Source organism: Halomonas ventosae (genome assembly GCF_004363555.1).
Lineage (GTDB): Bacteria > Pseudomonadota > Gammaproteobacteria > Pseudomonadales > Halomonadaceae > Halomonas > Halomonas ventosae.
Genome location: NZ_SNZJ01000003.1, coordinates 1 through 56,335 on the forward strand (window position 1 = coordinate 1; position 56,335 = coordinate 56,335).

53 protein-coding genes and 2 pseudogenes (1 of these 55 cut by a window edge) are annotated in these 56,335 nt (G+C 66.1%); 17 read left to right on the forward strand and 38 right to left on the reverse strand.

What is annotated here, in order from left to right:
- From DFP85_RS02810 to DFP85_RS02820, 3 genes and pseudogenes are all read left to right on the forward strand, one after another.
- A partial coding sequence (locus DFP85_RS02810; RefSeq protein WP_208108435.1) for a TauD/TfdA family dioxygenase occupies positions 1-295 on the forward strand: 295 nt, incomplete at its 5' end.
- 127 nt (positions 296-422) lie between these two features.
- A pseudogene (locus tag DFP85_RS02815) lies at positions 423-729 on the forward strand (transposase); the annotation flags it as partial.
- An 8-nt stretch (positions 730-737) separates the two neighbouring features.
- The gene (locus DFP85_RS02820; protein WP_243737186.1) at positions 738-1,028 is read left to right on the forward strand and encodes an ATP:cob(I)alamin adenosyltransferase; all 291 of its coding nucleotides are present in this window, start codon (positions 738-740) and stop codon (positions 1,026-1,028) included.
- A gap of 296 nt (positions 1,029-1,324) precedes the next feature.
- On the opposite strand, the gene phnP is transcribed toward DFP85_RS02820, so the two are convergent.
- From phnP to DFP85_RS02910, 18 genes are all read right to left on the reverse strand, one after another.
- The gene (gene phnP, locus DFP85_RS02825) at positions 1,325-2,104 is read right to left on the reverse strand and encodes a phosphonate metabolism protein PhnP (protein ID WP_133634782.1); all 780 of its coding nucleotides are present in this window, start codon (positions 2,102-2,104) and stop codon (positions 1,325-1,327) included.
- Positions 2,101-2,643: a ribose 1,5-bisphosphokinase gene (gene phnN / locus DFP85_RS02830; protein ID WP_133634784.1), complete on the reverse strand. Its 543-nt coding sequence runs from the start codon at positions 2,641-2,643 to the stop codon at positions 2,101-2,103. The genes phnP and phnN overlap by 4 nt, the downstream gene beginning before the upstream one ends.
- Positions 2,643-3,791 carry an alpha-D-ribose 1-methylphosphonate 5-triphosphate diphosphatase gene (locus DFP85_RS02835; RefSeq protein ID WP_133634786.1) on the reverse strand — a complete coding sequence of 383 codons (1,149 nt, stop codon included), beginning with the start codon at positions 3,789-3,791 and terminating at the stop codon, positions 2,643-2,645. Before DFP85_RS02835 ends, phnN begins: the two co-directional genes overlap by 1 nt.
- Positions 3,791-4,504 (reverse strand): DapH/DapD/GlmU-related protein, encoded by a 714-nt coding sequence (locus tag DFP85_RS02840; RefSeq protein WP_208108436.1) that lies wholly within the window; start codon positions 4,502-4,504, stop codon positions 3,791-3,793. The genes DFP85_RS02835 and DFP85_RS02840 overlap by 1 nt, the downstream gene beginning before the upstream one ends.
- Positions 4,504-5,247: a phosphonate C-P lyase system protein PhnL gene (gene phnL / locus DFP85_RS02845; protein ID WP_133634788.1), complete on the reverse strand. Its 744-nt coding sequence runs from the start codon at positions 5,245-5,247 to the stop codon at positions 4,504-4,506. Before phnL ends, DFP85_RS02840 begins: the two co-directional genes overlap by 1 nt.
- 11 nt (positions 5,248-5,258) lie before the next feature.
- On the reverse strand, positions 5,259-6,077 hold the full coding sequence (gene phnK, locus DFP85_RS02850; protein WP_106229871.1) for a phosphonate C-P lyase system protein PhnK: 819 nt from the start codon (positions 6,075-6,077) through the stop codon (positions 5,259-5,261).
- Positions 6,074-6,928, reverse strand: a complete 855-nt coding sequence (locus tag DFP85_RS02855; protein ID WP_133634790.1) for an alpha-D-ribose 1-methylphosphonate 5-phosphate C-P-lyase PhnJ — start codon at positions 6,926-6,928, stop codon at positions 6,074-6,076. Before DFP85_RS02855 ends, phnK begins: the two co-directional genes overlap by 4 nt.
- A complete protein-coding gene (locus tag DFP85_RS02860; protein ID WP_133634792.1) occupies positions 6,925-8,079 on the reverse strand; it encodes a carbon-phosphorus lyase complex subunit in 1,155 nt (384 codons plus the stop codon). The genes DFP85_RS02855 and DFP85_RS02860 overlap by 4 nt, the downstream gene beginning before the upstream one ends.
- Positions 8,064-8,699, reverse strand: a complete 636-nt coding sequence (gene phnH, locus DFP85_RS02865) for a phosphonate C-P lyase system protein PhnH (protein WP_133634794.1) — start codon at positions 8,697-8,699, stop codon at positions 8,064-8,066. Before phnH ends, DFP85_RS02860 begins: the two co-directional genes overlap by 16 nt.
- 2 nt (positions 8,700-8,701) lie before the next feature.
- Positions 8,702-9,160: a phosphonate C-P lyase system protein PhnG gene (gene phnG, locus DFP85_RS02870; protein ID WP_133634796.1), complete on the reverse strand. Its 459-nt coding sequence runs from the start codon at positions 9,158-9,160 to the stop codon at positions 8,702-8,704.
- Positions 9,157-9,900 (reverse strand): phosphonate metabolism transcriptional regulator PhnF, encoded by a 744-nt coding sequence (gene phnF / locus DFP85_RS02875; RefSeq protein WP_166644585.1) that lies wholly within the window; start codon positions 9,898-9,900, stop codon positions 9,157-9,159. Before phnF ends, phnG begins: the two co-directional genes overlap by 4 nt.
- A 23-nt stretch (positions 9,901-9,923) precedes the next feature.
- Entirely contained in the window at positions 9,924-10,715 is a 792-nt protein-coding gene (phnE, locus tag DFP85_RS02880; protein ID WP_133634800.1) for a phosphonate ABC transporter, permease protein PhnE, read from the reverse strand.
- Positions 10,716-10,772: 57 nt separating this feature from the next.
- Entirely contained in the window at positions 10,773-11,798 is a 1,026-nt protein-coding gene (gene phnD / locus DFP85_RS02885; protein ID WP_133634802.1) for a phosphonate ABC transporter substrate-binding protein, read from the reverse strand.
- Positions 11,799-11,886: 88 nt separating this feature from the next.
- Positions 11,887-12,714, reverse strand: a complete 828-nt coding sequence (phnC, locus tag DFP85_RS02890; protein WP_133634804.1) for a phosphonate ABC transporter ATP-binding protein — start codon at positions 12,712-12,714, stop codon at positions 11,887-11,889.
- A gap of 475 nt (positions 12,715-13,189) precedes the next feature.
- Positions 13,190-14,260 (reverse strand): AbrB family transcriptional regulator, encoded by a 1,071-nt coding sequence (locus DFP85_RS02895; protein ID WP_133634806.1) that lies wholly within the window; start codon positions 14,258-14,260, stop codon positions 13,190-13,192.
- 81 nt (positions 14,261-14,341) lie between these two features.
- On the reverse strand, positions 14,342-15,850 hold the full coding sequence (locus tag DFP85_RS02900; protein ID WP_133634808.1) for a tripartite tricarboxylate transporter permease: 1,509 nt from the start codon (positions 15,848-15,850) through the stop codon (positions 14,342-14,344).
- A gap of 12 nt (positions 15,851-15,862) precedes the next feature.
- Positions 15,863-16,312 (reverse strand): tripartite tricarboxylate transporter TctB family protein, encoded by a 450-nt coding sequence (locus tag DFP85_RS02905; protein ID WP_133634811.1) that lies wholly within the window; start codon positions 16,310-16,312, stop codon positions 15,863-15,865.
- Positions 16,309-17,301, reverse strand: coding sequence for a Bug family tripartite tricarboxylate transporter substrate binding protein (locus DFP85_RS02910; protein ID WP_133634813.1), 993 nt, complete (start codon positions 17,299-17,301; stop codon positions 16,309-16,311). Before DFP85_RS02910 ends, DFP85_RS02905 begins: the two co-directional genes overlap by 4 nt.
- A gap of 140 nt (positions 17,302-17,441) precedes the next feature.
- Between DFP85_RS02910 and DFP85_RS02915 the strand changes: the two genes are divergently transcribed.
- The 4 genes from DFP85_RS02915 to DFP85_RS02930 are packed head-to-tail and all read left to right on the forward strand — an operon-like array spanning position 17,442 to position 21,609.
- Positions 17,442-18,110, forward strand: coding sequence for a response regulator (locus DFP85_RS02915; protein ID WP_133634815.1), 669 nt, complete (start codon positions 17,442-17,444; stop codon positions 18,108-18,110).
- Entirely contained in the window at positions 18,107-19,504 is a 1,398-nt protein-coding gene (locus DFP85_RS02920; RefSeq protein WP_133634817.1) for a sensor histidine kinase, read from the forward strand. Before DFP85_RS02915 ends, DFP85_RS02920 begins: the two co-directional genes overlap by 4 nt.
- Positions 19,504-20,526, forward strand: coding sequence for an ABC transporter substrate-binding protein (locus DFP85_RS02925; RefSeq protein WP_133634819.1), 1,023 nt, complete (start codon positions 19,504-19,506; stop codon positions 20,524-20,526). Before DFP85_RS02920 ends, DFP85_RS02925 begins: the two co-directional genes overlap by 1 nt.
- A 24-nt stretch (positions 20,527-20,550) precedes the next feature.
- Positions 20,551-21,609: a calcium/sodium antiporter gene (locus tag DFP85_RS02930; protein ID WP_133634821.1), complete on the forward strand. Its 1,059-nt coding sequence runs from the start codon at positions 20,551-20,553 to the stop codon at positions 21,607-21,609.
- 233 nt (positions 21,610-21,842) lie between these two features.
- On the opposite strand, the gene DFP85_RS02935 is transcribed toward DFP85_RS02930, so the two are convergent.
- Genes DFP85_RS02935 through DFP85_RS03020 form a run of 18 tightly spaced genes read right to left on the reverse strand, consistent with a single transcriptional unit; the run spans position 21,843 to position 46,744 of the window.
- Positions 21,843-25,790 carry an eCIS core domain-containing protein gene (locus tag DFP85_RS02935; protein WP_133634823.1) on the reverse strand — a complete coding sequence of 1,316 codons (3,948 nt, stop codon included), beginning with the start codon at positions 25,788-25,790 and terminating at the stop codon, positions 21,843-21,845.
- Between the two features lie 9 nt (positions 25,791-25,799).
- The gene (locus DFP85_RS02940; RefSeq protein WP_133634825.1) at positions 25,800-27,134 is read right to left on the reverse strand and encodes an eCIS core domain-containing protein; all 1,335 of its coding nucleotides are present in this window, start codon (positions 27,132-27,134) and stop codon (positions 25,800-25,802) included.
- A gap of 13 nt (positions 27,135-27,147) precedes the next feature.
- On the reverse strand, positions 27,148-30,615 hold the full coding sequence (locus tag DFP85_RS02945) for a DUF6519 domain-containing protein (protein ID WP_133634827.1): 3,468 nt from the start codon (positions 30,613-30,615) through the stop codon (positions 27,148-27,150).
- 15 nt (positions 30,616-30,630) lie between these two features.
- A complete protein-coding gene (locus DFP85_RS02950) occupies positions 30,631-32,286 on the reverse strand; it encodes a hypothetical protein (protein ID WP_133634829.1) in 1,656 nt (551 codons plus the stop codon).
- On the reverse strand, positions 32,283-35,270 hold the full coding sequence (locus tag DFP85_RS02955) for a baseplate J/gp47 family protein (protein ID WP_133634831.1): 2,988 nt from the start codon (positions 35,268-35,270) through the stop codon (positions 32,283-32,285). Before DFP85_RS02955 ends, DFP85_RS02950 begins: the two co-directional genes overlap by 4 nt.
- Entirely contained in the window at positions 35,267-36,466 is a 1,200-nt protein-coding gene (locus DFP85_RS02960) for a baseplate J/gp47 family protein (protein ID WP_133634833.1), read from the reverse strand. The genes DFP85_RS02955 and DFP85_RS02960 overlap by 4 nt, the downstream gene beginning before the upstream one ends.
- Before the next feature lie 16 nt (positions 36,467-36,482).
- Positions 36,483-36,881, reverse strand: a complete 399-nt coding sequence (locus DFP85_RS02965; RefSeq protein WP_133634835.1) for a GPW/gp25 family protein — start codon at positions 36,879-36,881, stop codon at positions 36,483-36,485.
- Positions 36,878-37,696 carry a phage baseplate assembly protein V gene (locus DFP85_RS02970; protein WP_133634837.1) on the reverse strand — a complete coding sequence of 273 codons (819 nt, stop codon included), beginning with the start codon at positions 37,694-37,696 and terminating at the stop codon, positions 36,878-36,880. The genes DFP85_RS02965 and DFP85_RS02970 overlap by 4 nt, the downstream gene beginning before the upstream one ends.
- 10 nt (positions 37,697-37,706) lie before the next feature.
- Positions 37,707-38,882, reverse strand: a complete 1,176-nt coding sequence (locus DFP85_RS02975) for a phage late control D family protein (protein WP_133634838.1) — start codon at positions 38,880-38,882, stop codon at positions 37,707-37,709.
- The gene (locus DFP85_RS02980) at positions 38,882-39,250 is read right to left on the reverse strand and encodes a hypothetical protein (protein ID WP_133634840.1); all 369 of its coding nucleotides are present in this window, start codon (positions 39,248-39,250) and stop codon (positions 38,882-38,884) included. The genes DFP85_RS02975 and DFP85_RS02980 overlap by 1 nt, the downstream gene beginning before the upstream one ends.
- 12 nt (positions 39,251-39,262) lie before the next feature.
- Positions 39,263-39,886, reverse strand: a complete 624-nt coding sequence (locus DFP85_RS02985) for a hypothetical protein (RefSeq protein WP_106230997.1) — start codon at positions 39,884-39,886, stop codon at positions 39,263-39,265.
- Complete coding sequence (locus DFP85_RS02990) at positions 39,886-40,104, reverse strand: hypothetical protein (protein ID WP_133634842.1); 219 nt, start codon at positions 40,102-40,104, stop codon at positions 39,886-39,888. Before DFP85_RS02990 ends, DFP85_RS02985 begins: the two co-directional genes overlap by 1 nt.
- A complete protein-coding gene (locus DFP85_RS02995) occupies positions 40,101-41,474 on the reverse strand; it encodes an ATP-binding protein (protein WP_133634844.1) in 1,374 nt (457 codons plus the stop codon). The genes DFP85_RS02990 and DFP85_RS02995 overlap by 4 nt, the downstream gene beginning before the upstream one ends.
- A 7-nt stretch (positions 41,475-41,481) precedes the next feature.
- Positions 41,482-42,504 (reverse strand): Pvc16 family protein, encoded by a 1,023-nt coding sequence (locus tag DFP85_RS03000; protein WP_133634846.1) that lies wholly within the window; start codon positions 42,502-42,504, stop codon positions 41,482-41,484.
- Between the two features lie 4 nt (positions 42,505-42,508).
- Complete coding sequence (locus tag DFP85_RS03005) at positions 42,509-43,402, reverse strand: hypothetical protein (RefSeq protein WP_133634848.1); 894 nt, start codon at positions 43,400-43,402, stop codon at positions 42,509-42,511.
- Positions 43,399-44,217: a hypothetical protein gene (locus DFP85_RS03010; RefSeq protein WP_133634850.1), complete on the reverse strand. Its 819-nt coding sequence runs from the start codon at positions 44,215-44,217 to the stop codon at positions 43,399-43,401. Before DFP85_RS03010 ends, DFP85_RS03005 begins: the two co-directional genes overlap by 4 nt.
- Before the next feature lie 6 nt (positions 44,218-44,223).
- Positions 44,224-44,736: a phage tail protein gene (locus DFP85_RS03015; protein WP_106231002.1), complete on the reverse strand. Its 513-nt coding sequence runs from the start codon at positions 44,734-44,736 to the stop codon at positions 44,224-44,226.
- Positions 44,737-44,773: 37 nt separating this feature from the next.
- Positions 44,774-46,744 (reverse strand): phage tail sheath C-terminal domain-containing protein, encoded by a 1,971-nt coding sequence (locus DFP85_RS03020; RefSeq protein WP_208108437.1) that lies wholly within the window; start codon positions 46,742-46,744, stop codon positions 44,774-44,776.
- A gap of 455 nt (positions 46,745-47,199) precedes the next feature.
- Between DFP85_RS03020 and DFP85_RS19055 the strand changes: the two are divergent.
- A pseudogene (locus tag DFP85_RS19055) lies at positions 47,200-47,431 on the forward strand (hypothetical protein); the annotation flags it as partial.
- A 371-nt stretch (positions 47,432-47,802) separates the two neighbouring features.
- Positions 47,803-49,191 carry a CHAD domain-containing protein gene (locus DFP85_RS03025; RefSeq protein ID WP_166644586.1) on the forward strand — a complete coding sequence of 463 codons (1,389 nt, stop codon included), beginning with the start codon at positions 47,803-47,805 and terminating at the stop codon, positions 49,189-49,191.
- 161 nt (positions 49,192-49,352) lie between these two features.
- On the opposite strand, the gene DFP85_RS18850 is transcribed toward DFP85_RS03025, so the two are convergent.
- Entirely contained in the window at positions 49,353-50,399 is a 1,047-nt protein-coding gene (locus DFP85_RS18850) for a hypothetical protein (RefSeq protein ID WP_166644587.1), read from the reverse strand.
- Between the two features lie 150 nt (positions 50,400-50,549).
- Between DFP85_RS18850 and DFP85_RS03035 the strand changes: the two genes are divergently transcribed.
- Positions 50,550-51,224 (forward strand): Fe2+-dependent dioxygenase, encoded by a 675-nt coding sequence (locus tag DFP85_RS03035; protein ID WP_133634856.1) that lies wholly within the window; start codon positions 50,550-50,552, stop codon positions 51,222-51,224.
- A 13-nt stretch (positions 51,225-51,237) separates the two neighbouring features.
- On the opposite strand, the gene DFP85_RS03040 is transcribed toward DFP85_RS03035, so the two are convergent.
- On the reverse strand, positions 51,238-52,200 hold the full coding sequence (locus tag DFP85_RS03040; protein ID WP_133634858.1) for a GlxA family transcriptional regulator: 963 nt from the start codon (positions 52,198-52,200) through the stop codon (positions 51,238-51,240).
- Positions 52,201-52,396: 196 nt separating this feature from the next.
- Here DFP85_RS03040 and DFP85_RS03045 point away from each other — a divergent pair, with 196 nt between their 5' ends.
- The 7 genes from DFP85_RS03045 to DFP85_RS03075 all read left to right on the forward strand — a co-directional run.
- The gene (locus DFP85_RS03045; protein ID WP_133634860.1) at positions 52,397-52,645 is read left to right on the forward strand and encodes a hypothetical protein; all 249 of its coding nucleotides are present in this window, start codon (positions 52,397-52,399) and stop codon (positions 52,643-52,645) included.
- Positions 52,646-52,802: 157 nt separating this feature from the next.
- Entirely contained in the window at positions 52,803-53,006 is a 204-nt protein-coding gene (locus DFP85_RS03050; RefSeq protein ID WP_133634862.1) for a DUF2188 domain-containing protein, read from the forward strand.
- A gap of 126 nt (positions 53,007-53,132) precedes the next feature.
- Entirely contained in the window at positions 53,133-53,978 is an 846-nt protein-coding gene (gene nfo / locus DFP85_RS03055) for a deoxyribonuclease IV (RefSeq protein WP_133634863.1), read from the forward strand.
- Between the two features lie 32 nt (positions 53,979-54,010).
- A complete protein-coding gene (locus DFP85_RS03060; RefSeq protein ID WP_208108438.1) occupies positions 54,011-54,499 on the forward strand; it encodes a GNAT family N-acetyltransferase in 489 nt (162 codons plus the stop codon).
- An 81-nt stretch (positions 54,500-54,580) separates the two neighbouring features.
- Positions 54,581-55,576 (forward strand): TRAP transporter substrate-binding protein, encoded by a 996-nt coding sequence (locus tag DFP85_RS03065; protein WP_133634864.1) that lies wholly within the window; start codon positions 54,581-54,583, stop codon positions 55,574-55,576.
- A complete protein-coding gene (locus DFP85_RS03070) occupies positions 55,577-56,098 on the forward strand; it encodes a TRAP transporter small permease (protein ID WP_243737187.1) in 522 nt (173 codons plus the stop codon).
- Positions 56,095-56,335: the 5' portion of a TRAP transporter large permease gene (locus DFP85_RS03075; protein WP_133634865.1), read on the forward strand. It continues 1,019 nt past the right edge of the window; only the first 241 of its 1,260 coding nucleotides appear in the window; the start codon lies at positions 56,095-56,097; its stop codon lies beyond the right edge, outside the window. Before DFP85_RS03070 ends, DFP85_RS03075 begins: the two co-directional genes overlap by 4 nt.

Sequence of the window (56,335 nt, forward strand, 5' to 3'; positions counted from 1 at the left end):
CGACTTCCTGCGAGGGCCCCTGCAGGCGCCGTTCGAGGAGGTGGAGCCCGCCTATGAGGCGCTGATGACGCTGCAGCGCATGCTGCATGAGCCCGAGTTCGCCATCCGCTTCACCTATCGACCCGGCGACCTGGTGATCTTCGATAACCGCCGCCTGCTGCATGCCCGCGATGCCTTCGAGGGCGCCAGCGGCCACCGCTGGCTGCAGGGCTGCTATATGGAACGCGACGAGATACGCTCGCGCTACCGCATGGTGCTGCGCGCACGGCGCCAGCGGCTTACTGGTGAGGCATGAGGGTTTTCAAGTGTTGGTCTGAACCTGATTTCCAGTTAGCTGTAGGGTTCCGTGTGACTGACCACCCGCTTGATAGATGAACCGTACCGGGATTCTGGGAGGCTCCAAACATTGAGAGGATGGAGCCATGAACACTTCCAAGCGATATGCCCCTGAGGTCCGTCAGCGGGCCGCATGGTTTTTGACCACGAGACCGACTATCCCTCCCAATGGGCAGCTATCGGCGCCATTGCCCTCAAGATCGGCTGCACAGAGGAGACCCTGCCTAGCTGGGTCCGTCAGGCCAAACGTGATGCGGGGCGTCAGGAAGGCACGACCACGACTGAACGCGAGCGGATCAAGGCCTTGGAGCGCGAGAACCGCGAGTTGAAGCAGGCCAACGAGATTGTCCGCATGGCCTCCGCGTATTTTGCCCAGGCGTAGCTCGAGCTCCGCGGTAGCGGTGACCTTCCTGGAAAACGAGGTCGATAGGCTCAACGCCCACATGGCAGCGCTGCGCTCCCTCGTGCTGCCGGGCGGCACGCCGCTAGCCGCCCACCTGCACCTGGCACGCACGATCACGCGGCGTGCCGAAAGGCTGATCAGCCAGGTCGTGGAGAGTGCCCCCGAGCACCTGGAGGCGCTTCGCTACATGAACCGCCTGTCCGACCTGCTGTTTGTCGTCGCACGTGCGGCCAACGACAACGGGGCGAGCGATGTGTTGTGGGTGCCCGGCGCTAACCAGGTGGACTGAACGCTGCAGTGGTAACGTGATGGGGCTTGCGATAGACGGCGGCAATGCCCGCCCACCTTTCCATCGCGGCTCTCATCACCTGCCTATGCTGTGCATCTTGCTTCACTCAGTGACGTTCTCTCCTCTCGAGCTCTGGTTCTGCGCAGACTGGTGCCGACCAGAGCCCGTGAACGGATGGAAGGCCCGCGCCCTACCATGACAGCCACGGACAGCGGCGATACCGTCTGCCCCTGAGATTGCCAACACCGAGGTGGCCAAAGACCTCGGTCCCAGACCCATAGCGTCCACTCCCGATATCACCCCGTGAGCATCGACGGGCAGAAGAGATTCACTTCCTCACCGTCGTGTGCCGCGCGCACATTGGCCGGCAAGGCGCACGCTCTCTCGTTAAGCTCCTGGTCAAGCTCGTGACCGATATGGGTCAGGTACGCCATCGGCACCGACAGCCGTTCGATGATCTGCACGGCAAGCGCCGGGGTATTGTGGTTTCGGGGCTCAGCTACGCGACTCGAGTAGCCACAGTCCAGCACCACCACGTCCGGCTGCCACTCGCGCAGGAAACGCTCGGTTGCCCCCGGCAGGCCGCAGGTATCGGTCAGGTAGGCCAGCCGCCCTCCCCCATCGTCCAGGCAATACCCCAGCGTCGGCTTGCTGTGGTTGAGCGGCACCGGCGTCACCGTCAGCGACGGAAGTGACAGGGGTCGGAACGGCTTGAGGGGTACCTGGAAGTCGAGCACGCCGGGGTGGCGAAAGAGGTCGGCACACCCTTGCGGATCCTTGGGGCCGTAGACCGGGATCGACTCGCCGCACCCCCAGCGCAGGTGCAGGAGCCCCTGCACATGGTCGGGATGGTAGTGTGTCAGCAGGATGGCACTGGGGCGATGTCGCTCACAGCGTTCGACCAGATCCATCTGCCCGGCATCGAGCAGATAGCGATGTCCGTCGACCTCGACCTCGGCGCTGCAGGGCCCACGCCGGGCGCTGGCGATCACCCGCGCCCGGGCACAGACAGGGCAGTCACAGCCGAAACACGGCACCTGGGCACTGTCGCCGGTGCCGGTGAAGCGAAACTTCACGCCATGACCTCCCCGTCGACCAGCCGTTCCAGGGCCGCCAGGGTAAGATCCAGTGGCCCGCCGTTGTCCAGGCGCGGTAACTCAGGCAGCGCATCACGCAGCTCGCGATGACGCGCCAGGCGGTCCTCGATCTCGGCCTCATCTTCGCGCCCGCGACGTCTCAGCCGGGCGCGGAGCACCTCGTCCGAGGCGGTCATGACCACCGGCGTCAACGCAGCGCCGAAACGCGCTCTGGCCGAGGGCAGCGCTCGACGGCTGCCGTTGACCAGTACCACGCGATCACGAGCCAGCCAGGCGTCAAGCTCGATGCCCAGGCCATAGTGGAGACCATGCGCCTCCCAGCTCAGGGCGAACAGGCCCGCGCGTCGGCGGGCCATGAACTCCTCGGGTGTCAGGAAGACGCTGTTCTCCGAGGCACCACTGTCTCGGGTCACATAGCGGTGGGCGACGAGCCACTCCGGATAGCGCTGGCGCGCGGCGGCCAGCAGCGTGTCCTTGCCCACCCCGCTGGCCCCGACCAGATAGATCAGGCACCCCATCAGTGCACCTGCCGTCCGGCGCACCACACCCGCTGGACCAGCGGATGATTGTCCACCACTCGCACGCGCAGCAGATCGGCCCGCAAGCCGGCGGCCAGGCGCCCGCGGTCCTCCAGGCCCACCGCCTGAGCCGGAGTGCGGGTGGCCGTGGCCACGGCCTGAGGCAGCGAATAGCCTGCTTCCATGTCGGCGATGCGGAACACGGCATCGAGAAGCGCCGCCGGGTAGTAGTCCGAAGACAGCACATCGAGCACGCCCAGCGACACCAACACCGCCGCGGCGATATTGCCCGAGTGAGAGCCGCCGCGGACCACGTTGGGCGCACCCATCATCACCGCCAGCCCGTGACGGTGGGAGGCCTCGGCCGCCTCGCGCGTGGTGGGGAACTCCGCCACCCGGGTGCCGTACTCCAGGCTCTCGGCCACGTGCTCGATGGTGGCGTCATCGTGGCTGGCGAGTGCCAGGCCACGCCGGTGGCACGCCGCGGCGATGGCCTGACGGTTGGGGCTGCTATAGCGTGCGCTGTTGGCCTGCTGCTTCTCGATAAAGGCCTCCAGCGCCTCATCGCTCATGCGGTGCTTGCCCTGGTAGTAGGTCCGGTAGGCGTCCAGGCTCACGAATTGACGCTGCCCCGGGGCATGATCCATCAGCGACACCAGGCCGAGCAGCGGCGAATCGGCCAGCGACTCGAAGCGCTGCAGGGTCGCCGGCTGACAGACTTCGCAGCGCAGGTGGAGGCGATGGTCGATGCGGGCCATGCCGTCGTCCATGATCGCCTGCAGCGAGGCAACCATCTGCTTGAGGGCGCCTTCACGCATGCTCTGCTCATCGATATCGCCGATGGAGAGCGCGTCGAACACCGTGGTGATACCGCTGGCGGCCATCTGGGCGTCGTGAGCCAGCGCCGCGGGACGGCCTGGCCAGGCCACCTTGGGGCGGGGCTGGAAGTACTTCTCCATGTTGTCGGTGTGCAGCTCGACCATGCCCGGCGTCAGGTAGTCGCCGTCGCAGTCCACGGCGGACGGTACGGAGGTTACGCCACCATCCACGGCCGCGATGCGTCCGTCGCGAATCACCAGGGAGCCTCGGCGGACCTCGTCGTCGAGGACCAGCCGGGCGTTGGTCAGTACCTGTTCGTCGAGAGACATCAGCCTCGCTCCTCTGAAATGGCTTCTACCGCATCCAGGAACGCCAGGGCGTCCCCTTGAAAATCCTTGAGATGCGCTTGCAGCAACTCATGTGGCCAGTGCCACCAGCCCACCGCTTCCAGGCGCTCCGGAATGTCGGAATTCTCGAAGCGCGGCCGCAAGACGCGGGCGGGGTTGCCCACCACGATCATGTAAGGCGGCACATCTCGCGTGACCACGCTGCCCGCCCCCACGATCGCCCCGTTGCCGATGTGCACGCCCGGCAAGACTGTCACTCCGTGGCCAATCCAGGCATCGTGCCCCACAACGACACGGTCATTTTCGCGCCACGCGAACACATCTTGATCCACCGCCTGACTATCTGATGTGAACCCGAATTTGCCGGGCCGATAGGTGAAGTGGTGCAGCGTGGGTCGCCACCACGGATGGTTGCTGGGATTGAGCCTCACGCTGGACGCGATGGAGGTGAAACGGCCCACCTTCGTAAACATCAGGTCGCCATCACGCTCGATATAGCTGTAGTCCCCCAGCTCAACATGGTTGAGCACGCAGCGCTCACCCACCTCCGTCCAGCTCCCCAGGCGGGTCGCATTCAGGGAGGCCGTCGGATGCACGCGGGGCTCGGGAGCGAGCGTTGCCATAGTCGGCTGATGATCCGACGCGGGTTGTCTCGCGCCTGGTTGCCGATCTGCCTGCCGTTGGTTGGCGTGCATCAGCGAACCTCCTCGTCAGCCGCTGTCGGTGCGATGGCCGCGCCCATATGCGTCGTCAGGGGCAACAGGCGATCGGCAACGCGATCGCGCACGTCCTCGTCGTGGAAGATGCCCAGCAGGGCCGCGCCGCGCGCCTTGGCTTCCTGGATCAGCTGTACCACCACCTCGCGGTTGGCGGCATCCAGCGAGGCGGTGGGCTCATCCAGCAGCAGCAGGGGATGCTCGGCGATGAAGCCGCGGGCGATATTGACCCGCTGCTGCTCGCCGCCGGAGAAGGTCCCCGGGGGCAGGCTCCACAGCCGCTCGGGCAGGTTGAGGCGGGCCAGCATCGCCTCGGCCCGCGCACGCGCCTCGGCCTCGTCCACGCCACGGGCCAGCAGCGGCTCCATCACCACCTCCACCGCCGGCACCCGCGGCACCACGCGCAGGAACTGGCTGACGTAGCCGATCACGTCGCGACGCAGGGTGTGCCAGGCGTGGGCCGGCAGGGTGTCCAGCGACAGGTCACCGTCCTCGAAGTGCAGGCGCAGCGTACCGCCGGTGACGCGGTAGCTGCCGTGGAGCATCTTGAGCAGCGTGCTCTTGCCGATGCCGCTGGGTCCGGATAGAACCAGGCACTCGCCCGGGGAGAGGGTCAGCGACAGGTCGCGCATCACCTCCAGGGTCATGCCGCCCTGGCCGTGAAGCACGAAGGCCTTGTGCAGGGCGTCGACGCTGAGAAAGGGTTGCGTCAGGGATGTCATGGCGGGCCTCCTCACGGGGTCAGGACCGACGACACCAGCAGCTGCGTGTAGGCGTGCTGGGGATCGTCGAGGATTTGGTCGGTCAGGCCGGTCTCCACTACCTGGCCACGGCGCATCACCATCAGGCGATGGGCCAGCAGGCGGGCCACCGCCAGGTCATGGGTGACCAGGATCACCGAGAGGCCAAGCTCGCGGACCAGGGTGCGCAGCATGTCGAGCAGCCGGGCCTGCACGGAGACATCCAGCCCCCCGGTGGGCTCGTCCATGAACACCAGGTTGGGGCGGGTGACCAGGGTGCGGGCGATCTGCAGGCGCTGCTGCATGCCGCCGGAGAAGGTCTTCGGGGCATCATCGATGCGCCGCGGGTCGAGCTCGACACGCCCCATCCAGTCCTGGCCGGCGGCACGCAGCTGTCCATAGTGGCGCTCGCCCAGGGCCATCAGGCGCTCGCCGATGTTGGCCCCGGCCGAGACGCCCAGGCGCAGGCCGTCGCGGGGGTTCTGGTGCACCAGGCCCCACTCCATGCGCAGCAGCGCGCGACGGCGGGCCTCGCCGATGGCGTAGAGGTCGAGCTCGCCCTCGTGGCCCGCTCCGTCGCGGCCCTGGGCGGCGGCTGAGTGGTAGACCACCTGGCCGGCATCAGGGCGCTCCATGCCGGCGAGCAGACGCAACAGCGTCGACTTGCCGGAGCCGGACTCGCCGACAATGCCCAGCACCTCGCCGCGGTGCAGGCGGATATCGATGGCCTCGCAGCCCTTGCCGGGGCCATAGAGCCGGGAGACGCCGCGCGCTTCGAGCAGCGTGGCGCGATCAAGGTCGGGACGCTTCATGCCACCTCCTCGGTGCGTGACTGGCAGTAGTCGGTATCGGAGCAGACGAACATGCGCCCGCCCCGGTCGTCGGTGATCACCTCGTCGAGGAAGGTGTCGCGCGCCCCGCAGATGGCACAGGGGGCGTCCCACTGCTGGACCTCGAAGGGGTGGTCCTCGAAGTCCAGGCTCTCCACTCGGGTGTAGGGCGGGATGGCGTAGAGACGCTTCTCGCGGCCGGCGCCGAACAGCATCAGCGCCTCATTCATGTGCAGCTTGGGGTTGTCGAACTTGGGGATCGGCGAGGGGTCGGTGACGTAGCGTCCGTCCACCTTGACCGGATAGGCGTAGGTGGTGGCGATATGGCCGTGGCGGGCGATGTCCTCGTAGAGCTTGACGTGCATGACCCCGTACTCCTCCAGGGCGTGCATCAATCGGGTCTCCTCTTCGCTTGGCTCGATGAAGCGGAGCGGCTCGGGGATCGGCACCTGGAAGATCAGCAGCTGCCCCTGGCGCAGCGGTTGCTCGGGGACGCGGTGGCGAGTCTGGATCACGTCCGCCTCACCGGTGGCCGTGGTGGTGGTGACACCGGCCACACGCTCGAAGAAGGCGCGGATGCTGACTGCATTGGTGGTGTCGTCGGCGCCCTGGTCGATCACCTTGAGTACGTCATCCTGACCCAGGACGCTGGCGGTCAGCTGCATGCCACCGGTGCCCCAGCCATAGGGCATCGGCATCTCGCGTCCGCCGAAGGGCACCTGATAGCCGGGAATCGCCACCGCCTTGAGCAGGCCGCGACGGATCATGCGCTTGGTCTGTTCGTCCAGGTAGGCGAAGTTGTAGCCGCTGGCGCTGCATTCGCTCGCCGTCATGCTTGCTGCTCCTTGACCAGATCGCTGTGGGAGGCACGTGGGGTGACGTCATCAGCTTGGGTGCCAACGTCGCTGCCGGCAGCTTCGGTGCGCTTAGCATGCTCGCGACGCAGTCGCCGCAGCAGCTCCAGCTCCGACTGGAAGTCGACGTAGTGCGGCAGCTTGAGGTGAGAGACGAAGCCCGCCGCCTCGACGCTGTCGGCGTGGGCGAGCACGAACTCCGCCTGCTGGGCGGGGCCGGTGGCCGTCTCGCCCAGCTCCTCGGCACGCAGGGCCCGGTCGACCAGCGCCATGGCCATGGTCTTGCGTTCGTTGTGGCCGAAGGCTAGGCCGTAGCCACGGGTAAACTGGGGCGCGGTCTCCCGCGAGCCGCCGAACTGGTTGATCATCTGGCACTCGCTGATCTCGATCTCGCCGATGCACAGCGGCGCATCGCCCTCCTCGACCGCGATCTCCACCTCCAAGGTGCCCAGGCGGATTTCGCCGGCGAAGGGGTGGTTGCGGCCGTAGCCGCGCTGGGTGGAGTAGCCCAGTGCCAGCAGGTAGCCTTCGTCGCCCCGGGCGAGCATCTGCAGGCGGGTGGCGCGGTCCACCGGGAAGTCGGGGGGATCGCGGGTGATGTCGTAGGGCTCGGCGCCATCATCCTCCTCGCGCTCGATCAGCCCCTCGGCGTCGAGCAGTTCCAGCACCTGGGGGCAGTCGGCCAGGGTCTCCTCGGCCGCCGTCGGCGGCGCCACCTCGGCGTTGGCCAGCTGCAGGAAGTCGAGCAGGCGGTGGGTGTAGTCATAGGTCGGGCCCAGCACCTGGCCCCCCGGGATGTCCTTGTAGGTGGCACTGATGCGCCGTTCGATGCGCATCGCGGCGGTGTCCAGCGGCAACGTCTCGGCCAGGCGCGGCAGCGTGGTGCGGTAGGCGCGCAACAGGAAGACCGCCTCGACCATGTCGCCACTGGCCTGCTTGATGGCCAGGGCGGCAAGCTCGGGATCGTAGAGCGAGGCCTCGGCCATCACCCGGGAGACGGCCAGGCGCAGCTGCCCCTCGACCTGGGAAACGGCGAGCTCCTGAGTCTCGCGCGGGCCACGGCGGCGATCGGCCAGCCAGCGGTGGGCATTGGCGATGGCCTGCTCGCCCCCCTTCACGGCGACATACATGTGTCGACCTCCTCGGAAGCAGAACGGGTGATACGGGTGCTGCGGGGCACGGCGGCGAGCCGGGTGCCGCAGGTGAGGATGGCGTCAAGCCCGCGGGGAAAGCGGGCACGATTGGCGGCGAGCCGCGTCATCAGCGCCTCGCCGCCCTGCCCCACGCCCAGGCGCCGCTGGCCGGGAATGCCAGGGCCGCTCAGAGCCCAGGGACCAGCGGTATCCAGGCGGTCGAGCATCACCACCAGAGTGGTGCTGCGGTCGGGGTAAGTGTCACTGCCTTCCTGGAAGGCGGGAGGCTCGGCCTCGCCCTGCCCGGCCAGGGTGGCAGGCGTGACGAGGGCGAAGTCGGCCTCATCGGGGCGCTCGGCCTGACGAGCCCCGGTGTGGAAGGCCAGGGCCTCGTTGATGCCGGCGGCATCGAGCTCGGGGGCCAGCCAGACGCGGGTGTCGAGGTCGCACAGGGTCAGCAGCGTCGCCCAGCAGGCGGTGCCGATGGCGGCTCCGGACGGCGGCAGCGGGGCCCCGCCCACCTCGGCGAAGGTGCCGGGCTCGGCCATCGCCGAGAGCAGCTGGCGATAGACCCGCTGGCTGTCGTGCACGGGGGTGTCGAAGGCGTTCCAGCGCATGGCTACTCTCCCCTGACCATGGTGAAGAAATCGACCCGGGTCGCCGCGGCACGTCGGGCCTGTTCATGGCGTTCGGCGTCGAGCGCTTGCTCCAGCGGGGCCACTAGCCCCTCCTCGATGGCGGCCTGCCAGTCACGGCGCTTGGCACAGGCATCCACCAGGGCGATCAGCTCGGCATGGCGAGGGTCGCGCCCCTTCACCCAGCCATGGCCCAGCGGCGATTTGGCATCGGCAGCCGCGCCCTCATCGTCGGTCAGCTGGACGCTGGCCCGGGTCAGGGTCATTTCCCCCAGGTTGAAGGCGTTGCCGGTGCCGCCCATGCGCCCGCGCACCATGGCCATGCCCACCTCGGGCCCGCGCACGCAGCGGTAGTCGGGAGAGATCCCCAGCCGAGCCCACTGCTCGGCCAGGCGTTCACGGGGAGTCAGCGCGAGGATGCGCTGACGTCGTGCAGAGGTCATGAAGACACCTCGTCAGTCGGTGAGTCGGGGAAATCGATGTGGTAGGCGAGCCGATCGGCCCGGGCACGGCTGATCGAGACCTCGACCAGGGTGCCGTCGGCATCCACGTTGTCGCTGGTCAGCTGGAGCAGCGGTGCCTGGTCGGCACAGCACAGCAGGCGCTGATCGTCGCGGTCGGCGATGCTGGCCTCGATGCGCACGCGCTGGCGGTGCAGGCGCAGGCCGTAGTGCTGGCCCAGCAGCGCCCGGGTGGAGCCGCCGCGGTAGCGCTCCAGCCAACCAGGAACACGCTCGGGGTCGAACCAGTGGCGCAGTCGCATCAGCGGCGCATCGTCCACCCAGCGCAGGGTGTCCACGGCGATCAAGGGCGTCTCGGCACCCAGGCCGAAGCGCATGGCCACGCCCTCCGGGGCCAGTGTCAGCGCCTGGTGCAGGCACTCGGTGCGAGAAGCGATGCCCCGCTCGGCCAGGTGATGGGTGACCTTGCTGGCCACACTCACCGCATAGTCCAGGCGGTGGTCGACGACCAGCGTGCCGAGGCCCTGGTGGCGCGTGACCAGACCGGCGCGGACCAGCTCGTCCAGTGCCCGGCGCACGGTGTGCCGGTTGACGCCGAAGCGCCGGGCCAGGCGGGTCTCGCCAGGCAACCACTGCCCGGGCTGGAAGTGCGTGCGCACTTCCTGGGCCAGGGTGTCGGCCAGTGCCTGGTAGCGGGGTTCGCGAAGCGCTTGTCTAGACATGTCGGCTCCTGAAAAAGAGCGCTTCAGATGAAGCGCTTGCGAACCTGTTGCGAGACCATGTCGAGCAGCGTCACGGCGACAATGATCACCAGCAGAATGGTGGCGGTCTCGGTGTACTGGAATCCGCGCATGGTTTCCCATAGCGCGACACCGATGCCGCCACCGCCGACCATTCCCAGCACGGTGGCCGAGCGGATGTTGGACTCGAAGCGGTAGAGGCTCACCGAGATCCACAGCGGCAGGACCTGAGGAATCAGCCCGAAGGCGATCTCCTCGATCCGCCCTGCCCCGGTGACCCGCACGCCCTCCATGGGACCGGCGTCGCTGGCCTCCACCGCCTCGGAGAAGAGCTTGGCGAGCACCCCGGTGGTATGGACGAAGAGCGCCAGGGTGCCGGCGAAGGGGCCCAGGCCCACGGCGACCACGAAGATCATGGCGAACACCAGCTCGTTGATGGCCCGACAGGCGTCCATCAGGCGGCGCATGGGCTGGTGGATCCACCAGGGGGCGAGGTTTTCCGATGAGAGCAGGCTACAGGGCACCGCACAGATCACCGCGAGCAGCGTGCCCCAGATGGCGATCTGGATGGTGACCAGCATCTGGTCGATGTAGTGGCCCAGGTTGCCCAGGCTCGGCGGCATGAAGTCGCCGGCGAGCTCGGCCATGTTGTCGGCATTGGCGACCAGCTGCCCCGGCTGCATCTCGGCGCCCTGCCAGGCCCAGCCGAGGACCGCCAGGGTGACGCCCCAGCCGATCAGGGTGCTCCAGCGGCGCCGGGGCGCCTGGGCATCGAGGGTGGCGTGTTGCATGTTCATGGAGACTCCCGGGGAGGGGCCGTCACGGCCCCTCGTGATGACGCTAGGCGGTCAGGGTTACTGGCTGGCCATGGCGGTGGTCGGGGCCTCGTCGGCGCTGGCCTGCAGCTCATCCATGCGCTGGTTGAGGGCGTCGAGCTTCTCATCCAGGTCGGCCAGCTGGGTCTCGCGCTCCTCGGCGGAGAGGCTGTCGTTCTTGGCGACCTGGGCACGCTCCTTGAAGAGTTCGAGCTGGCGGATCGGCAGCAGCTGGTCGTTGTCCGATTCGTCGAATCCCGACCACTGCAGCGGTTCGAGGATGTCGCGCTGGGCGTCGGTCTCGCCGTAGGAGTAGAAGAACTCACTCAGGTCGGCCTTGAGCTCTTCGGGCAGGTTCTTGCGCCATACCAGCGGGTCGGATGAAATCAGCGGCGACTTCCAGATCACCTTGAGCTGCTCGGCCTTGTCCGGGTGGTTGATCTCCAGGCGCTCCATGCTCTCGGTGTTGAAGGTGGCCACGTCGACCTGGCCGTTGGCCACGGTCAGCGCGTTGGTCTCGTGGTTGGAATTGAGGGTGCGTTTGAAGGCGGTGGAGGCATCGACGCCGTTCTTGGCGAAGACGTAGTAGCCCGGCACCAGGTAGCCGGAAGTGGAGTTGGGATCGCCGTTGCCGAACACCAGCTCGTCGGCACGCTCCAGCACCTCCTCGACGTTGTCGAGGTCGCTGTCGCGGTGGGTGATCATCAGGCTCCAGTAGCCCGGGGCCCCGTTGTAGGCCACGGTCTGGGCGAAGATCTCGCCGCCGGCGCGGTCGACGGCCTCCATGGCGGACTTGTTGCCGTACCAGGCCAGGTCGACCTTGTCGAAGCGCATGGCCTGGATGACGGCGGCATAGTCAGTGGCGAAGAAGGGCTTCACCTCACGGCCCAGTTCGCGGGACATGTCGTCCAGGAAGGGCTGCCACTGGTCCGCCTGGTTCTGGCTGGATTCGGTGGAGATGATGCCGAAGTTGAGGGCCTCGGCGGCCAGGGTCAGCTGGCTGGCGAACAGGCTGGCACCGGCGACCAGGGGCAGTGCGAAACGACGAAGCGTGAAGCGGGACATGGAGAGGTCTCCTTGAGGGTGTCGTGTGAACGTTCAGTGGTTGGGATGGGTCGGGTGTTGCATTTCGGGTGTGCTGGTGCGCGGGGTATCACCCCACCGCCCCGACGGCGTTGCCGATGTCATTGGCCGCCGGTCGGGCGTGCAGCTCATCCAGGCCGGCGTTGGCGTAGAGCGCTTCGAGGCGGGCGTCGGTGAGATCGCGGGTGGGGCCATCGAAGTAGAGCCGCCCCTCCTTCAGCGCGATGGTGCGCGGGCAGAAGCGGCGCGCCACTTCCACCTGATGCAGGGTGACCAGCACCGTGCGGCCGTCCTCGGCGTTGATGCGGGCCAGGATCTCCATGACCTCGCGGGAACTGCGGGGGTCCAGCGAGGCAATCGGCTCGTCGGCGAGAATGATGTCGGCGTCCTGCATGAGGACCCGGGCGATGGCCACACGCTGCATCTGGCCGCCGGAGAGGGTGTTGGCGCGCTGGTGGGCCAGGGAGTCGATGCCGACCCGGGCCAGGGCACGCAGCGCCTGCTGGGTTTCCTCGGCCGTGAAGCGGCCCAGCAGGGAACGGCCGCGCGGCATGCTGCCCAGGCGGCCGATCAGCACGTTGGTGAGCACGCTCAGGCGGCCGACGAGGTTGAACTGCTGGAAGATGTAGCCGGTGCGGCAGCGTTCGGTGCGGGTGCGGCGAGACAGGCGGCCGGCGCTCTGGATATCGCGGCCCAGCACCTCGATGCGGCTGTGGCTGTCGCGGTTGGCGCGGGTGAGACCGGCCATATGGCGCATCAGAGTGGACTTGCCGGAACCGGAGGGTCCCACCAGGGCGACCATCTCGCCGGGGGAGACGGAAAAGCCAACCTCGCGAAGGACCGGATGCTGACCGAAGGTCTTGCTGACCCGATCGACCAGGATGCTATGAATCGACATGACGCCTCTCCTCTTGGGAATGGCATCAGTGTCGTGGCATCAGGTTAACGACAGTTGTCTAGACAATGATGATCTCGTGACACGAGAACCGAATTGGCACTAGGGGAGATTGGCTAGGCAGGAAACCTCCCATTAAAAATCAGAGACTAATGATCGCCCGACCCCTTATCGTCATCAGAATGACTGCGAAATGTCATCTACATATGCGGACACACTCAGGCTTGAGTGCCCCCTGACGACCCCGAAAAGCGGTCAAAAAACATCTTGCTAACCTGTTTGCAAAGAATCTAGGGCGACAGTACCCCCGAGCCCCACCACATAGCCGCTGACCAGCACATTTTGGCTACCGCGACGGCGGTTGGCTCACGTGCCGCGGTAGAAGCGTCCATCGCGCAGCTGCCGTCTTGGGGGGGGACACCTAGCGCGAGGCGGTCATTGCCACTCTGAGCCCGCGATCCTCGCGGTCGACGCCGACCTAGATGTCTGAAACCATCCGCCTGAGCAGCAGAGGCAGCAGCAAGACGAGCAGCGAGATGCGCAGTAGGTGATGGGTGGTAACGAAGGCAGGGTCGATGCCCAGGCTGAGCGCCACCAGGCTCAGCTCAGGCGCACCACCTGGCATGTACGCGAGCAGCGCAGCGGCAGCGGAGTAGCCGGTCAGCACATGCCCCACCCATGCAGCGAGAATGGCGAGCACCAGTAGGACCAGGGCCTGAATGACAGCCATCAGCAGCGCATATCCCACCTCGGCGAGCCGTGTGCCGGCGAAGCGTCCGCCAACCGAGATCCCGATGATCACCTGCGCGAGAGCCATGATGACCGGAGGCACCGCGGCATGCGTCAGGCCGGTGAGATGCAGTGCCGCCGAGGCCAGCGCCGGACCAAACAACAGCGGGCTGGGCAGAGACAGGCGCTTGCCGAGCCACATGCCGCCGAGACCGGCCGCTACCAGCCAGGCAGTGTCCGCCGCGGTCGGCATCCACAGCCATTGCGACAAGGTCGGCGTGGCGCTGCCGATATCGACATGGCCAATAAACTGCAGCACAGGCGGAATCGCCACCAATAGCACCAGGATGCGCACCGCGTGGGTAATTCCGATGATCCGCAAATCTGCCCCGGAGGAGAGCGCCATAACGGTTACCGTGGAAACCCCGCCAGGCACGCCGGAGTAGAGCGCCGTCTCCCAGGAGTGCCCCGCTACTCGGCAGGAGAACCACACCGAGAAAGCCATCATCACCGCCGTGGCTATCAGCATGATCACCAGACTGACACTCCACAGCGCTGCTTCTCCGGTCATGTCCGGTGTGAAGGCAGAGCCAAGCATTACCCCGATGACGACCAGCACACCTTTGCGCCCCTTGCGAGGCGGCTTTAGCGGCACACCAGCCAAGGAAGCGGCCGTGGTCGCAATCATGGCGCCCAACAACCACGGGAGTGGCAGCTGAACCCAGTACGCCACCCCACCCCCTATAAGTCCTAGCATGAGGGTGGGCATGAAACGGCCTAGCGGCCCCAGCCCTGCTGACAGCAATGTTTTCACTCGCATCACTCCACAGGAAAGCCCCGGCCGCGATGAACACGGGCTGGGGCTCACATCAGTACCTGGTCCGACACGTGCCGATACCGCTCACCTTTTGGCGGCAGGGGTCAGCTTTGGCAAGAACTTCGGTAACAGCCAGGGCAGCACCAGCAGAGACGCAGCGGCGACCCACAGCCCCAGCGATATACCGGACTGCCACAGGATCCCCACGTCGCCACCGCTGATCGACAGTGCACGGCGAAGATTCTGCTCCATCAACCCGCCCAGTACGTAGCCGAGAATCACCGGTGCCAGCGAGAATCCCAGCTTACGCAGCAGGTAACCGAACACGCCGATGATCAGCATCAGGTAGATGGCGAACAGGTCAGAGTGCAGTTGATAGACACCAACGAACGCCAGGATGGCAATGGCGGGCACCAGCACCCAGCGCGGGATCGTCAGCACGCGAGCGAACACCCCGGCCAGTGGCAGGTTAAGCGCCAGCAGCACCACGTTTCCGATATACAGCGAGGCGATCAGGCCACCGGCAACCTCGGGTCGTTCGGTGAACATCATCGGCCCAGGGGTGATGTTATAGAGCATCAGCGCCCCCAGCAGCACCGCGGTCGTGCCGGAACCGGGAATCCCCAGCGTGAGCATGGGCACGAAGGATCCGGCTGCAGCCGCATTGTTGGCCGCCTCCGGCGCCGCCAGTCCGCGCATGTTACCGGTACCAAAGGAGTTGTCCTTGTCGGACAGGCGCTTCTCGGTAGTGTAGGAAACCGCACCGGCCACAGAGGCGCCGGTTCCCGGCAGGACACCGATAATGAAACCGATCAGTCCCGAGCGACCCATGGTCCACTTGCACGCCAACACCTCCTTGAGGCTGACGAACACACGACCGAGCGGCGGCAGCTTGCCATCGCCATCCGAACGGTGCGCGTGCTCAAGCATCAGCAGGATCTCGCTGATGGCGAACAGGCCAATGATCATCACCACGAAATCGATGCCGTCGTAGAGCTCGGGCATGCCGAAGGTGTAGCGCAGCACGCCGCTGCCGGAATCGACGCCAACGGTGGCAATCAACACCCCGAGCACGGCACCGATCGCCGTCTTGACCGGATCCTTGCCCATCATCACCGACATGGAGGAAAAGGCGAACACCATCAGCGCGAAGAATTCCGCCGGGCCGAACATCACTGCCACCTCTGCCAGCAGCGGAGCAAACAGCGTCAGGCCAATGATGGCAATGGTGGCCCCGACGAAGGAGCTGACCGCCGAGAGGCCCAGCGCGGGGCCGGCCAGCCCTTTCTGCGCCAGCGGATAGCCATCGAGGGTCGTCATCACCGCCCCGGCATCGCCAGGCACGTTGAGCAGGATGCTCGACATGCGCCCCCCATATTCGGCGCCGGTGTAGACGGCGGCCAGCAGGATCAGCGATGACTCGGCAGGCAGGCCAAGCGTATAGGCCAGCGGCATCAGAATGGCGATGCCATTGATCGGGCCAATCCCTGGCAAGGCCCCGAACAGGGTACCCAGCATGGCGCCAAGGAAAGCCAGGCCCAGGTTGAGAGGGGTCAGCGCAACACCGAAGCCCTCGATAAGGAAATCGAACATCTGAGCGGTCCTTTAGATGAAGGCGTCGAACCAGTGGCCGGAAGGCAGGGCAATGCCGAGGCCCGCGGTGAACAGGAAGTAGCCGACAACTGACATCACGACACCGGTGATCAGCGCCTTGCCCCAGGTCGCATCAAACAGTCGCGCCAGCGCCATCACCACCAGCAGGGACGAGGCGACAAACCCCAGCTGGGTAAACAGCAGGGCGTAGACCAGCAGCAAAACCAGCACCAGCAGCAACCGGCCCGCCAGCCCCCGATGTGGCCAGTGGCCGTTGGCGCCCGGCCTGAGAACCAGCACCAGTGAGAGAGCCGTTAGCAGAATCGACAGCCCCAGAGGGAAGGCCTTGGGACCCACGGGTTCGTAGCTGAAGGGAATTTCCAGCTGAACGGCCTGGACGGCGATAAACGCCGCCAGACCGATCAGGGCAATGCCCAGCACTCGGTCGGCGGCGATCCTCATTTGGTCAGTCCCACTTCTTCGGCCAGGCCCTTGAACTCGGAGACCTGTTCCTTGACGTAGGTGTCAAACTCATCACCAAAGCGTGACATCGGGAACAGACCACGCGCCTCACGCAGTTCGGCGAACGTCGGATCCTCTGCCAGCTCCTTCATGCGCTCGACCCAGGCCTGGTAGGCCTCATCACTGACCTCGGGCCCCATGTAGTAGCCGCGCCAGATCGGCCACTCCACGTCGTAACCCTGCTCGGCAGCAGTGGGAATTTCGGCGTAGGGGCCGTCCATTCGCTCCTCGGAAAGGGCCGCCAGCACGCGGATCTTGCCACTCTCGAGCTGAGACTTCAGTTCGGACAGGTCACCGGTGAACACCTGGATGTGGTCACCCAGCAGCGCCGCCAACGCCTCACCGCCGCCCTCGAAGGCGACATAACGGAGATCCCGCGGCGATACCTCGCCGGCCTTGGCGGTCAGTGCGGCCTTCATCCAGTCCTGGCTGCCCACGGTGCCACCGGCGCCGAAGGCGATCTCGTCCGGGTTCTCCTGGAGATCCGCCATCAGCGCGTCGAGGTTCTGCCACGGCGCATCGGCCTTGACCACGATAGCGCCATAGTCGACGCCCAGCGCCCCCAGCCAGCGCACTTCATCGGCGTCGTACTGGCCGAACTTACCGAGCGCCAGGTTGACGGCAGCTCCGGTACTGGCCGCTACAATCAGGCTCGGATCATCGGTGCGTACACCATTGACGTGGTTGTAGGCCACCGCACCAATGCCACCGGGCATGTAGCTCACCATCATCGGCTTGCTGATCAGACCGGTATCCTGCAGGCCGTTGGCCGCCAGACGGCAGGTCAGATCATAGCCGCCGCCCGGCTTGGCAGGAGCAATACACTCGGTGGACTCGGGAATGGCCTGAGCGGAGGCCTGGCCGATGAACAGCGCACTTCCCATCAGAGCGAGGCCGGACGCGCGGCGAAGGACTTGGTTGATCTTCATGACGAACTCCTGTTCTCTTGTTCTGCACGGGAGCGGGGAAAGCCCGCACCCGGTCATACCGAGATGACAGGGCCGATGCTAGGCAGGCGAGCTTTCATCAACCTGTCATTCTCCTCATCACGCCCCGAGACTTTAGTCGCATGCGCCTGCTCATCGCTGAAGACGATCCGATGATCGCCCGCTCACTGGACAATGCTCTGTCACCTCTGGGTAACACCGTCGATATCTTCTCCCTCGCCAGCGAGGCTCGTGCGGCCCTGAGAAATGACCGCTTCGACCTGATTCTGCTCGACCTGGGGTTGCCTGACGGGGATGGCCTGGAGCTGCTGGCGGAGCTGCGTGAACGAAGCGACAAGACCCCCGTGTTGATACTCACGGCCCGTGACAGCATTGAGGATCGAGTGCGCGGCCTGGATCTGGGCGCGGACGACTACCTCGCCAAGCCCTTCTCGATCGCTGAACTCGAGGCCCGAGTTCGTGCCTTGCTTCGTCGCAGCCAGCAGCGCAGCGACAACCGTCTGAGACTTGGGCCGTTATGTCTTGACCCCACCGCCGGGGCCACCACCCTCGATGGCGTCCCCCTGGAACTACCCCGCCGGGAGCTTCGCTTGCTTGAAGGGCTCCTTCTCCACGGCGGCAATATCGCCCCGCGAGAGATGCTGGAAGGCCGAGTCTTTAGCTTCGGTGACGTCGGCTCCAATGCACTCGAAGTCTACGTGAGCCGATTACGCAAGCGACTGCAAGGTAGCGGTCTGCGCATCCGAACGTTTCGCGGCCTGGGCTATCGCCTCGAGGAAGAGACGACGTGATCCAGGTGGAAGGCACGCTAAAAGCGCGCCTGGCGATCTTGCTGCTGGTCATGGTGTCTGGACTCGGCACGCTGCTGATGCTGGAGGCATTCTATTCAACTCAGCGTGCGGCAGAGCGTGCTTACGACAGTCAGCTGGAAGCGGCTGCGCTGACGATCGCCGAGTCCGTGCAGTGGGAAGGCAGCGACCCCGTCGTCGAGATACCCGCCGCCGCACTGCAGATACTTGCCACCCGTCATCAGGAGCGTGTCTTCTACGCCGTGCTCGACCATACCGGGCAGCGAATCTCGGCCAATCTCGATATCGCCATTCCCGCGGCGGGTCATGAAGAGGCTGCCATCACGCCAATATGGCGTGATCTGACACAAGGTGACACCCGCTGGCGGCTGCATGGACGGGAATACGACTCGGCGGGATGGGAAGTTCAAGATCCAGTGCAGATCTGGGTCGGGCATACCGTGAGTGGACGACAGGCCTTGGCCAGCGAATTGTTCGAGCGGGCCATCATCCGCTTTGTTGCCATGGTGCTGCTGGCGGGCATACTGATGCTGCTGGCGATGCAGGTGGCATTGAAGCCGATGCGTCGGCTTCGCCATCAGTTGCGACGGCGCAAGGTCGACGACATGCGCCCTCTCAATGCCAGGGTTCCGGAAGAACTGCGAGAAATGGCCGAAGCGCTCGATACCCTCTTCGCCCGCCAGCGAGAAAGCCGCGACACCCTGCTGCGCTTTACCGCGGACGCCAGCCACCAGCTCAAGACACCTCTAGCGGGACTGCAGAGCACAAGCGAGCTGGCCTTGAACAGTCGTGACCCTGATGAATGGTATCGTGCCCTTGCGGGTGTGCATGATGGCGCGCAGCGCACCAGCCGCCTTGCGGGACAGCTGCTCAGCCTGGCGCGCCTTCGCCATGTAGGAGAGGCCGACGAGCTGATGCCCCTCGACCTGAAAAACCTGCTGCATGAAACCGTGCTCGAATGGGCTCAGCGCGAGGTGGCCATGAATCATGATCTGGGACTGGACAGGTTGCCCGCCGAGCCCATGGTCGTTCAGGGGGAACCCTGGGCGCTACGTGAGCTATTGGGCAACCTGATCGACAACGCCCTGCGCTATACCCCACCCGGCAGCGAGATCACATTGGGGCTCAAGAAGATTGGCGAGCACATCATGCTGTATATCGAGGATGACGGCCCCGGCGTCGCCCCCGAGGTGCGCAGTCGGTTGTTTCAACCCTTCGAGCGCGGAGGGCGCCAGGATACGCAGGGGTCAGGCCTCGGCCTGGCCATCGTTGATTCCATCGCACAACGTCATGCGGCCGAGCTTCAGGCCAAGGAGCGACTGCCTCATGGCCTTCGCGTCGAGCTGCATTTTCCGGCTGCGGGGGAGGCAAGCTGATGCGGCGCGTATTGCTGACGACAGTGCTGTCGTTTTTCTGTCTTTCATCCTCTCAGAGCATCTCTGCGACGCCCTTGGTGGTGGAAGCCGCCTTGGATCGGCAGGTGGTCGCACCACTTCTGGAAGCGTTCGAACAGGCTCACCCCGAGATCGAACTGACCTACCGTGACCGCACAACACTGGAGGTCGACGCTCTGACCGAGGCCGCGGATCCCGCACCGGACGTGGTGATCAGCTCGGCCATGCCCTGGCAGATGAACCGCGTCAACCAGGGGCATGCCCAGCGTCTGGATTCTGTGCAGGCCAGTGAGTGGCCCGAATGGGCAAAATGGCGTGACGAGGTGTTCGGATTCACCTTCGAACCGATCGTCATGGCGTACCGGCTCGATCTGGCGCGCCGCATGATGCCGCCTCAGACCCATGCGGACCTGCACACTCTGCTGCGCACACAAGGAGAAACGCTACAAGGCAAGGTGACCACCTACTCTCCGTCACTAAGCGGGATCGGCTATACCCTATTCCAACAGGACGCTCGCTATACTGCACGGTTCTGGGATCTGGTGACGGCCATGGGCGATGCCGACACTCACCTCGAGTCTGATACTCGATCGATGCTCGAAGGGCTCACCGACGGACGCTATTGGCTGGGTTACAACCTGCTGGGCTCCTACGCCATGGTCTGGGCCCAGCAACACCCCGAGGTGATCGTGCAAGTGCCTCAGGATTATGCCCTGGTGGTGATGCGGACGGGGTTCATCCACCGTGATGCGCCGCACCCTAGTGCTGCAGAAGCCTTCATGAACTTCCTGCTCAGCCGAGACGGCCAGCGCGTATTGGCGGGCCAGACGCCTCTTTTCAGCGTGCGGCCAGATGTTATAGGCCCCTACACTGCCCAACGCCTTCGCGACCAGGTCGGGGACCGCCTCTACCCCATCACGCTTAACGCTTCGCTGCTCGCCTTCGTCGACCCTCAGCGCCGCGATGCCTTCATGACGCGATGGCAGCGTGAGTTCAATCGCTAACAACGACCTTGGAAGGCAAAAACCATGACCATCGCCGCATTCATCGCTGGTCTGATACTGTTGATTGTTGGGGCAGAAGGGCTGGTCAGAGGTGCATCCCGCCTCGCCACCCGCCTCGGCATGTCACCCTTGATCATTGGGCTGACGGTGGTGGCCTTCGGCACCAGCTCGCCGGAGCTGGCAGTCAGTCTCAAGGCGGCCCTCGATGACCAGGCGGGGATCGCCCTGGGCAACGTTGTGGGCAGCAACATCTTCAATGTGCTGTTCATTCTGGGCGTCTCTGCGCTGATCGTTCCGCTGGTAGTGGCGCAGCAGCTGATCCGAGCTGATATCCCGCTCATGGTGGGACTATCCGTGGCCGTACTGCTACTGGCAATGGATGGCGGTATCGGCCGATGGGACGGAATACTCCTGGTCGCGGGCCTGGTCGGATACCTGGTGTTCCTGTTCCGCCAGAACACCAAAACGCCGTCACCAGAACATGCGGCGGACGGCGGCTCGGCCCCCGTCTCCTTGGGCATCAACCTGCTGTACGTGACGGTCGGCCTGGGCATGCTGATACTGGGGTCCCGCTGGCTGGTGGAGGGAGCGGTGAGCTTCGCCCAGTCGATGGGAGTCAGCGAGCAGGTTATCGGCCTGACCATCATCGCCGCCGGCACCTCCTTGCCTGAGGTGGTCACCTCAATCATTGCGGCGCTGCGGGGCGAGCGCGATATCGCCGTAGGCAACGTGGTGGGCAGCAACGTGTTCAATATCCTCGGCGTGCTGGGGCTCACGGGGCTACTGGCCCCCTCGGGCATCGCCGTCTCCGACGCCATGATGGGCTTCGATATGCCGGTCATGATCGCCGTCGCCCTGGCTTGCCTGCCGATCTGTTTCACCGGTGGGGTGATCAATCGCTGGGAGGGCGCCGTCTTGTTCACTTACTACCTGGCGTACACCCTATACCTGATCCTGGCGGCCACGAGCCACGACGCGCTGCCGGCCTTCAGTGTCACCATGCTCTACTTTGCACTGCCCCTGACGGCTCTGACGCTGGTGGTGTTCGCCGTGCAAGAACAGCACCGGAGGAGACATTCCTGACCACACCGGGGCCCGCTTGGCGAAACAAGCGATAGGCGTCAAACCTGCACAAGTGAAGCCGTGGTGTACATGATAGCAAAGGTCGCAGGTTCGAATCCTGTCGCTCCGACCAGAGAAATCAAGAGAAACCGCCACTTACGGATCATGCCGGGTGGCGGTTTTTCGTTGCGCGTGCTCCCGGTTCAGACAGGGCGCGCCTCCGCATGCATCTCCCAGTGTCGCCGTCACCTCTTTCATTCGATCAGCGACAGTGATTCCTGCCGCAGTGTCCGCAAACTCGCCCCGACCCGCTCGCTCACCGCGCCCATCTTTGCGGCAGCCTGTTTTGAGCGGTTGATCGCCATGAACTCCTTCAGTTCGACCTGATAGGCATCGCGGATATGCCCGGCATGAGTCTCGATCTCACCGGTGAAGCGTTTACGGATACCGGCTTGCAGATCTGAGATCGCGCCTTCTCTCTGGGCTCGATCCTCAGGATCCGACAGCACCCAGCTCACCAGCTTTTCGCGCGCCTGGGCCAGGTCGACACCTTCGAGGATGCTGCCCCGGTTCCCCGATTGCTGTGCCGTGACCTCGCGGTGAACCGGGCGGTAGAGCGCGACGGTGCCCGCCGTTTGGCGGTCGTAACCAGCGACTCCCTTGCCCGGAAAGGCCGGACCAGACAACCCGGACAGGCGGGCCATCGCATCCTTCGTGATCTGTTCCGAGGTCTTGGGCCGTGCCCTCCTGGCGGGTTCCGTCCCGGGTGTCGGCGCTCCGGCATCCGCATCAGCGATATCGGCACGGGCCTTGGCGCCCGCCACCACCGCTTCCTCCAACCCACTGGAGAATGCCGGATCGGAGAGGGACAGATCGCGCGCCTTCTCGGCAAGCGTGGCCTCGACAACATGGTCGTATTCCAGGTAGTTGCCAACCCCCTTGGGCTTGGCCTTATAGATCGCGTACGCCCCCTCGAGCTTGGCGAAATCAGGCAGACCGCTGGCGGGATCGCCCTCCATCGGCAAGTCGGAGCCTTCCGCACCGTCCGTGCCGCGCTTGACGGTAGGTGCCTTGCCGGGCTCGAAACCGTAGAGCGTCTTGTTGAGATCCCCGAGCGTGCGTATTCCCTTACGGATCTTGCCGCGGATCGCCTTCGTCGCTGCCGGATCGCTGCTGTAGAGCCCGGCGATGTTTTCCAGCTCCGCCTGCATCTCGCCATTGATCCCGGCGCGGAGCTTGGCAATCTTGCCGGCCGCCGAAGTCTCGGCGCTGGCATCCGAGATGATCTTGCCGTGATTGCGCCGGCCCGCATCCTTCGCCGTCTTCTGCCGGTGCGCGGGGCGGTAGATCGTGATCGCGGGCAGTTGCTGACCCTCCTTGCCAGTAGCACGGGTGTCGATCTCGCCCAGCAGAGGATCGGGAATCGCCTTGCCATCGCGCTGACCTTCGGCGATCTCCTCGTTCATCTTGCCCTGGAGGTAAGTCTGCACCTCGAAGCCGAGACTCTTTTCGGGAATGTGATCATTCTCGTAATAGTTCGACAGGCGCTGCTTGCCCTTGGGTCCCAGCCCCGCCTTTTCGGACACCGCAGCAATGGATTGCGAGGTGATCTTGCCCCGATCCGCATACAGACCGGCATCGCCCTCGATCTCCGGCAAGCGAGGCTCGCGCGCGCGGATGATCGCGCCGTCCTGCGGCTCGTCCTCCAGGAACGGGTTGTCGGCGATGCAGGGTCCGAGCTTTGCCAGTTTTGCGCCCGCATCCTTCACCTCGGCATCGGCCTTATCCCCGGTCCTCTTGGTCGAGGTCTTCTGCTGCTCGGGCTTGACCTTCGCCAGCGCGGTCTCTGCCTCGTCGATCTCGGTCTTGAAAGCCTTCTCGAACGCGTTCACGCAATTGGAATCGTCGCCGAAATCGGCGGCCTTCTTGCCTTCGCTGTCCATCTCCGCCTGAACCTGGTCGGCAGGGCGCGGGTTGTCCGAGGCGATCTTGAGCGTAAACTTGTTGCCCTTCTTCTCGGGCTTCAACTTGTGCGGCTCCTTGCCTACGACAAATCCCGCCTCCGGCAGCTTGCGCTTGCGGTTGATCTTTCCAAGGATCCTGGAGAACAGCTTTTTTGCCTTCTTGACCAAGAAGGCCACCATCCTGGTCATCGCCTTCTTCACCGGCGCCTGCAGCTTCTTGATGATGGTGCGGATCGTCTTTGTGATGCCGGTCACAGGGATCAGTGCCGCGACGAAGGCCAGGAAGACGGGAATGGCCCCCGCTATCGTCTTCTCGATAAAGTCGGCGGCGTCCTTGACCTTTCCCTTGGCGATAGCGCCGATGGAGGAAAAGATTGAATTCGCGATCTCCATGATCTGGTCGAGACGCTCCAGGAAGGTCTTGATCATGTTGTAGATCGACAGGGCGACCTTGACGATGGCACCCACTGGATTCGACAACCCGGCGATCCAGGACACCGCTCCCATGATGATCGTGTTGATGACGAAGTCACGGATACCGCCAATGACCGTGGTCCTGAATCCCTCGATCATCTCCAGCACACGCTGCCAGATTCCCAGGAAGCCCTCCTTGACGAGGATCTTTACGACCTCCACAGACTTTTCGAGGAAGGCCACTTTCTTCTCACCGCCGCGACCAAGGCGCTTGACCAGTGTCTTGCGGAAATTGGCATAGGTCAGGCCGAGAATCTGCAGCGCGATGCTGATGATGCCCCTGAAGTCTAGCTTCGCCGGCAGCTCGATCTCCATCCCCTGAAGGGTTCCGAAGAGCCAGCCCATCAGGCCCTTCTTCAGATGTTGCCAGATATTGTTGCCGAACTGCTTGAAGCCGTTCACCACCGTGCGGACAAGGTTCTTGGCGAAGCCCAGCGGATCGCTGAGGATCAGCGAGATCACGTCGCGGACCTTCTCGATCACGGCCCAGACCTTTTCGCCGTAAGGACCGGCCAGTTTCAGCGCGCCACGGATGATGAATTCGAGGATCTTGTCCTTTATCTCGGTAATGAAGGTGATGATGTCGTCCACGAGCGGCTTGAAGATGCGCTTGGCGATCTTCAGCGGCGACCAGGCGGGCATCTCATCAATGAAGTCCGAGACCAGCCCCTTTATCCGGCTCCAGGTGATGTTGAGTTCCGACAGCCGCGTCGACACCCACTCGAAGGCCCTTTCCAGCGCGCGGGTTTCCTTCAGCCGCTCGAAGATCAGGTTGCCGCCCGGAAGAAGTCCCAGGAACCCGCCGATCAGGTTCTCGGCGTTGCGTTCCACCCGGTCGCCGGTGATGGGGCTCTTGCCGAGGATTACCGTGAGCAGTGTGTAACCCGGCACATTGCGGGCAATCTTCTCGGCCTTGTCTGCGACCCAGCCGCGCTGAAGGCTCGGATGGGTGTCCTTGCCCTCGATCTCTGGCCGCTCAGGGGCACGCACCGGCTCGCGACGCGTCTGCTGCACGACATGAGTCAGTTCATGTGCCATAAGGCGGCGGTTATCGACACTCTCGCCCTGGCCCATCCAGATATGATGGCGGTGGGTGAAAGCGCGGGCCCCGATCCGGTCCGCCGCGCGGCGGTCGGAGGGCGCATCATGGATGCGGACATCCGAGAAATCGACACCGAAACGCGGCTCCATGAAGCTGCGGACGGGGACGGGCAGCGGGCCACCCGCCCCCGGCTGGGCAACCGCGCGCGTCACGCTGGCAGGCGCGTCGCCACCCTGAGGTCCTACCGCCGGGGCCTCGTCCGGTGCCATCCGGGCCGCGCCTTCGGGATCGTCCGGCTCGCCTGCCTCGATCTCGGCGAACTCGTCGTTCGCCAGCCCGGCGGTATCGACATCCTCACCCGACGGGACATCCGGATCCTGGTGGTCGGCGGGGATCGCGGGCTCACTCTCGAAGGCGTCGGTGTCGGGCTGGCTCTCCTGATCCACCTTGGGGAAACGCCGCGCCTCGGCCGGCGGGCCGCGCTGCGCAGGCGGGGGCGCGGTATCGTGTCGGGGCGCGGACATCGTGACGATGCGTTCGGCCGTGGCCTCGGCTTCGTGTTCCATGGGATCGTTTGCGGCACCGACCTTCAGCGCGGGCTGGATCCGGGCTGCTTCCTGCCGGTGAACAACCGCCGGCGCCGGACGACGCACCGGAACCCTGGCGGTCCTGGCGGGGCATGCGGGCTTCTTCGTGCGGATGGTTGCGCTTACGTCACCCATGGCAGCGCCTCACGGGTCTACATTGATCGTCTTGATGTTGCTGCGCGTCCCATGGTTCACCGCAACCAGATCCACATCCTTCGACCAGAAGAGGTTCGTGTTCACGGCCTCGGGCACCTCGAACTCGACATTGACCCAAGAGGCACTCCGGTCGAATTCCCACCGATCGTAGGACGCGATGTCGACCCCACCCATCTCGATATGGTGGTCTGAGTCTTGCGTCAGGCCGAACTGGAAGCCCCGCAGGCTCATCGTGTCACCCACGTCGAGTTGCGTCGGGCTGGCTTCCAAGATCCACGGGCTGTAGAAACCGCAGGTCTCGGTCGAGGTTTCGGCCAGCACCTCGTCGAGGTTGTCCTCGACCATGTCGCAGGTGTGGAACAGCTCGTGCAGCAGCGTCGAGGCGATTTCCCAGTGGCTGATATCGTAGGCGTAGTCGTTATAGGCCACGACATGGGGATCTGCGGCGACGCTGCGGATATCGCTGAGACCGAAACGCTCGCTGTGATCGTCGAGGTAATAGACCGTGGCGGCATTGAAGGTGTCACGCGCCGAAGTGGCGACGCCACCTGTGCAATTGTCCGCGAAGAAATCTCTGCAACGTCTTGCGTTCAACGCCTTGTCGATCAAGTCCAACGCGGCGTTGACCCGGGCGTGATGCACGGCGGGAACCGCCTTGTAATCGCCGGTGCCGTCCGATGCCGCAAGTGTCGCGCGCCGGACGGCGCGGCGTGCCTGGCCTTCGGCCTGCGCGACATGGGCAAGTTCGTGCGCCATGAGCGGTGCGCCGCCCTTCTCTCGCTCGCCCTTGGCAAAGGCGATGTCCCTGCCATAGGAGAAGGCCCTCGCGCCGATGGCGGTCGCGGCACTGTCGGCGGCGGCGCCATCGTGGACGCGGATACCCGCGAGATCCCTGCCAAAGCGCGGTTCAAAGAACGCGCGCGACACGGGCGACAAGGGATCTCCCGCACCCAGGGATCGGATCGCGCGGCTGGCCGCCGCCCCCGCTGCCGCGGTCGCGCGGCCGGGGGCGATGGCGGCGCCGGGGGCGGCACTGCGCTTTGCCTTCTCCTTGTCCTCGGCCTCGCATTCGGCACATTTCCGATGCACTGATGGCGCGGACGCCGAAGAGGCGAGAACCGGCTGGCCTTCCAAGGCCTGCGCGGCCATCCGGTCGGCGGCCTTCTCCGCCGGATCCTGGATACCGCCGATCAGTATGCCGCCCTCAACCGGCGCGCCCTTCTTGGCCTCCGTTCGCGCGGCCGCGGTTCCGGGCGCGACATGACGACGGGGCGTTCCGGAAGCGGAACGCCGAGCGATGCGTCTGCGCAGTCTGGTCTTCATGATCCGCCTCCCATTATCTCGGCCTGCCCTCCAGCATCACCGCCGCTTCGCGCTGCAGCCGTCGAGCGGTGTTCAGGTTCAACCCGGCACTGCCGGCGACCTCGCGAAGCTGCGTATCGGACATTTCGGCAAACCCGGCGACATTCGTTACACCGCTGCGCGTCAGGGCGGCGATGAAGTTCGTCTCTTCACCCGCGACCGCCGAGACGGGCATCTCCCGGCGCAGCGAAGTCAGGATCGTATCGCGTTCCTGCGCCGTCTGATCCAGCAGCACCCGCTGTTCCCGCTCGAAGGCGGCGAGGTCAGCGCGCGCGGTTCCGACCTGTGTAACCACGGCCTGCCGGTCGGCCTCGATCTGCCGGAGATCCGCATGCGCCGCCTCGATCTGCGTCTGCGCCGTCTGGCGGTCGCTCTCGAGCAGTTGCAGCTCCCCGCGCAACGCCTCGACCTGGCCGGACAGTGCCGCATGCTCCGTGCGCACGGCGTCAAGGCCGCGCTCGGCTTCGGCCGTCAGCGCGGCCAGTTCCTCGTGTCGGCGGGCCGAGACGGCGGTCCACTCGGATTCCAGGCCAGAGGCGGCGGTTTCGGCCTCGGCTATGCGTCCCGACAGTCGTTCGTCCAGGGCGATGGCCTGGGCCAGGACCTCCTCCGAAAGAGTGACATCCGCGCCGCGCGCCGCCGGACGCTCGAAGATGAACTTTCCGCCGCCCGTCTCCACCTTGACGTAGTCGATGGCGACGCCCGCTTGCATGATCAGTGCGACCTTGTCGCCGGGCATTAACTCGCCGCGGTCGGCCACCAGGTCGCGGGCATCGAGCCCTACGGTCGCGCCCCGGATCTTGGCGATGGCGTCGGCATCGCCGGCATCGATGGTCTCGGCCACCTCGATGCCGTTGCCGGCCAGTTCCGCCCGTGCCTGATCGAGCCCGAGATTGCCGATATCGGGCTGGACGGCGTAGTCACTGGGCGGATTGCGACCGGTCAGGATCCGCGCCCCGCGTTCCACATCCCTCCAGGCGCGCTCGGGCGTCAGTCGCCGGTCAAGCTCGGCCACCGCCACGAAATCGTTCGGCCGTTCGAAATCCACGCCGCCAGCATCTTCCTCCGGACAGCACAGCTCGCGCAGCTGCCCGGCGAACCGGTCGCGCGTCTCCGAGATGTAGTACTGCACCATGCGCCAGGACATTGCCTGTTTCCGGCAGCACCAGACACAGATATCGCTCAGCAAGAACGTATTGCCTTCCATCGCGCCCTCGACGCAGGCGATGGGCACGAGATACGGGGGCTCGCCGGTTTCCGGGCAGCGCGGGATCAGCGCGTCGCACAGGCAGCGGCGCAAGCGTTCGGCCTCGGTTTCCTGCACGGCACGGTAGACCAGCGCCTCGCGCATCATGAAACGCGTCTCCCGCACCTCGCCATCGGCCTCCTCGGGGCGGATCTGCTCGTCGATCGCGGCGATTTTCCGGTCGAACTGCGCCGCCTCCGCCTCGTCGTTCAGATGAGACCTGTAGCGTTCCACAAGATCGTTGTTATAGGCGCGCGCGATCTGCTGTTCGCGGGAATTCAACCGCTGCGTGGCAGCCATCCTGGAATAGGCCGCACCGTAAAACACCTTGTCGAGCGTCGCGCGCTCGGCTTCGCTGCGACTGGTCAGGTCATCCTTGATGTCGAAGGGCGGCCGGGTCTGGCGGCACTGGGCGAGGACGGACATGAAGGTCGGATCGCTCGGCCCGAAGGCACGGGAGCGCGGCGCCAGATGGGTGCGGATCACACCGCCCTCGCCGATGGACAAGGCAAGGCACACGTCGCGCTGCCGGAGCGCGCGCTGGAAGGCCTCGACCCCGTCGAAATGGAAGCTGTCGCCGCGCAGGATCTCGTTGAGCTCCACCGTCTGCGCCCGTACATCGCCGAGCATGCCACTCCGGTCGAGGATCACGCCCCCCGAGATGGCAACCATCGCCGGGCCTTGCGTGGCCCGTCGGGGGATCACCCCGCAGACCACGCCCCAGTCATGCAGGTGTCGCAGCAGCCGCTCGTTGCCGAAATCGACACGACAGAGGTTGGTCAGCGCGTCCTGAACATTGTCCACCTCGTCATAGAGGCGCGGGCAGCCCGAGGGATCGAAGGCGATATCGGCCGCCTCGATCGAACACAGGTTATCCAGCGCCTCCTGCATGTTCTCGGCGGTGTCGTATAGCGTCGGACAGCTGTTGACGAACCCGACATGCGTAGCCGGCAGGTTCGCCAGCGCCGGAAAGGACAAGCGGCGGGTTTCGGGGTCCGTCAGTGGTTCGATCGCACCGTCCGTGACGCGGAACAGCGGGCAGTAGCTGTGACGGATTCCGACGGGCAGAGCCTGCACGGCGCGCACGGGTTCATCGGCGAAGCGGCGCAACTCGATCAGCCAGTAGTCGCCCGCGACAATGGCCCGTCCATCGAAGTCGATCTCCGCGGAGAAGATGTCATTGGTCAGCCTGACCGTGCCGCCCGACAGGCTGACGGTTCCGTTGCCCTCGTCCTCGACATTGCCGTTGGCAAAATCGATCACCGCCATCCCGTCCCAGCGACGGACGAAGGGCCAGTCGCCTCCCTCCGGCGGGGCCGGATCCTCGGGTCCCTCGGTCAGACTGGTGGCGAAGCTCGACCGTGCCATTGCTCCGTTCTGCTCATGGACACCCAGATGACATTCGGTGACGGTGGAATAGAACTCGTAGACCGCGCCTGCCCGCCCGAAATCCTCGCTGTTGACGGTGGCCGGCGCGATGGCGGCGGCGTTTTCCGCCGACCAGGCGATGCGGATGCTATCCGGGTGCTGAGGATCGCCGAAGACATGCACGACCTCGATCCGGAACAGCGCATTGGCCACGCTCTGCTCGGCCGCCACGGTGTCGGCGCAAGGGTCGCACTCGTCGGCGATGGTTTCGGGGTCGGCCGGGGTGACGGTCATCTCGCCCGTGCCGATGTCGGGGATCGGGCCGTCCGGCTGACCGAGCGCGTCGGCCTGATCCAGCGGAGCGAACTTGACCTGGGCCATCGTGCGTGCGCGGAAGGCCGTCTCTGCCCCATGGAGGCCAGGATCGGACAGCAGCGGCTCCTCCAGCTGGCTGACCATCCGGTCCCAGATATCGGCATAGACGATGTGTTCGCCGTCCTCGGGCATCGGCGGAGCATGCGGGAAATCGACCTGCACGCCATAGAGTTCCAATGGACCGGACACCTCGCCGGCTGCCTGTACCTCGCCGCGCCGTCCCTGCGCATAGACGACACCGGGAACCAGCCGCGGGCCGTCCAGCTCCACCGCGCCGCCATCCACCGGAACACCGCTTCCGGCGACGTCATGACCCAGCCCGTCGGTGCGCCCGCGGGCGATCCTCGCCTGCTCGCCCAGATCGGCATCGGTGACCATGCCGCCCTGAACCTGGAAGACCCCGGAATAGCGTTTCCCCGGACGGTGGCTGTCACGCGAGATATTGCCTTTCATCGGTCGGCCTCCTGGCTATTCGACCCGGACCGGCGGGCGCGAAAGATAAGGGTCATATCGGATCGAGAGCTCCTGCCCCAGCGGCAGGTAATCGGTCAGCTTCAGTTCGAGTGCGCGGAGAGATGCGACGTGGAACATGTGATGATGGGCGCCCATCTCGCCCTCGTCCTCGGCACGCAGCCGGCCCGAGGAGGTCAGGTCCAGCACCGCGGCCCCCGGTTCGCCGTAAATCGCGGGGCGCAAGACGCAGTCGTCGCCCGCCTCGAACCACAGCCGGATGAAGTTCGGGTCGTCATCGGTGTTCTTGGGCGACTTGTCGGCGCCGCAATCGCCGAGTTCGCTCAGGCTCGGCACGCGCGAGTAGCGGATGCAGGTGTCGTCGCCCGAACAATCCAGATCCACCATCGGCCCGTTGAAGATGCAGTCCGACGCCCAGAGCCGCTCCAGTTCCGTGCTCTCCATCACCGTGCAGTAGGTGAGCTGGGCAAACCCCACTCCGCCCCGAAGCGTGTTGAACAGGCAGTCGGTTGCGGTGAGCGCCGGTTCGTCCGTCGGGTGGTTCAGCACCACCCGCTCGGCGGCGCAACGGTTCATGGTCAGGCGGGTTCCCGGACCATCCAGCGTAAGCGCGCCGGTGAAGATCAGGTCGTGGAGCAGGATGTCGGTGCCCGCCGGGATCGTCAGGTTGCCCTCTACCACCAGCCTGTCGGGCAGGACGATCTCGCCGTCGCTCATCAGGGCCCCCGCCGTTTCGTCGTCCAGCGACCCGAGCGCCGCGAAGACCTGTTGCGGTCCGAAGCGTTGCTGTGCGGTCTCGTCAGGGTCGATCTGGATATCGTCCACCGTGGGCGCGACCTCGCTTCCGTTCAGCCCACGGGCGAAAATCCCCTCGGGCGGGCGGACATGGACGATCGTGCGGCTCGGATGGGGGCCGACGTCGCGGACCGTGGGTGCACGCAGGTCGGGTGTGCGCAGCGAGGTATCGTCGTAGGCGCCGGGAAAGCAGGGCGCTGCGCGCCGGTTCCGGGGCCGCCAATGAAGGATGAGCGGCCCGATCTCGCGGCCGAAATCGTCGCGCTGCGGCACACGGAACGCGCAGAGCGGATTGGCACCATCCTCGTCGATCACCGCACGGTTCGCGTAACGGATATCCGGTGTCCCCTGCGGCAGGCCGGGGGCGGCCATCGGGCTGCCGTCGCCCATCGAGGCGGCAGGTGCGGTGAAAGGCGGCAGGGTCATGCGCGGCGTGGTCAGGGTTCGGCGCCAGCCCTCGACCACCACGGCCTCGGCCCCGCTGATCACATCCGAAATCTCGTCGATGGAGGTCAGCGTTCCCTTGGACTTGTACCAGCCGACCGTCTCGTTCAATTCCAGCCGCCGCGCCGACGGGTCGGGCGCGCGGAGCTCCGCGCCCACCAGTTCGGCGAGGTATGGGATCAGCCAGGCCTGGATCTCGCGGCCGTTATCCGCGGGTTCGGCGAAGGCGTCGGCATAGGCCTGTTCGGTCGTGCCGCGGATCAGGTCCAGCAGGTGACCGAAACCGTGGAGATAGGCTTCCAGATCTCCCAACTCGCCCGGTTCGGGGGCCGGGTCCCGGTAGCGATACTCCTCGGGCAATTCTCGGTAGAGAAGCTGGCCCACGCGGGATTTGAGGTCCGACGGTTCCATCATATCGGCTCCACCTGCACGGTCATGTCGGCACCGGCGGTCTCCGGCGCGGCGAAGATGACCTGGTTCTCGAAGGGGAAGAAGGCCGAGGGCGTGCCGCCGGTCATCGCCGTGCGGCGGATGGCGGTCGCGGGCTGGACGGCGAAGCCGGGAACGGTTGCCGTCTCCACCCCCGCGACCCGCTCCAGCGCCGCGGCCACCTCGGAGACATAGGCGGGCTGGCCGAGACACCGGCGCTCAAGCGCAAACTCGGCGATCAGCGCGGCCTGGGCCGCCGCCTGTATCTCCGTCTTGTCGAACTTCTCGATATCGACACGGATCCTGGCGGTGACGACCAGGCGGATTGCTCCGTAAGCCTCCAGATCGACCCGGATACCGGGCAAGGCGCGCGCCTCGACGAACGCCGTCAGGACCTCTCGCAAGGCGGGGCCGATGGTCCCGCCATTCACCGGCACGATGACGATGGCCACACGGCGTCCGGCACCCGGCTGAACCACCGGCCGCGCCCAGGCCTGCCAGACATCCGACCGGCGTCGGCAGAGCCGCTCGAAATCCTTCAGCGACACTGCCCGGCCATTCGCGGCCAGTCGCGCCGGCGCGTTGACGCGCAGATCGCCGACCGGTTCGCGATCCGCGCCGCCGGTCGCCGCGAAGGGCTGCGTAAGAGCGCGCACGTAGCGATGCTTCTTCATCGGTTTGGCGAAGGCCTGCGCCGGAACCGCCCCCTTGGGGCCGACCCCGGTGCGGTAGCGGCTGACGACGACATTGTCCGAGCCCGTGGGCAGGCGGCGGCGGAAATGGATCATCAGCCGCCCTTCCTCCGTCATCGACACCGCGTAACTTTCGGTGCCCGCCGCCGTCGGGTCGATCAGGTCGCGATAGGACCAACGCACTCCATCGACGGAGATGTCCATGTCCGGCGCCACGCCGGTTTCCGCCACCGTCGAGGGTATGAAGCTGACCTCGCGCGCACCGAGGACGAAACGCTGCGCGGCCTTCTCGGCGTCGCCCGAGCCAAGAACCTTGGGACTCTTCGTTTCACCGTGGCTGCACTCGACCGCATTCAGGTTCAGGGTGGTCCAGCCCTTGAGGAAACCTGACAGGCCATCGGCGGGCTCGAACAACAGCCGCAACGCCCCCGAGACCTCCACCGCTTCGACCAGGACGGCACGAACCGGCGCAGTCAGGTGGCGCTCGTCCTCCACAAGGCAGGGTTTGCCCAGCCGGATCAGTTCCCGGGCGGGGGCGGCCATGGGCAGGAGCATGACCTCGGCCCCGTCGAAGGCCGGGGTCGGGTTGCGATCATGGTCCACCGGGCGAAGGCTGCGCATCATCGGGCCGTGGAAGTCATGCGCATCCGGTCGGAAAAGATCGAGATCTTCCGCCACCAGCTCCGAGAACTGGACCGTGTAGCCGTCGGCCGTCTCTGCGACACCGGCAACCGTCAGCGGCGCGTCAAACCCGGATACGCCGTGATCTTCCGGATCGCCCGTCCTCTTCCGGGCCCGCCGGTAGTAGACCGAGCCCACGGCAAGCGATTTGGGCGACTTGCCGAGGAAACTGACCATCCGCTGTTGGGCATCGCTTACCGGGACGACGGGATCTGGCAGCATCACGACGGTCGCGCTTTCGCGCTTTGCCCCTTCGGTTGGGACATAGAAACTGCCTACAGCGTCGGCGATCACGCTGAAATCCACACCGAGATAATCGTCCAGCTCGTTGCCGCCCTCATCCTCGGCATGCTGGAAGATCCCGTTCCCGACATCCAGCACGCCATGCGTGTTGATGTAGAAGGCCGTCAGCCCGACGGATGCAGGCGCGAGGTTGCCGCCGCCGGTATTCGATACGGGCACCAGTGTCTCGACGGTGACCTCCTGGCCGTGGGCAAGCGCCAGCGCCGTGCCCATCTCCAGCTTCAGATGCCCGTCGGCGTTCCCTATGATCCGGTATTCCGCGCTCGTGCCGTCGTGATGGAGCCGGATCACGGAGTTGATTGGATAGTTCGAGGCGGTCGCGATCTTCAGGACAAGCACGCCCTCGGTGGTTCGGGGCGCACCGCGCTTCACGGCCTTGGCGCCCAGGTGCAGGACGGCGCTGCCGCGTGTGGGCAGGGTGCCGTCCACGGTCAGGCGGATCACCGCGATGCCCGTTTCCTCGTCGCGCGCCGCATCGCGGATCGTCGCTTCCTTCGCCCCGGTCGTCCCCCGAAGGACTGCGACGGCGCCGGGCGCAATCTCCGCCTCGGGATCGTCGATCCACTGGTCGGGATTGGTCAGCGTCTCGGGGTCGCTGTTCCAGCCAACCGTCCGGGCAGCGTTCAGATCGGGGTGAACCTTGATCGGCTCCAGCGTCTCGAAGAGGACGGGTGCACTGCCCTCGGGGGGTGTGTATTTCATGGCCAGCCCGCGACCTATTACCACGGCTTTTCCGTCATCCGTCGGATCGACGATCAATCCCACCGTGGTCACGGCAGAGGTCGGCGGCGCCGGCTGGTGATTGACCATCGAGGCCAGCCTCACGAGGTTCTCCCACTGGGTCGCGGTCGGCAGATACCCCTCGTTCGCGTAAGCGTTCAGATGACCGAGCAGCACATGGGATGCCCGTGCTGCTGCGCGCATGATCTCCCAACCGTAGTCGCCGCTGTTCAACGCATATTGGTCGAGTAGCCGGGCATTGCGCCGCCGCGCAGACTCGGGCCGGTCAGGGAACGCACGGGCCAGGGCCTTCCAGGCGAGCGCCTGTACGAAGGCCTCTCGTTCTGCCGGATCGGGCCATTGGTCCATGTCCAGGGAGAAGCGGCCGCGCCAGGTTTCGGGGAGGCGCTCCTCCATCTCCGCGCCCCGGGCGACCAGCCCCATCATGGCGATCCGGAGTTCCTCGAGCCAGACCGCCGCGTCCCCATCGACATACTCGAACCGCGGTAGCCCCGCCCTGTTCCAGCGCGTGAGATCCGCAAGCTTGTTCAGGCGCTCCGGGTTGCCGTTCATCCGGTCTCTCCCCCATTTACGATCAGGCGGAAGTAGCCCTTCTCCGGCTCACCGCGGTTGTTCAGGCAGCGGACATATTCATCGGCCTCGACCGGTATGAAGCCCTGCGCGCTGCGGTCGGGCCAGCCGGACCCCACACGCTTGAACCGGTTGAGACAGGCCACCGCAACGCCATCGACGGCCATGGCCGCCTCGATGATGTCGGAGGCAAACAGGTCGTCGCCGAAATCGAGCCGCCCGGGCTCGAAGAAGCCGCCTTCATCCGCGGAAAAGACATCGGCCAGCGCCTGCTTCATCTCCGAGCGGAAGTAGCCGGGCTTGGCGCGGATAGAGAGGGTGAAGGTGATGGCGGCTGGTTTCGCATCCTCCAGGAACACTTCCGCCCCGATCATCCTGCGCAATTCGATCAGCGACCGCAGGAGATGCCGGGGCGTGACGGGCCCGCCGGCAGCCGGCAGAGGGATGTTCTGGTGGTGATAAAACTCCTCGATCCGCCGCCAGAGGAGGTCGGCCTCCCCGCCCTCCTCCGCAAGCGGCAACGGCTCGTCCAGGCGCCGGTCGGCCTCCAGCAGGGCGGAGACGAGGATGGTGTTCCACGCCCCCGTCCAGACAAGCCGCGCCTGCGCGCGCGAGACGAGCGGATGGGCGGAAATCGCAGTCTCATGGTCGTCGAGCGTCACCATCCGGCGCTGTTCGGCGATCAGGCGCGGACCTTCGGCGCGCGCGGCCTCCATCACCCCCGGCTCCAGCCGCCACAGACGTTCCAGCTGTTCCTCGCGTGTCTCGGTCACCCCCTCGGGCGGGGGCGGCAGGCGGTCTAGCACCTCATCGCGCACCCGTTCGGCGGCGTCGTAGCCGATCAGCTTCAGAAGCCTGCGGACCGATTGCGGGCGCCGCGCCGTGGCCAGGTACCTTTCGCCCTGCACCGCATCCAGTGCGTGCGAGGCGCGGTCGAAGGCGGCGGCCAGAAGCTCGACGATGACCACTTCCATGTCGGCCGGCGTCCAGCGGCGGCGGGCCGGGAAGCGATGCGCCAGTTCCTGCATCAGGAAAAGCCGCAGGCTGTCGTAGTCGCGGGCCTTCCAGTCGAAATCGTCCGGAACGCCGGGCAGTGGCGGCGGAAGCACCGCGCGACGCTCGCCGCAATCGGGGCAACCGCGATCGAATTCGAGCTTTGGGGGGGGAAGCTCTGCCATGATCTTGATGCCCGCTTCACAAGGTGAAGCTGAGGCTTTCCTCCTTCTGCAACGCCGCGATGGTGTAGGTGATGGTGACCAGCAGGACCTCGGGCTCGTTGGGGCCCGGCCCGACCTCCACCTTCAACGTCTTGGGATCGACTTCGCCCGCCAGCGCCTCGGCCAGCGATCCGAACAGCCGGTTGCGCGCCAGTTCCCACAAGGGCGCAGCGTTGGGTTCGAACACATGACTGCGCGCGCCGAAGCCGAACTCGGGGCGGAAGACACGCTCGCCGGGACTGGTGAACAACACCTGCATCACCTGCTCACGGATATGCTCCATCCGCGTCGAGGTGGCCAGACCCTCGCGCTCCAGCCGGAATGGGAACTTCATGTAGGCCACGCGCGGCAGCCGGGTTTCGTGCTGCCCCGTCATGACGCCACCGTCTTGATGGTCAGCGCGGCAGGCGTCAGCGGCACCAGCGGCGGGCCCGAGGGTGAACCGGGCGCGGTGCAGGGATGGGTGTGAGAATTGAACATCGCCATGAAGGTCTGCCCCTTGATCAGCGGCTCGCCGCCCGCCCCGCCCAGGCTGACCGACTGTCCCTCGATCTTGACGGTGGTGCCCTTGACCTCGACGCCGCCCGCCGTCGTGACGATCTCGTTCCCGGCCGCGTCGGCACAGGTTATGCCCGACGATGACAGCGTGATCGAGTTGCCGTTGGCGTCCTCGATGACGATCTCGCCCGACGCCGCGTCGATGGTGACATGCGCGCCTGAGGCGTCGGTCAGGGCCAAGGATCCCTCGTGGTTTAACTCAACCACCGCATCGGCGGCGGAATGCAGCGTGACCTTCTCCGCGCCGTCCGTATCATCAAAGACCAGCTGATGGCCGCTTTCCGTCTTCCAGACCTTGGTTTCCTGACCGGCATGTTCCTCGGGCACCTCGGCGGCCGTGCGCCACAGCGCCCCCGTCCAGATCGGCGCCGAGGCGTCGCCTTCGAGAAATTCGACCAGGACCGCGCTATCGACCGGCGGCACCGCGACGAAGCCGAAGGCCGCGCCCCCGCCATAGGGGAAGGCCGGTTCCGCCCATTGCGACTCACTCTCGCCCAGCACGGACGGCACCGTCACCCTCACCCGGCCCCGGTTTTCCGGATCGTCGGTATTCGTCACGAAGCCCCGGTACTTGCCCCAGTATTTCGTGGCCTGCCTGCGCGCGACATCTTCGAGAAGCTGAAATTCGTCCATGGCACTCTCCTCAGAACAGGCCACCCAGGGCCGAGGCCGCACCGCTCAGCGGGCTGGTTGGCACGGCGCTTTCGCCGGTGGCGTTGCGCATCACGTCGAAAGTCTGGGTATAGCCTTCGGTGTTGAAGGCATGGGAAACCATGTCGACGTAATAGAGGCCGCCGTATCGCGCCCCCGGCCCGTCAATGGTCACCAGCGCGCCGGGCAGAAGGACATGGCCATAGAGCGAGCCGTCCAACTCGCCCGCGCCGCGCAGCTTGAAGGCATGCTCGTTGACCAGCGCCTGGGCGCGGGCGGTGCGTTCCTCGACCGTCTCGTCGCCCTCCGCCCCCACCCGCCAGACCGACGGCGCGCCCAGACCGTCGCCCTCCGCCCCGGCGGGCGTCGTGCCCAGGACCGGCTCGTCCGGGACCAGCGTGGTGACCTCGGGCGTCGCGCCTTCCTCCCGCGGGGCCTGGTCGGCGCGGACCTGGTCGGGACTGTCCCCGGCATCACCCAGGTTGAAGGTCCGGCAATTGGTGTCCCGGCCGGCATAGACCATGATCGGCGCCTGGGGCGTGCCATCCAGCCGCCTGGGGCCAAAATAGACCTGGCCTTCGCGGAAGATCAGTTCATAGCCATTCGCCCGCGCGCGTTCGCGCAGGAACTGGATCGGGGTTCCCTCCTGCGACAGCGGGCGACTTGACTGCCCCTGCCCCGACATCGGATCGACAGCCAGATCGACGCCAGAGGCCAGCTCGCGCAGGATCTCGAGGTCAGGCATGGGCGTCTCCTCGCCCCAGACCCGGCGCATCTGTTCGCGTGACAGGATCGCGCTCTCGTCCTGGACCTCCAATGTCAGCTTGGCCTCCGCGGCGTTACCGGGATATTCGGGGCTCAGCCGCAGGATGTAGCCGGTCAGGATCACGTCCTGGCGCGTACCGAAATCGGCACTGATTCGGATCGGCGCCCAGCGGGTAAATAGCCCGCTATCGGCCGCCACCCATTTGCCGTCACTGCCGCGGCGGTCCTCGATGACGATGGTGCCTGTCCCGGCCTCTTCGCGGCTCATCTGCAGATCGACCGTCGCCACGAGAGGTGCGATGGCGCCGATGTTCTGATAGCCCGCCCCCGCCTCGATCAGGCAGGAGGCCGGGCTGCGGAAGCCCGGGTCCAGAAGCCCGCCGATGGCAGAGAGCGACACCATCAGCCCGCGTCCCCGCGCCTGGGCACGATGATGATGTGGCCGATACGTTCGCGGCCGTTTTCATCCATCGTGCCACGATCGGTCATGTCGCCGTCCTCGTCATAGACCCGCGGGCGCGTGTTCCACAAGAGGTCCTCGGGAAACAGGATGTCGGGGTTCGCCTCCACCAGCCAGCGCCAGTCCCGGCTTTCCGAGTAATACTCATGCGCCACGCTATCGAGCCGCTCCTTCAGCGACACGGTATGTTCCAGGACCGGGTCGGGATGTCGTATGCGTCGGGCACGCAGGCCGCGGAAGATCTCCGCACCGGTTTCCGACCGCTCGAATAGCGGGGTGAGCTCGTAGTCCGATCCCTTGAAGAAAGCCATTCCCCACCTCCCTCAGAACCCGGTCGCGGCGTTCAGGGCAGTCATCGCGGTCTGACGTACCTTGTCGGCCATGGTGAAGGGATTGTTACTCTCGATGACCTGCATCGTCAGGCCCATCTCCGCGCGGTAGGGCATCAGGTTCGGCAGGTGCAGCGCCTCCTTCTGGGTCACGCCGGTCAGGAAGACGGGCAGCAGTTGCAAGCCCCAGGCGAAGATCAGGACCGAGGCCGTTTCCTGCCGCTCGAAGGCACGCGCGCCGCCGATCCCGAGGCTGGACAGGGTCTGCAGGCCCCCGGGCCCCTGCGATTTCGGCTCCACCATCGAGCGTAGTGTGTCGATCTGCGGCTGCACCCCGAACATCGCGGCCACTTCGTCGCCCGCGTCCATCCTGTCGGTAGCGTCGAGCAGGATATCGACGGAAAACCCCTCGGCGGCCAGTTCAACGCCCTGCGCAACGCGTGTGGTCTCCAGCGGCGAAAGGAAGTCGTAGCCGGTGCGGTTGCCGGGTGCGTCGCCGGTCTTGATCGTCACCGTGCGCGAACGCGAGATCGACTGCGGGTTGAAGTCGAAGACCAGCGCCAGTGGAGGGATCGACAGCCCGTATTCGAACAGCACGCCCTTGGTCGCCACAGCCATCAGCCTCTCCCCTTCGTGCTGGTGGCGACGCTCCGCCCGACGGCGGCGGCGAGCCCGTAGCCCGAGGTGCCGCGACCCTCGACCGTGACCGACAGACGGCAAGGCGCGTCGTCACCCAGTCGCGCCGCCGCCTCGTGCGCGATGCGCCGTGCCTCGTGTTCCGCCAAGTGGCGCAGTCGCGGCGGCAGGGTGACGGTCATGCGGCGGATGCGGGTCATGCGTCCTCCTCCAGGTGTGCGGCCAGCGCGCCGATCTCGCTGCGGCGGATCTGACGGTTCTCCTTGCCCAATTCCGCCCAGACGGCGCGGGCGAGGTGACAGGGGGCGATGGGCGCGTCCTGTTCGGCGGCCAGGATGGCGGCATAGTGCGCCGCGTTCAGGATCGCGCCGCCCGACAGCCGCGTGGCCCCCGCCAGCATCTCCACGTCCAGCGTCGCGCAGCGCGGCGCCCCCGGCGGCAGCAGCGTGGACCACAGCGCCGCACGCGCGTCCGCGTCCGGCGACGGGAAGTCGATCACCATCTGGAAGCGGCGCAGGAAGGCCGGATCGATATTGGCGCGCAGGTTGGTCGTCAGGATGACCGGCCCCGCATGCCGCTCGAAGCGCGACAGCAGGTGGCTGACCTCCAGGTTGGCGTACCGGTCGCGGGCATCGCTAACCTCGCCGCGCTTGCCCAGCAGCCCGTCGGCCTCGTCGATCTGCAGGATCGCGCACTTGCCGTCCAGCGCGTCGAGCAGGCGGTTCAGGTTCTCCTCCGTCTCGCCCACATATTTCGACATGATCCGGCCCAGGTCGAGCGTATAGAGCGCCCAAGGGGTGCCTGTCGCCTCGGCAAGTTCCCCGGCGATGACCACGGCGGCGAAGCTCTTGCCCGTCCCCGACGCGCCGGAAAACAGCGCCAGCGGCCCGCCTACCGCACGTCCTCCCCAGCCGGCGATCTGGTCGCGTCGCTTCAGCCAGGCGGTGAAGTCGCGCAAGGAGCGCATCGTCTTCTCGGGAAGGACAAGATCCGGCCATCGCCCCCTGCGGGTTTCCAGATTGGCCCCCGGCGGCGCGGTGACCTCGCCCGAGCGCGTCAGCACGGCACGCTGAGCGACCGGCGTCGGCTGGATCATCTGATAGGGGCCCTCGCCGGTGACCCGCACCAGCCCGGCGGCGACGAGCGGCGCGGTCGCGTCCAGCCGGTTGTAGAGCACGCCGATCTCGGCCCCGTCATCGAGCATCAGCAGTTCCTGCGCCAGGGCGAGGCTCGGCCAGGGCGCGTTCACCTGCGGCTGCAGCGATTGCAGGCGGGGGCCGTAAGCCGGTCGCGCCACCGGGGCCAGCGCCAGCGCCAGAAGATCGAGGTCGAACTGCAGGAAGCTGCGCAGCAGGCCGGGGTCGACCAGCGAGGCGAGACCGGCCCAGACGCCTCGCCCGCGGTTCTCCGCCACGGCCGTGCCGGCCTCGGCGAACCCCTTCGGGAACGCCTCGCCGATCTCGGCCCCGCTGCGCACCGCCTCCGCCAGCGTCAGCATCATGCCGATCCGGGCCCATTCCATGTCGAGGCCGCGAAGGTCGAATTCCGTGCTTTCCTGCTGACAGGTCATCGCCACCTCACGTCACGGTCAGGGTCAGGGCGTTACCGAAGGGACTATCCGGCACGGGTGCCCCGCTGGCCGCCGGCTGTGCCCGTACCGTCCCGGTGACCGCATCAGTCGGAACCGCCAGCGTCAGCACCGCCTGTGCGTCCGGGTTGTCGAGAAGGGGAGCGCCGACGGGAATGATCTGCACTGCCTGCGGGCTCTCGCTGTCGTCACCCAGCCGCCAGATCACCTGCAGTGCCGCCTCGCCCGCAGCCGGTCCCGCCACGGCCACAGTCGCCTCGGTCGCCGTGCCGGGCACCGAGATCTCGTTGATCAGCGTGCCCCCCACGACGAACATCTGCACCGGCGTCCAGTTCACCGGCGGCGGCGTCACGCCATCGCCCACTGGGGCGCCGCGGCTATCGGGCCCCAGATCCTGGAAATCCGCCCGCGCCCTCGCCAAGTTCGGCAGGGTGTCGATGATCAGCGTCTCGGGCGGCGCGGCCTCGACCCGGGGCTCCAGCGGCTCGATCGGGATCAGGGCGAACTCGTAGACAGCCGACAGCCGATAGGCCAGCTCGCCTCCCTGCGTCGTCCAGATATGGTTGATCTCCTCCATCGGCGGGGCCAGCATGATCCCCTCGAGCCGATACGCCTTGCGGTCGGGCGGCTCGGTGATCGCCGCGCCGGGTAACGGCTCCTCGGTGGCGATCGGCAGGACGGGATGGCTTTGCAGGGCCCGGATGGCATGGCCGAGGATCCGCATGTCGGCATCGTCGGCGGCGTTGTCGATATCCGCCGGGAATGGCGTCAGCAGCGTGTTGATGCGAATGAACTGAGTCTGGTCGGCACCGAGATCGGCGTGGAAGCCCGAGGGCGCCACCCGATAGGCGAAGATGTTCAGAACATGGGCCGTCACCCCTGCCCCGCGCGCGATCTCCGAGGCGCGCTGCGGATGCGCCACCGTGATCGTCACCTCCTCCCCGAAATGGCTGTCGAGAAAATCGGCGATGCCCTGCACCGCGACCGAGAGGGACGAGACTGGAACCGGCATCGGGTCAGAGCCTCCTGAGGTAACGCGCGCGGATGGCGCGGCTACGGTCGGCGTTACGCCCCCCGCCGGGCGCGGCGGCGGGTTCGTGGATCAGCACGTCGAGCTGGTCGATATGGACCTCGGGGCGTTTGAAGGGGTCGCCGTGTGGTGGTTCGATCGGCGGCGTTCCCGGCATCGCGACGGGATCGAAGGTCGGTGGCGGCGCCGGCGGCGTCCCGTCCGCCACCGCACCCTCACGGCGCAGCGCGGTGAGGGTGGAAGGCTCCTCCTCGTCGCGCATCTCCTCGGGGAAGGGCGCAGTCTCCGGGTCGAGCCCCAGCCGCGATCCGGCACGGCGGAGCATCTGAACGGGCCCCTCCTCCTCTTCCTCCGTCTGGCGGCGCAGGGCCTGCATCTCCTCCTCCTCTTCCTGCGGCTGCCGGCGCAGGGCCTGCATCTCCTCCTCTTCTTCCGGCTGCCGGCGCAGGGCCTGCATCTCCTCCTCTTCCTCCGGCTGGCGGCGCAGGGCCTGCATCTCCTCCTCTTCCTCCGGCTGCCGGCGCAGGGCCTGCATCTCCTCCTCTTCTTCCGGCTGCCGGCGCAGGGCCTGCATCTCCTCCTCTTCTTCCGGCTGCCGACGCAGGGCCTGCATCTCCTCCTCTTCTTCCGGCTGCCGGCGCAGGGCCTGCATCTCCTCCTCTTCTTCCGGCTGCCGACGCAGGGCCTGCATCTCCTCCTCTTCTTCCGGCTGCCGACGCAGGGCCTGCATCTCCTCCTCTTCCGCCGGCTGGCGGCGAACCGCCCGCAATTCATCGTCCTGTTCGGTCTCCGCGGCCGACGCACGTCGAACGATGCCCTTGGGCGAGATGCCGGTGCGGGCCGGCATGGACCGGGCGGCGAGACGGGCCAGGAAGCTCATGAGGCCCGCCTCACTCGTGACGGCAGCCGGCCTCGTTCGGCGCGGATCAGCTCGGCATAGGCGCGGCGTCGGGCAACCGGAAGATCAAGGATCTCGGGTTCAGTCCAGCGATAGGCGGACGCGATCAAGTGAACCTCGCGCAGGGGCGTCTCGACACCCGGAAACGCGAAGGTCAACGGATCGATCCGGGCCTTACTGGCCGACCCGCAATAGGGACAAACCGCGTCGACGCTGTCCGCGACATCGGGCGAGACCGCCTCCAGTGCCGCGTCGATCCGTGCAAGGTCGTGAAGGTCGAACCGGATCGCCTCGGCCTCTGCCGCCTCCGAAAGCCCACAGAGCGCAGCAAAGACCCGGCGAGGATCTTCGACGTCGCGCATGCCCGCAAGCGCCTCCTCATGGCCGCCATTCGGAGCCTCGAAACGGCGCCGCCCGAGACTCGTGGAAACCTCCGCGACGGGGAAACCCGGTCCCGCATCGACGTGCGGGATGTCGGTCAGGGAAAGGCGCAGGTCGAAACGCGCTCCGCAGGCATCGCACGGTGCTTCATACCAATCCCACTGGCCACGGAACCTCAGGGCCGCGCGCTGGAGCAGCCATTCCCGCCCCGCCGCTGAGACCCGCCGCGCCGTTCCGCGATCCGCGGAGACTTCCCCGAACCCGGCACAGAGCGCCGCCAGGATCGTCGTCACCCGCGCCGGTCGCGAGCCTGCGCTGCCCGCCGCCTCGGCCACAGCAAGTTCGGCATGCCCGTCCAGCGCGCGATAGCGCGCTGGCGGATATGCCCTGGCCAGGGTTTCGGGGGCCCGGTCCATGACAGATCAGGTCTCAGATGGCTCGGTCACGGCCTCGTCCCGGACGAAACCTTCATGCTGCAGCGTGATGGTCTGGATACCCACGGTGTTCATGTTGTTGGCATCGAACTCGGGCAGCGCCTGGAACTCGGACACCCAGGCGCGACGCAGCTGGTAGCTGATCGCCGGTACGCCCTGCAGGTTCAGCACGTTGATCACCACGTCGCGGCGGTAGTTCACGAGGCTCATCCCCGCGTCCCCGTCGCGAACGTTGTTCACGGCATTGGCCCACTCCTCGAAGATGGGATCGTGGGTCAGGCCCTGTTCCAACGCGACTGCCTCGAAGCTCGACCCTCCCGGCATCACTCTCTGGTAGGAGGGATCTCCTGCGGAGCGCCACTTGACGGCCTCGGTGGTACGTTTCAGCGCGCCCATCTTGGTCAGACCGGCGACGGTCTGGCCGTTGATGACGATCTGGAACTTGAAGGTGCGATACGGATCGTAGCGATGCGCGTTCGCGGGGAAGGTTGGGGCAGGCATCGGGACCTCCTGCTATCTGGTTGCGGCGGGTCAGGCCTCAGCGAGTCTGACCAACGATCTGCTTGATCTGGACGACAACAAACTCGGCGGGCTTCAGAGGTGCGAAGCCCACCACCACACGCACGACGCCCGCGTCGATATCGGCCTGTGTCATCGTCGATCCCAGCCCGCACTTCACGTAGTAGGCGTCAGAGGCTTTCTCGCCCTGGAAGGCGCCCGCACGATGCAGCGTATCCATGAACGCACCGACATTGGCTCTCAGGCTCGACCAGAGCTTGTGGTCGTTGGGTTCGAAGACCACTGCCTGCAGCGCACCATAGAGGCTCTCGCCGATCATGTTCTGCGTGCGACGGACAGGGACGTAGCGGTATTCGGGCTTGGTCTTGGTCGCTCGCGTACGGGCTCCCCAGACCACCGTCGGCCCGATGATCGCCCGGAAGCAATTGACCCCGAACTCGTTGAGGTTGTCCTGCAGGTCTGCACCGATATCGATGGTCGGGCCCACGGCGCTGCGTAGCGTCGCCTCGAGCCCCGCTGGGGCCTTCCACACGCCCCGGCGGGCATCGGTCCGCGCCCAGACACCGGCGGCGAAGGGCCCCGGCGGAATGCGGAATGTCTTGGGCAGGTTGGCCGCGGTATCGGGGTCGTAATAGGGGTTCGCCACCTCCATCCACGGGTAGTAGAGCACCGAGTAGGGCGACGTCGGCGCGCCCAGATCCTTGACGTCGGTGGGGCTCTGCAGGCGCGCGGCCCCCACCGGGTCGGGGGGATCGATCAGGACCATGCGGTTCTGCATGAACTCCGCATGGGTGATGGCGGCCTCGAGAGCACCGTTGTCGCCGCCGGCGGTCCAGACCTTGCCGGGCAGCATGAGGATGGAGATGTCGCGGTAGTCGCGCAGATGGATCAGCGCGTTGGTGTAATCGGCATTGGCCGGCCCGCCATGATCGACTCCGCCCGCGAAACTGATGTCCAGCGGCGTCGCAGGGTGGCCGGCCCAGGGCGACGGGTACGGCACCGCCGATCCGGTATCGAAGGCCAGCGACGCCTCCGCCGAGCCGCCCGACACCGTGACGGTATTCACGGTCCCGGCGGTCGCGCTCTGCCCGGGCAGAAGCAGAATCGTGTTGTCGCGCGTCACGGCGGCGACGAAATTGGCACGGGCACTCACAGTCGCGGTGCCGCGAGCCTGCGTCTGGATGACGGCGGCGAGATCGGCCAGCGTCGCCGCGCCGCCCGGGAAGGTCACGACGACCGGCTGGCCGCTCACCGTATCGCCGGTAAAGCTCAGCTCGATCGTGTCGCCGTTGGAGATCGTCGTGGGGTCGAGCCCCGACAGTTCGCCGCTCTCGAACCCCTCGATGGCGCCTCCACCGGCAGAGGCCACGGTTTCATGCCTTGCGGAGACCAGCATGCTGGCCTGGTCGATGGTCGCGGCGAGGAACTGCCCGCTGGCCGGGTCCAGCGTCATGTCGGTATGCGTTTCCAGCACCGGGTCGAGTTTGCCCTGCCCGTCCGGCACGCCAATCTCGACATCATAGGTCGCCAGAAGCGGGTTGGTATCCTCCACTGCGCGCCTGATCCTGAGCGCCATGGAATCGGCCCAGACACCCTCGGAACGGGCGGTGAAATAGAACCCCATCCCCGCATTGACCGGGTCGGTGAAGGCGGCGCTGGAGGCCTCGCCATTGCCGTCACCGACCGGCACGATATAGGCCCTGGTCCCGCCATTGGCGAAGAAGGACTGTACCGCGAAACCGAAACTGTCCGGGGTGCTGCCCATGTTGCGCAAGCCTCCCGCCGCACCGTCCAACTCGCCGAAATGACTGGCGAACTGCGCCTGGCTGGTGATGAAGACCGGCTTGCCGTCTTCCTTGTCGTCGGTCACCAGGGCCCCGCGATTCACTCGACCGATGAAGGCCGCAACGGAGGTCGAGGCCGCCTCGATGGCCAGCAGGCCTGATGGCACATGTTCGATATAGACGCCCGGATGCATGTAGTTGGACATGCCGGTTTCTCCTCGGCTTTTGCTGGCCGGGACCCCCGCTCGCGAATCGGCAGGACCGAGGTTTCTGCACCCAGTTTGGGCGCAGTCGCTCAGCCGGGGATCATGGCCGGATGCGCCACGACTCGCGCGCAGGTTGCACAGCGCTCTGCCGGGCCTCCCGGCGCGTCACCATTCCGTTACCCGTCGATCCAGCGCACCGAACAGGAAACCATCGACAGAGGTGAAATCGGACATCGGCCCACCTCCAGCAACAGACAATACGTTGCGCAGAAGGTCGGTAACGCTGCCCGTGACGAACCGTTTCAGAAGTGTAGGTGGTTTAACCGCCGCCGCCATTCATACAAGTCTCTTACCTGGTGTCATGTCCCGCAAACTAAGCAGTAGAGTTACCCCTCCTCAGTCACCGGGCTGAGGTATAAAAGCAGATACCGAGCAGTTTCTCTCGTAACATCAAGATGTTCTTGCCAGAACACGATTCAAGAGGACTAGTGCCATGGGTGAAAACCTATCACGGATAAATCCGCGTTGAGTTTGATGGCCAGTGCACCCTCGGATCGCGTCCGCCACGGCGTGGCCAGCCAACTCCATACCGGGGTGTTGCAACGAGCCAAGGACTGGATCGATCTCGGCGACACCAACATGCTTCGCCGCGATTCACCCTGGCAACTTGGTTGCAAGGGTCGCAGGTTGGAATCCTGTCGCTCCAAACAGAAACATGATGAGAAAAAGTCATGTACAGGTCATGCGGGTGGGTTTTTTCGATTCCTGTCATCAAGCTGACCCCTGGAGATCATCTGACTGACATCTCCCGACGCTAGCCTCCGATCGAGGTACCCGGCCGGGAGAGACACGACATGTCCGAGCACAGGAGACGGCCACTCGGCCGCGATGAAATCGAGTTTCTGGTGCAGTTGGCCAACGGAAACGCCCTGGCCCGCCAACGGCGCCGTGACAGGGAAGCCCGCCGTCCACGACCGCGTCATCAGCAGGACGAATAGCACCAGCGCCGCCACCCTGACCTAGGCTGTGCCATGAAGGCCATCGTCGGGGAGGCACCAATGAAAGAGCTCTACCTGCTGCGTCACGCCAAGGCATCGCGCGCCAGCGGCAGCATGGCGGACTGTCACCGGCCCCTCAGCCGACGCGGACGACGCCAGGCGGCGGCCATGGCCGGGCCCCTGCAGCGCCTCGGCGCTCTGGATGGCGAGATCCATGTCAGCACATCGACCCGCACCCGCCAGACCCTGCTGGGCATCGCTGAGCAGTTGCCTGCGTTATCCCCCGACAGTTGCGCCCGATACACAGAGGCGCTTCACACCTTCGACTGGAAGGCGCTTCGGACATGGTTGATGGCCCTACCACCCGATTGCGACAGGGTCATGCTGATCGGCCACAACCCGGCCCTGACCAAGCTCGCCCGTTGGCTGTGCAGGCAGGCGGCCGCCGAGCTGCCCACCGGGGGGCTGCTCAGCCTCACCCTGCCCGTGGAGAGCTGGCAGGACCTCCGCAAGCACCGGGGCGAACGGGTCTCCCGGCTGACGCCAGGCGAGGCAAGCCATGCGCTGTTCAGGAAGCAGGCCCCCCGGGCACCCGACCTCGACCGAGCACGTCCCGACAAGCGCATCATCGGCCTGCTGACCCATCAATACCGCATGGTGAGGGCCCTGGAGCCCGGCGTGATCGCCGGCATCGACCCGGAATTCCTGCACCAGTATCGCGTCAACCTGCGGCGCAGCCGTGCCATCGCAGAGTCGGTGAGGGCCATCACCCGGGTGCCCGGCCTCGGCAAGCTCCTCAAGCGCCTGAAGCATCGCGCACGGGCCACCAGCGACCTGCGGGACCTGGATGTGTTTCTCGAGACCCTGGACCGGCAGCCCGCTTCGCTATCGGAGCAGGCCCGCAAGAGGCTGCAGGACTGGCTGGCGCATCAGCGCCGGGAGCATCACGCGGCCCTCTGCCACGCCATGGCACAGCCGGGCTATGCCCGCGACATGGCGAGATGGCGGCAGTTCCTTTCGGACAAGCGGTTTCACCAGGCGCTCGGGGCGGTAACGCCGGAACAGGTCGAGGCGGTGCTGGCCGAGCGGACCCTGCAGCATGACGCTGACCTGGCGGCCCTTGCCGACGACTCCCCCGACACGTCGCTCCATGAACTGCGCAAGACCGTCAAGCGCATTCGCTACCTGGCGGAGCTGGATCCACGGCGACACCGCGACCTCCTCGCCGGCCTGAAGCGGCGCCAGACGCTGCTCGGTGAGTTTCAGGATCTCTGCACCCAGCAGGCCTGGGTCCGGGCATGCATCGCGTCGATGCCCGATACACCCCCTCCAGAAGGCGTTAAGAAAGAGTGCCTCGACTGGCTCGACTGCCTCGAGGTGCGCAAGGCCGAGCTCCACCGGGCCGTCATGGCGCTCGACCCGCTGCAAGAAGCCCCTCCATTACCATGAGGCAGCCTGCCCGGCGATCGGCGGATATCACCCGCCAATCAACGCCAGGAGCGAGCCCGGCTGTCGCCGAGACAGGCATAAAGAGGCCCGCCCGGAAAGCCTCCGCGGCGGGCCTGTCACCTGGGAAGCCCCTGCTGGCGTCGCCCAGCGGTGCCGATGGCTCAGTAACGCCCGAGCAGCGATTCCAGCTTGAAGGTACTGGAGGAGAGCTCGCCGTGGCTCATTACCGGAGCCTGGGGCGCCTCGGCTGAGGGCCAGGCCGCCATCGCGTCATCATAGGCCGCCTTCAGTTCCTCGAGGGTTGTCTCGTCGCTGGCCCTGAAGAGCTCAGCCTGCTGTTCGAGCAGCGCCCTGGCGGTCAGCATGAAGCCGCGTCCATCCTGATACTCCGGGACGTTGACGAACTGGCCGTTGTCCACGGCCTCCTCGTACTCGTGCTTCGCCTGGCGCAGCAGGACCAGCTGGACACGACTCTGGAACGCGACATCGTCACGCAGCTCGGCGTCGACATCCTGCATGGCGACATCGATGGCCTGGAGGGCTGCCTGATAGGCGTCGGCATGCTCACGCCAATCCCCGCCCTCTCTAGCCTGATCGACCAGAGCCCGGAGCCTGTCCTCGAACGACCTAACGCCGCGGGTCTCGAAGGCCGACTCCAGCGGCTCGTAGTGCTCCTCGAGGGGGTGGCCGAAATGCGGCTGGGAGGCGGTCTGCGCCCCTTCCTGATAGAGCTCGCGGGCGATGGCCAGGTGCCCCTTCATCATGGCCAGGTTGGTGTAGTAGATACCGGGGTTGCTGGCGTCGATGCCGTGCCCCGCTTCACCGCCTTCACCACCTTCACCACCTTCACCACCTTCACCACTTTCACCACCTTCGCCGCCAGCGGAGGCATTCAGGTAGGCAAACACTGAGAAGGGGTCCGCCGCGGCGCGGCCTTCTCCACCCTCACCGCCTTCGCCACCTTCCTGGTGACCGGCTTCACCGCCTTCGCCACCTTTCTGGTGGCCGCCTTCACCGCCCTCGCCACCTTCCTGATGGCCGGCTTCACCGCCTTCGCCACCCTGTTCGGCATGGGCGAGCATCAGGCTATCAGGCCCTTGGGTGAGGTCGTCCGAGACCAGGGGATCGGCCCAACTGGCCGCGCTGGAGCCCAGCAGAACAGAGGCGCCGACGCCGACCCAAAGCTTGGTGCGGGTGCTGTTAGACATGCAAACTTCCTTATTGAACGCGATTGACAATAGCCTCGGCCGTGCTGGCCTGAGGATCGACGACCCATTATTGTCGTGTGCAGAAGGTTAATGCAAATGGTTCACAGGTGCTTATAATTGGCAATCTCCTTCTCAACTGGAGCGCCTATTGTGATTCTCTGCATCGATCAGGTCATCCCGGCGAAGCTGCTGTCACGGGTTCAGTCGGCCCTGGCCGACGCCGCCTATCGGGATGGGCGGGAAACTGCCGGTTGGCATGCCCGCACCGTCAAGCAGAACGAGCAGGCCGATGGCCGCCAACCCGAGGTGATCGCCCTGCGTGAGGAGCTGGCATCGGCGCTACAGCGCCACCCACTGTTCCAGATGGCCGCTCGCCCCCGACACATGAAACCGCTGATGTTCAGCCGCTATAAGGAAGGCATGAGCTACGGCAATCATGTCGACGATGCGATCATGGCCACGCCCCAGGGCGCCATGCGCACCGACCTCTCCTTCACCCTCTTCCTGAACGACCCGGCCAGCTACGAGGGCGGGGAGCTGCTGATCGACTCGACCGCAGGGGAGCAGACCTACAAGTTGCCCGCCGGCGCCCTGATCCTCTATCCCTCATCGACCCTGCACCGTGTCGAGCCTGTCACCCAGGGCGAACGGCTGGCCGCAGTAGGCTGGGCACAGAGCCAGGTGCGAGAACCACAGCAGCGGGAGATCCTCTTCGATCTGGATACCACGCGTCGCCAGGAATTCGAGGCCAACGGCAAGACCCACACCTTTGACATGCTGTCGAAGAGCCTCGCCAACCTGCTACGCATGTGGGCGGAAGTGTAGGTCACAGCCAGGTTCAAGCCCGCCGCGCCTCCCGCGGCGATTGGCCATAGCGGGCCTTGAAGGCCCGGGCGAAGGTGGAGCCTGACGTGAAGCCGCAGGCCAGCCCCACCGAGAGGACATCGCCGTCCGTCTCGGCAAGCAGGTGCCGGGCTCGCTCCAGTCGCAGGTTCAGGTACCACGCCCGGGGGGACGTGCCGAGATGCTGTTCGAAGAGGCGCTGCAGCTGGCGCAGGGAGACCCCGCTGCGGCTGGCCACCGCCTCCAGCGAGAGGGGCACCTGCTGGTGGCGCTCCATCAGGGAGACGGCCTCCACCAGGCGGCGGTTATGGATCCCCAGGCGCCTGGCCAGCGACATGCGCTGCTGGTCACTGCGGGTGCGGATCCGCTCGTGGATCAGCTGCTCCGAGACATCGACCGCCAGACGCGAGCCGTGACGACGGGCGATCACCTCCAGGGCCATGTCCATCGCCGCCGTGCCCCCGGCACAGGAGAAACGTCGCCGCCCCAGTTCGAAGAGCTCGTCGGAGGTCTCGATACCCGGAAACCGCTCCTGGAAGGCCGGCAGGCTTTCCCAGTGCAGGGTGACGCGCTCGCCCTCCAGCAGGCCCGCCTCCGCCAGCAGGAAGCCGCCGGTGTCGAGCCCGCCAAGCACGCAGCCGCCCTGGTCCAGGCGATGCAGCCAGGCCATCAGGGGACGGCTCAGGCTGTCCTCGGGACCGAAGCCGCTGCAGACTGCCAGGGAGGGCAGCTGGTGCACCTCCCCGATGGCACGGTCGGCAAGCAGCGTCATGCCGTTGGAGGCCGTGACCGGCTCGCCGTCCTCGCTGATCAGCGTCCACTCGAACAGCGCACGCCCCGTGATCCGGTTGGCGATCCTCAGCGGCTCCACTGCTGAGAAGAACGCCATCATCGAGAAGCGCGGCAGCAGCAGGAACCCCACGGCTTCGGGCAGCAGGCCCTGATAGTCCAGGCGCAAGGCGCATCTCCTCCATCCCGCGGCCGACCGGTTCGCCCCCGGCATCGGGCCGGCGCGCGACGGCCGCATCCAGGTTCATCGCCGTGAGGATACCCGCTGTCATCGGGCGGATCACCACCCTCGGCACGGTGCAATGGAATACGCCCGCCGGCCGCGGCTAGAATGAATACCAGGCTTGTCCATCCGAGGTGTCCCCGTGTCCAGAAACGAGAGAACCATCCTGGCCTTCGACCCGGCCGGCAACGAGTACTTCATCGACATGTTCGTCAGCGTCCGGGATCTCAGCGACCTGCAGCACGCCGGCGCGACCCGCAGCGGCCTCCCTAGCTTCCGGACCCGGGAGGGCCACTCGGTGACTCACCTCGGCGGGGGCGAATTCGCCGTGATGGTGCCCGGCGAGGAGGAGGCGATCACCGTCAGGACGGAGGATCCCGAGTTCGTGTAGCCGCGCCCATGCCCTCGAAGCTGGCAGGTGTTCCCGGCGAGATCGCCATGACATGACCGGGGTCATGCGCCGCGCCGAAACCGCCTCGCCGCCCGACGCGAACGCTATAATTCAGCAGGCGCCATCCCGCCACGTCCACCGTACAGGAGGGACGACGATGAATCGGTCGACGCACCATGTAGTGCCGAATGCCAAGGGGGGCTGGAGCGTACAGCGGAGCGGTTCCGAGCGAGCTTCCCGGCACTTTGCCACCAAGAAGGCAGCCGAGGCCTACGGCCGGAAGGTCAGCTTCAACCAGAAGACCACCCTCGTGATCCATCGCGAGGACGGCACACCCCCGCCCTCCAGCGACCAGGGCTAGCCCCGCCCCCCGACGACACGGGCACGGGACAGGCGTCCTCGTCGCCTCAACCATCACATGCTCTCGCCTCGCTGGTGTAGACTTCCCTGCACCATGAATCACTGATCTACCCGGCGGGAGACGGCCATGAAATACCTCGGTGCCCACGTCAGCGCGGCAGGCGGTGTCGACCAGGCAGTGCAGCGTGCCGTGGAGATCGGTGCCGACGCCTTCGCACTGTTCACCAAGAACCAGCGCCAGTGGCAGGCCAAGCCGCTCTCCGACGCGGTCATCGAGGCCTTCCGCTCTGCCTGTCAGGAACACGGCTTCGGTCCCGGACAGATTCTTCCCCACGACAGCTACCTGATCAACCTGGGCCACCCCGAGGCGGAGGGTCTCGCCAAGTCCCGTGCCGCCTTCCTCGACGAGTTCCAGCGCTGCGAGCAGTTGGGCATCGACCGCCTCAACTTCCATCCCGGCAGCCACCTGAAGAAGATCAGCGAATCGGAGTGCCTCTCGCGCATCGCCGAGTCGATCAACGAGGCGCTCGCCGAGACCCGCGGCGTCACAGCCGTGATCGAGAACACCGCGGGCCAGGGGAGCAACCTGGGCTGGCGCTTCGAGCACCTCGCCGAGATCATCGAACAGGTGGAGGACACGTCACGCGTCGGGGTGTGCCTCGACACCTGCCACGCCTTCGCGGCCGGCTACGACCTGCGCACCCCCGAGGCCACCACCGCCACCCTGGACGAGTTCGACCGGGTAGTGGGCGTCAGCTACCTGCGCGGCATGCACCTCAACGACGCCAAGAGCGAACTCGGCAGCCGGGTGGACCGCCACCACAGCCTGGGCCAGGGCAACATCGGGCTCAACGCCTTCACCACCCTGATGCGCGACCCGCGACTCGACGGGATCCCCCTGATCCTGGAGACCATCGACCCGACGATCTGGGCCGACGAGATCGCCTGGCTGCGTGCGCAGCAGGCCGCCTGACCCAGATTTCCCTTTCGGCAAGGAGCCACCGCATGATCCGCATCCGCCCCTACCAGCCCGACGACTGGCCAGCCCTGTGGGCCATTCTCGTACCGGTCTTCCGTGCCGGCGAGACCTATGCGGTACCCCGCGACATCAGCGAGCAGGACGCCCATCGGATGTGGATCGAGCTGCCCCGCGCCGTGCGCGTGGCCGTCGATGATGAGGGACAGGTCACCGGCACCTACACCCTCAAGGCCAACCAGCCCGGTCCCGGCGACCATGTCTGCAACTGCGGCTACCTGGTCGCCGACCACGCCCGCGGCCAGGGCATCGCCGGCGAGATGTGCGCGCACTCCCTGGCCCTGGCCCGGGAACTGGGCTTTCTCGCCATGCAGTACAACCTGGTGGTCGCCAGCAACGCGGTGGCCATCCGGCTGTGGCAGGAGCACGGCTTCGCGATCGTCGGCACCCTCCCCCGGGCCTTCCGTCACCCGGCGCTCGGCCTGACGGACGCCCATGTGATGTACCGGCTGCTGTGAGGCGCGCGGGCACGGTTTGACCGCCGGCACCGGCCTCGGGCATGCTCACCAAGTGACTGACACACCAAAGGAAAAACGACAATGAAAGGATATGCACGCAGCACGCTGGCCCTCGCCGTCTCGCTGGCCATGGCCGCCGGTGCCAACGCTTCCGAGTTCGCCGACATGGACCCGGTCACCCTGCGCCTGGCCCATGTGGTCAACGAGCAGGATGGCTTCCATATCGCCGCCATGAAGTTCGAGGAGCTGGTCGAGGAGCGCACCGAGGGCAAGGTGGACATCGAGCTCTACCCCAACGCCAGCCTCGGCGACGAACGCACCCTGCTCGAGGGCATGCAGATCGGCACCGTGGACATGGGGGTGATCACCAACGGGCCCGTTGCCAACTTCGTCGAGGAGATGGCGGTATTCGAGCTGCCCTTCCTCTTCCCGAGCCCCGAGGCCGCCTACGAGGTGCTCGACGGCGAGATCGGCCAGGAGCTGCTGGACCGACTCTCGGAGGTCAACCTCAAGGGCCTGGCCTACGCCGAACGCGGCTTCCGCAACCTTACCAACAGCGAGCGCGCGGTTCAGAGCCCGGCGGATATCGACGGCCTGCGCATCCGCGTGATGGAGAACCCCGTCTACGTGGACACCTTCCGGGAGCTCGGCGCCAACGCCGTGCCCATGGCCTGGACCGAGGCGCTCACCGCCATGCAGCAGGGCACCATCGACGGCCAGGAGAACCCGGTCAACGTCATCCACTCCTTCAAGCTCTACGAGACCCAGGAGCACATGACGCTGTCGCGCCACACCTATGCCCCGGCGATCTTCGTGATGGGCATGCCGGTGTGGAACAAGCTGCCGGAGGCCGCCCAGTCGGTGCTGGAGCAGGCGGCACAGGAGGCCGCCGAGCACGAGCGCCGGATGAACGCCGAGATGCAGGCCGAGCAGCTCGCCGAACTGCGCGATGCGGGCATGCAGATCGTCGAGGAGCCCGACATCGCCGCCTTCCAGGAGGCCGTGGCCCCTGTCTACGAGAAGTACGGCGAGCAGTTCGGAGACTACCTGCCGCGCATCCAGGAGGCCCTGAAGTAAGTGCCTCCCCTCGCCCATTCCCTGCTGCGACCGCTGCGGTGGAGTGAGCGCGCCCTCGACGCCGTCATCGCGCCCGTGGTGGTCACGGCGATGGCGGCGTTGATCGGTGTGATCACCCTGCAGGTGGTCTCGCGGGTCTTCTTCACCGCGGTGGGCTGGACCGAGGAGGTGGCCCGCTTCCTGCTGGTGTGGATCACCTTCCTCGCCGCCACCCTGGCCTTTCGCCGTGGGCGGCATATCGCCGTGTCCTTCGTGGTGGACGCCCTGCCCGGCCTCCCCCGGCGCCTCGCGCGCATCGCCGCCCTGCTGGTGGCGCTGGGCTTCCTGCTCGCCCTGATCGCCATCGGCTGGGAGTACATGCAGGTGCAGAGCTTCCAGAAGTCCGCCTCGCTGCGCCTCTCCATGACCTGGGTCTATGCGGTCATGCCGCTGGCCGCGGCGATCATGGCCTGGTACGCCCTGGTGGACGTCATCGGCCTGGCCGTCGGCGAGGAGCGCGAGCCCGAGGAGGAGGCCCCATGACCGCCCTGCTCTTCGTGCTGTTCCTGGTCTTCATGCTGCTCGGCGTGCCCATCGCGCTGGCCATCGGCGCCAGCACCCTGGTGGCGCTCCATGCCCAGGGCGTGCCGCTGATGGTAGTGCCCCAGCAGATGTTCCAGGGCATCAACTCCTTCGCCCTGGTGGCGGTGCCCATGTTCATCCTCGCCGGCGACCTGATGGCCCAGGGCAAGGTGAGCGAGAAGCTGGTGGCCTTCGCCG

Coding starts and splice junctions, on each gene's coding strand:
- DFP85_RS02855 (WP_133634790.1), bottom strand. CDS start 6,928: ATGACGGCGAGCGAATGCAGCGCCAGCGGCTACAACTTCGCCTACCTG.
- phnN (WP_133634784.1), bottom strand. CDS start 2,643: ATGGGGTGCCTGATCTATCTGGTCGGGGCCAGCGGGGTGGGCAAGGAC.
- DFP85_RS02970 (WP_133634837.1), bottom strand. CDS start 37,696: ATGGACGAATTTCAGCTTCTCGAAGATGTCGCGCGCAGGCAGGCCACG.
- DFP85_RS02955 (WP_133634831.1), bottom strand. CDS start 35,270: ATGAACGGCAACCCGGAGCGCCTGAACAAGCTTGCGGATCTCACGCGC.
- phnC (WP_133634804.1), bottom strand. CDS start 12,714: ATGTCGATTCATAGCATCCTGGTCGATCGGGTCAGCAAGACCTTCGGT.
- DFP85_RS02905 (WP_133634811.1), bottom strand. CDS start 16,312: ATGAGGATCGCCGCCGACCGAGTGCTGGGCATTGCCCTGATCGGTCTG.
- DFP85_RS02945 (WP_133634827.1), bottom strand. CDS start 30,615: ATGAAAGGCAATATCTCGCGTGACAGCCACCGTCCGGGGAAACGCTAT.
- DFP85_RS02965 (WP_133634835.1), bottom strand. CDS start 36,881: ATGACGGGGCAGCACGAAACCCGGCTGCCGCGCGTGGCCTACATGAAG.
- DFP85_RS02940 (WP_133634825.1), bottom strand. CDS start 27,134: ATGAAGACCAGACTGCGCAGACGCATCGCTCGGCGTTCCGCTTCCGGA.
- DFP85_RS18850 (WP_166644587.1), bottom strand. CDS start 50,399: ATGTCTAACAGCACCCGCACCAAGCTTTGGGTCGGCGTCGGCGCCTCT.
- DFP85_RS02835 (WP_133634786.1), bottom strand. CDS start 3,791: ATGTCTCTCGACGAACAGGTACTGACCAACGCCCGGCTGGTCCTCGAC.
- DFP85_RS03000 (WP_133634846.1), bottom strand. CDS start 42,504: ATGCCGGTTCCAGTCTCGTCCCTCTCGGTCGCGGTGCAGGGCATCGCC.
- DFP85_RS03065 (WP_133634864.1), top strand. CDS start 54,581: ATGAAAGGATATGCACGCAGCACGCTGGCCCTCGCCGTCTCGCTGGCC.
- DFP85_RS02990 (WP_133634842.1), bottom strand. CDS start 40,104: ATGACCCGCATCCGCCGCATGACCGTCACCCTGCCGCCGCGACTGCGC.
- DFP85_RS02900 (WP_133634808.1), bottom strand. CDS start 15,850: ATGTTCGATTTCCTTATCGAGGGCTTCGGTGTTGCGCTGACCCCTCTC.
- DFP85_RS03025 (WP_166644586.1), top strand. CDS start 47,803: ATGAAAGAGCTCTACCTGCTGCGTCACGCCAAGGCATCGCGCGCCAGC.
- DFP85_RS02925 (WP_133634819.1), top strand. CDS start 19,504: ATGCGGCGCGTATTGCTGACGACAGTGCTGTCGTTTTTCTGTCTTTCA.
- DFP85_RS02995 (WP_133634844.1), bottom strand. CDS start 41,474: ATGACCTGTCAGCAGGAAAGCACGGAATTCGACCTTCGCGGCCTCGAC.
- DFP85_RS03005 (WP_133634848.1), bottom strand. CDS start 43,402: ATGAGCTTCCTGGCCCGTCTCGCCGCCCGGTCCATGCCGGCCCGCACC.
- DFP85_RS03015 (WP_106231002.1), bottom strand. CDS start 44,736: ATGCCTGCCCCAACCTTCCCCGCGAACGCGCATCGCTACGATCCGTAT.
- DFP85_RS02975 (WP_133634838.1), bottom strand. CDS start 38,882: ATGGTGTCGCTCTCTGCCATCGGCGGGCTTCTGGACCCGGGCTTCCGC.
- DFP85_RS02895 (WP_133634806.1), bottom strand. CDS start 14,260: ATGCGAGTGAAAACATTGCTGTCAGCAGGGCTGGGGCCGCTAGGCCGT.
- DFP85_RS02910 (WP_133634813.1), bottom strand. CDS start 17,301: ATGAAGATCAACCAAGTCCTTCGCCGCGCGTCCGGCCTCGCTCTGATG.
- DFP85_RS03060 (WP_208108438.1), top strand. CDS start 54,011: ATGATCCGCATCCGCCCCTACCAGCCCGACGACTGGCCAGCCCTGTGG.
- phnL (WP_133634788.1), bottom strand. CDS start 5,247: ATGACATCCCTGACGCAACCCTTTCTCAGCGTCGACGCCCTGCACAAG.
- phnK (WP_106229871.1), bottom strand. CDS start 6,077: ATGAAGCGTCCCGACCTTGATCGCGCCACGCTGCTCGAAGCGCGCGGC.
- phnE (WP_133634800.1), bottom strand. CDS start 10,715: ATGAACATGCAACACGCCACCCTCGATGCCCAGGCGCCCCGGCGCCGC.
- phnD (WP_133634802.1), bottom strand. CDS start 11,798: ATGTCCCGCTTCACGCTTCGTCGTTTCGCACTGCCCCTGGTCGCCGGT.
- nfo (WP_133634863.1), top strand. CDS start 53,133: ATGAAATACCTCGGTGCCCACGTCAGCGCGGCAGGCGGTGTCGACCAG.
- DFP85_RS02860 (WP_133634792.1), bottom strand. CDS start 8,079: ATGTATGTCGCCGTGAAGGGGGGCGAGCAGGCCATCGCCAATGCCCAC.
- DFP85_RS02950 (WP_133634829.1), bottom strand. CDS start 32,286: ATGATGGAACCGTCGGACCTCAAATCCCGCGTGGGCCAGCTTCTCTAC.
- DFP85_RS02960 (WP_133634833.1), bottom strand. CDS start 36,466: ATGGCAGAGCTTCCCCCCCCAAAGCTCGAATTCGATCGCGGTTGCCCC.
- phnH (WP_133634794.1), bottom strand. CDS start 8,699: ATGCGCTGGAACGCCTTCGACACCCCCGTGCACGACAGCCAGCGGGTC.
- DFP85_RS02915 (WP_133634815.1), top strand. CDS start 17,442: ATGCGCCTGCTCATCGCTGAAGACGATCCGATGATCGCCCGCTCACTG.
- DFP85_RS02840 (WP_208108436.1), bottom strand. CDS start 4,504: ATGCACGCCAACCAACGGCAGGCAGATCGGCAACCAGGCGCGAGACAA.
- DFP85_RS02980 (WP_133634840.1), bottom strand. CDS start 39,250: ATGGCTTTCTTCAAGGGATCGGACTACGAGCTCACCCCGCTATTCGAG.
- DFP85_RS03010 (WP_133634850.1), bottom strand. CDS start 44,217: ATGGACCGGGCCCCCGAAACCCTGGCCAGGGCATATCCGCCAGCGCGC.
- DFP85_RS02930 (WP_133634821.1), top strand. CDS start 20,551: ATGACCATCGCCGCATTCATCGCTGGTCTGATACTGTTGATTGTTGGG.
- DFP85_RS03050 (WP_133634862.1), top strand. CDS start 52,803: ATGAATCGGTCGACGCACCATGTAGTGCCGAATGCCAAGGGGGGCTGG.
- phnG (WP_133634796.1), bottom strand. CDS start 9,160: ATGACCTCTGCACGACGTCAGCGCATCCTCGCGCTGACTCCCCGTGAA.
- DFP85_RS02985 (WP_106230997.1), bottom strand. CDS start 39,886: ATGGCTGTGGCGACCAAGGGCGTGCTGTTCGAATACGGGCTGTCGATC.
- phnF (WP_166644585.1), bottom strand. CDS start 9,900: ATGTCTAGACAAGCGCTTCGCGAACCCCGCTACCAGGCACTGGCCGAC.
- DFP85_RS02935 (WP_133634823.1), bottom strand. CDS start 25,790: ATGGGTGACGTAAGCGCAACCATCCGCACGAAGAAGCCCGCATGCCCC.
- DFP85_RS03020 (WP_208108437.1), bottom strand. CDS start 46,744: ATGTCCAACTACATGCATCCGGGCGTCTATATCGAACATGTGCCATCA.